This window comes from Herbaspirillum sp. GW821-FHT09A12, assembly GCF_059418325.1.
Genome location: NZ_JBWKPR010000001.1, coordinates 684,468 through 741,747 on the forward strand (window position 1 = coordinate 684,468; position 57,280 = coordinate 741,747).

At 62.9% G+C, this 57,280-nt stretch carries 48 protein-coding genes and 1 tRNA gene (2 of these 49 only partly in view); 22 read left to right on the top strand and 27 right to left on the bottom strand.

The genetic code is table 11. The features are described from left to right. Positions 1–495: the start of a hypothetical protein gene (locus tag AC07N6_RS03105; protein WP_494780852.1), read on the bottom strand. The gene continues 1,398 nt to the left of window position 1, outside the view; only the first 495 of its 1,893 coding nucleotides appear in the window; it begins with the start codon at positions 493–495; its stop codon lies beyond the left edge, outside the window. A 355-nt stretch (positions 496–850) separates the two neighbouring features. Then, positions 851–1,594 carry a siderophore-interacting protein gene (locus tag AC07N6_RS03110; protein ID WP_494780853.1) on the bottom strand — a complete coding sequence of 248 codons (744 nt, stop codon included), beginning with the start codon at positions 1,592–1,594 and terminating at the stop codon, positions 851–853. A 105-nt stretch (positions 1,595–1,699) separates the two neighbouring features. On the opposite strand from AC07N6_RS03110, the gene AC07N6_RS03115 reads away from it, so the two are divergent. The 5 genes from AC07N6_RS03115 to AC07N6_RS03135 all read left to right on the top strand — a co-directional run bounded on the left by AC07N6_RS03115 (position 1,700) and on the right by AC07N6_RS03135 (position 9,347). Continuing rightward, positions 1,700–2,092: a MarR family winged helix-turn-helix transcriptional regulator gene (locus tag AC07N6_RS03115; protein WP_494786241.1), complete on the top strand. Its 393-nt coding sequence runs from the start codon at positions 1,700–1,702 to the stop codon at positions 2,090–2,092. 604 nt (positions 2,093–2,696) lie between these two features. Continuing rightward, entirely contained in the window at positions 2,697–4,307 is a 1,611-nt protein-coding gene (locus AC07N6_RS03120) for a DUF1302 domain-containing protein (protein WP_494780855.1), read from the top strand. 33 nt (positions 4,308–4,340) lie between these two features. Further along, complete coding sequence (locus AC07N6_RS03125) at positions 4,341–5,702, top strand: DUF1329 domain-containing protein (protein ID WP_494780856.1); 1,362 nt, start codon at positions 4,341–4,343, stop codon at positions 5,700–5,702. A 1-nt stretch (position 5,703) separates the two neighbouring features. After that, positions 5,704–6,873, top strand: coding sequence for a YCF48-related protein (locus AC07N6_RS03130; RefSeq protein WP_494786242.1), 1,170 nt, complete (start codon positions 5,704–5,706; stop codon positions 6,871–6,873). Beyond that, positions 6,870–9,347: an efflux RND transporter permease subunit gene (locus AC07N6_RS03135; RefSeq protein WP_494780858.1), complete on the top strand. Its 2,478-nt coding sequence runs from the start codon at positions 6,870–6,872 to the stop codon at positions 9,345–9,347. The genes AC07N6_RS03130 and AC07N6_RS03135 overlap by 4 nt, the downstream gene beginning before the upstream one ends. A 52-nt stretch (positions 9,348–9,399) precedes the next feature. On the opposite strand, the gene AC07N6_RS03140 is transcribed toward AC07N6_RS03135, so the two are convergent. After that, positions 9,400–10,284 carry a LysR family transcriptional regulator gene (locus AC07N6_RS03140; RefSeq protein WP_494780859.1) on the bottom strand — a complete coding sequence of 295 codons (885 nt, stop codon included), beginning with the start codon at positions 10,282–10,284 and terminating at the stop codon, positions 9,400–9,402. Positions 10,285–10,833: 549 nt separating this feature from the next. On the opposite strand from AC07N6_RS03140, the gene gloA reads away from it, so the two are divergent. Next, positions 10,834–11,220, top strand: a complete 387-nt coding sequence (gloA, locus tag AC07N6_RS03145; protein WP_050468214.1) for a lactoylglutathione lyase — start codon at positions 10,834–10,836, stop codon at positions 11,218–11,220. Positions 11,221–11,361: 141 nt separating this feature from the next. Here gloA and AC07N6_RS03150 read toward each other — a convergent pair whose 3' ends face one another. The 11 genes from AC07N6_RS03150 to AC07N6_RS03200 all read right to left on the bottom strand — a co-directional run bounded on the left by AC07N6_RS03150 (position 11,362) and on the right by AC07N6_RS03200 (position 23,751). Beyond that, the gene (locus AC07N6_RS03150; protein ID WP_494780860.1) at positions 11,362–12,348 is read right to left on the bottom strand and encodes a M48 family metallopeptidase; all 987 of its coding nucleotides are present in this window, start codon (positions 12,346–12,348) and stop codon (positions 11,362–11,364) included. A 38-nt stretch (positions 12,349–12,386) separates the two neighbouring features. Continuing rightward, a complete protein-coding gene (locus AC07N6_RS03155) occupies positions 12,387–13,184 on the bottom strand; it encodes a lysophospholipid acyltransferase family protein (RefSeq protein WP_494780861.1) in 798 nt (265 codons plus the stop codon). 37 nt (positions 13,185–13,221) lie between these two features. Then, complete coding sequence (gmhB, locus tag AC07N6_RS03160; protein WP_494780862.1) at positions 13,222–13,779, bottom strand: D-glycero-beta-D-manno-heptose 1,7-bisphosphate 7-phosphatase; 558 nt, start codon at positions 13,777–13,779, stop codon at positions 13,222–13,224. 85 nt (positions 13,780–13,864) lie between these two features. Then, complete coding sequence (glyS, locus tag AC07N6_RS03165; protein ID WP_494780863.1) at positions 13,865–15,985, bottom strand: glycine--tRNA ligase subunit beta; 2,121 nt, start codon at positions 15,983–15,985, stop codon at positions 13,865–13,867. A 76-nt stretch (positions 15,986–16,061) separates the two neighbouring features. Continuing rightward, entirely contained in the window at positions 16,062–16,979 is a 918-nt protein-coding gene (gene glyQ / locus AC07N6_RS03170; protein WP_494780864.1) for a glycine--tRNA ligase subunit alpha, read from the bottom strand. A 167-nt stretch (positions 16,980–17,146) separates the two neighbouring features. Beyond that, complete coding sequence (gene lnt / locus AC07N6_RS03175; protein ID WP_494780865.1) at positions 17,147–18,778, bottom strand: apolipoprotein N-acyltransferase; 1,632 nt, start codon at positions 18,776–18,778, stop codon at positions 17,147–17,149. A 25-nt stretch (positions 18,779–18,803) separates the two neighbouring features. Beyond that, positions 18,804–19,682 carry a CorC family transporter gene (locus AC07N6_RS03180; RefSeq protein ID WP_494780866.1) on the bottom strand — a complete coding sequence of 293 codons (879 nt, stop codon included), beginning with the start codon at positions 19,680–19,682 and terminating at the stop codon, positions 18,804–18,806. Between the two features lie 218 nt (positions 19,683–19,900). Continuing rightward, positions 19,901–20,359: an rRNA maturation RNase YbeY gene (gene ybeY / locus AC07N6_RS03185; protein ID WP_494780867.1), complete on the bottom strand. Its 459-nt coding sequence runs from the start codon at positions 20,357–20,359 to the stop codon at positions 19,901–19,903. Next, complete coding sequence (locus AC07N6_RS03190; protein ID WP_494780868.1) at positions 20,343–21,476, bottom strand: PhoH family protein; 1,134 nt, start codon at positions 21,474–21,476, stop codon at positions 20,343–20,345. Before AC07N6_RS03190 ends, ybeY begins: the two co-directional genes overlap by 17 nt. Before the next feature lie 25 nt (positions 21,477–21,501). Continuing rightward, positions 21,502–22,842 (bottom strand): tRNA (N6-isopentenyl adenosine(37)-C2)-methylthiotransferase MiaB, encoded by a 1,341-nt coding sequence (gene miaB / locus AC07N6_RS03195; protein ID WP_494780869.1) that lies wholly within the window; start codon positions 22,840–22,842, stop codon positions 21,502–21,504. A gap of 348 nt (positions 22,843–23,190) precedes the next feature. Continuing rightward, the gene (locus AC07N6_RS03200) at positions 23,191–23,751 is read right to left on the bottom strand and encodes an FxDxF family PEP-CTERM protein (protein ID WP_494780870.1); all 561 of its coding nucleotides are present in this window, start codon (positions 23,749–23,751) and stop codon (positions 23,191–23,193) included. Positions 23,752–24,327: 576 nt separating this feature from the next. Between AC07N6_RS03200 and AC07N6_RS03205 the strand changes: the two genes are divergently transcribed. From AC07N6_RS03205 to AC07N6_RS03225, 5 genes are all read left to right on the top strand, one after another. Next, the gene (locus AC07N6_RS03205) at positions 24,328–25,251 is read left to right on the top strand and encodes an ABC transporter substrate-binding protein (RefSeq protein WP_494780871.1); all 924 of its coding nucleotides are present in this window, start codon (positions 24,328–24,330) and stop codon (positions 25,249–25,251) included. Positions 25,252–25,272: 21 nt separating this feature from the next. Beyond that, positions 25,273–25,959 carry an amino acid ABC transporter permease gene (locus AC07N6_RS03210; RefSeq protein WP_494780872.1) on the top strand — a complete coding sequence of 229 codons (687 nt, stop codon included), beginning with the start codon at positions 25,273–25,275 and terminating at the stop codon, positions 25,957–25,959. 36 nt (positions 25,960–25,995) lie between these two features. Beyond that, entirely contained in the window at positions 25,996–26,700 is a 705-nt protein-coding gene (locus AC07N6_RS03215) for a GntR family transcriptional regulator (RefSeq protein WP_494780873.1), read from the top strand. 2 nt (positions 26,701–26,702) lie between these two features. Next, a complete protein-coding gene (locus tag AC07N6_RS03220; protein ID WP_494780874.1) occupies positions 26,703–27,440 on the top strand; it encodes an amino acid ABC transporter ATP-binding protein in 738 nt (245 codons plus the stop codon). A gap of 168 nt (positions 27,441–27,608) precedes the next feature. Further along, entirely contained in the window at positions 27,609–28,772 is a 1,164-nt protein-coding gene (locus AC07N6_RS03225; protein WP_494780875.1) for a mandelate racemase/muconate lactonizing enzyme family protein, read from the top strand. A 114-nt stretch (positions 28,773–28,886) separates the two neighbouring features. Here AC07N6_RS03225 and AC07N6_RS03230 read toward each other — a convergent pair whose 3' ends face one another. Next, positions 28,887–29,783: a LysR family transcriptional regulator gene (locus AC07N6_RS03230; RefSeq protein ID WP_494780876.1), complete on the bottom strand. Its 897-nt coding sequence runs from the start codon at positions 29,781–29,783 to the stop codon at positions 28,887–28,889. 197 nt (positions 29,784–29,980) lie between these two features. Between AC07N6_RS03230 and AC07N6_RS03235 the strand changes: the two genes are divergently transcribed. Continuing rightward, positions 29,981–31,510, top strand: coding sequence for an MFS transporter (locus tag AC07N6_RS03235; protein ID WP_494780877.1), 1,530 nt, complete (start codon positions 29,981–29,983; stop codon positions 31,508–31,510). 49 nt (positions 31,511–31,559) lie between these two features. Here the strand turns inward: AC07N6_RS03235 and AC07N6_RS03240 are convergent, their stop codons facing one another. Next, on the bottom strand, positions 31,560–32,252 hold the full coding sequence (locus tag AC07N6_RS03240) for a TetR/AcrR family transcriptional regulator (RefSeq protein WP_494780878.1): 693 nt from the start codon (positions 32,250–32,252) through the stop codon (positions 31,560–31,562). A gap of 210 nt (positions 32,253–32,462) precedes the next feature. Between AC07N6_RS03240 and AC07N6_RS03245 the strand changes: the two genes are divergently transcribed. Genes AC07N6_RS03245 through AC07N6_RS03255 form a run of 3 tightly spaced genes read left to right on the top strand, consistent with a single transcriptional unit; the run spans position 32,463 to position 38,193 of the window. Next, a complete protein-coding gene (locus AC07N6_RS03245) occupies positions 32,463–33,569 on the top strand; it encodes an efflux RND transporter periplasmic adaptor subunit (protein WP_494781272.1) in 1,107 nt (368 codons plus the stop codon). After that, the gene (locus tag AC07N6_RS03250) at positions 33,566–36,715 is read left to right on the top strand and encodes an efflux RND transporter permease subunit (RefSeq protein WP_494780879.1); all 3,150 of its coding nucleotides are present in this window, start codon (positions 33,566–33,568) and stop codon (positions 36,713–36,715) included. The genes AC07N6_RS03245 and AC07N6_RS03250 overlap by 4 nt, the downstream gene beginning before the upstream one ends. Further along, positions 36,715–38,193, top strand: coding sequence for an efflux transporter outer membrane subunit (locus AC07N6_RS03255; protein ID WP_494780880.1), 1,479 nt, complete (start codon positions 36,715–36,717; stop codon positions 38,191–38,193). Before AC07N6_RS03250 ends, AC07N6_RS03255 begins: the two co-directional genes overlap by 1 nt. 101 nt (positions 38,194–38,294) lie before the next feature. Here the strand turns inward: AC07N6_RS03255 and AC07N6_RS03260 are convergent, their stop codons facing one another. From AC07N6_RS03260 to AC07N6_RS03280, 5 genes are all read right to left on the bottom strand, one after another. After that, positions 38,295–39,062 (bottom strand): flagellar brake protein, encoded by a 768-nt coding sequence (locus AC07N6_RS03260; RefSeq protein ID WP_494780881.1) that lies wholly within the window; start codon positions 39,060–39,062, stop codon positions 38,295–38,297. A gap of 475 nt (positions 39,063–39,537) precedes the next feature. Beyond that, the gene (locus AC07N6_RS03265; protein WP_494780882.1) at positions 39,538–40,347 is read right to left on the bottom strand and encodes a carboxymuconolactone decarboxylase family protein; all 810 of its coding nucleotides are present in this window, start codon (positions 40,345–40,347) and stop codon (positions 39,538–39,540) included. Then, positions 40,325–40,813 (bottom strand): (R)-mandelonitrile lyase, encoded by a 489-nt coding sequence (locus AC07N6_RS03270; RefSeq protein WP_494780883.1) that lies wholly within the window; start codon positions 40,811–40,813, stop codon positions 40,325–40,327. Before AC07N6_RS03270 ends, AC07N6_RS03265 begins: the two co-directional genes overlap by 23 nt. 458 nt (positions 40,814–41,271) lie before the next feature. Continuing rightward, positions 41,272–42,165 (bottom strand): LysR family transcriptional regulator, encoded by an 894-nt coding sequence (locus tag AC07N6_RS03275; protein ID WP_494780884.1) that lies wholly within the window; start codon positions 42,163–42,165, stop codon positions 41,272–41,274. Between the two features lie 94 nt (positions 42,166–42,259). Further along, positions 42,260–43,150 carry a LysR family transcriptional regulator gene (locus tag AC07N6_RS03280; RefSeq protein ID WP_494780885.1) on the bottom strand — a complete coding sequence of 297 codons (891 nt, stop codon included), beginning with the start codon at positions 43,148–43,150 and terminating at the stop codon, positions 42,260–42,262. Positions 43,151–43,559: 409 nt separating this feature from the next. Between AC07N6_RS03280 and AC07N6_RS03285 the strand changes: the two genes are divergently transcribed. From AC07N6_RS03285 to AC07N6_RS03300, 4 genes are all read left to right on the top strand, one after another. After that, positions 43,560–44,702 carry an aldo/keto reductase gene (locus AC07N6_RS03285; protein WP_494780886.1) on the top strand — a complete coding sequence of 381 codons (1,143 nt, stop codon included), beginning with the start codon at positions 43,560–43,562 and terminating at the stop codon, positions 44,700–44,702. Between the two features lie 39 nt (positions 44,703–44,741). Further along, on the top strand, positions 44,742–45,122 hold the full coding sequence (locus AC07N6_RS03290; RefSeq protein ID WP_494780887.1) for a DUF2255 family protein: 381 nt from the start codon (positions 44,742–44,744) through the stop codon (positions 45,120–45,122). Between the two features lie 47 nt (positions 45,123–45,169). Beyond that, the gene (locus tag AC07N6_RS03295) at positions 45,170–46,192 is read left to right on the top strand and encodes an alpha/beta hydrolase (protein WP_494780888.1); all 1,023 of its coding nucleotides are present in this window, start codon (positions 45,170–45,172) and stop codon (positions 46,190–46,192) included. Between the two features lie 115 nt (positions 46,193–46,307). Further along, a complete protein-coding gene (locus tag AC07N6_RS03300) occupies positions 46,308–47,072 on the top strand; it encodes an SDR family NAD(P)-dependent oxidoreductase (RefSeq protein WP_494780889.1) in 765 nt (254 codons plus the stop codon). An 84-nt stretch (positions 47,073–47,156) separates the two neighbouring features. On the opposite strand, the gene AC07N6_RS03305 is transcribed toward AC07N6_RS03300, so the two are convergent. Continuing rightward, positions 47,157–48,152: an aldo/keto reductase gene (locus AC07N6_RS03305; RefSeq protein WP_494780890.1), complete on the bottom strand. Its 996-nt coding sequence runs from the start codon at positions 48,150–48,152 to the stop codon at positions 47,157–47,159. Positions 48,153–48,243: 91 nt separating this feature from the next. Further along, positions 48,244–48,843: a flavodoxin gene (locus AC07N6_RS03310; protein ID WP_494780891.1), complete on the bottom strand. Its 600-nt coding sequence runs from the start codon at positions 48,841–48,843 to the stop codon at positions 48,244–48,246. 178 nt (positions 48,844–49,021) lie between these two features. Between AC07N6_RS03310 and AC07N6_RS03315 the strand changes: the two genes are divergently transcribed. The 3 genes from AC07N6_RS03315 to AC07N6_RS03325 all read left to right on the top strand — a co-directional run bounded on the left by AC07N6_RS03315 (position 49,022) and on the right by AC07N6_RS03325 (position 52,226). Continuing rightward, positions 49,022–49,915 (top strand): LysR family transcriptional regulator, encoded by an 894-nt coding sequence (locus AC07N6_RS03315; RefSeq protein WP_494780892.1) that lies wholly within the window; start codon positions 49,022–49,024, stop codon positions 49,913–49,915. After that, positions 49,908–50,801, top strand: coding sequence for a LysR family transcriptional regulator (locus AC07N6_RS03320; protein WP_494780893.1), 894 nt, complete (start codon positions 49,908–49,910; stop codon positions 50,799–50,801). Before AC07N6_RS03315 ends, AC07N6_RS03320 begins: the two co-directional genes overlap by 8 nt. 282 nt (positions 50,802–51,083) lie before the next feature. Continuing rightward, on the top strand, positions 51,084–52,226 hold the full coding sequence (locus AC07N6_RS03325) for an alpha/beta hydrolase (RefSeq protein WP_494780894.1): 1,143 nt from the start codon (positions 51,084–51,086) through the stop codon (positions 52,224–52,226). A gap of 196 nt (positions 52,227–52,422) precedes the next feature. Here the strand turns inward: AC07N6_RS03325 and AC07N6_RS03330 are convergent. From AC07N6_RS03330 to AC07N6_RS03345, 4 genes are all read right to left on the bottom strand, one after another. Next, a tRNA-Met gene (locus AC07N6_RS03330) sits at positions 52,423–52,499 on the bottom strand. A 76-nt stretch (positions 52,500–52,575) separates the two neighbouring features. Then, the gene (miaA, locus tag AC07N6_RS03335; RefSeq protein ID WP_494780895.1) at positions 52,576–53,529 is read right to left on the bottom strand and encodes a tRNA (adenosine(37)-N6)-dimethylallyltransferase MiaA; all 954 of its coding nucleotides are present in this window, start codon (positions 53,527–53,529) and stop codon (positions 52,576–52,578) included. 2 nt (positions 53,530–53,531) lie between these two features. Next, a complete protein-coding gene (mutL, locus tag AC07N6_RS03340) occupies positions 53,532–55,424 on the bottom strand; it encodes a DNA mismatch repair endonuclease MutL (protein ID WP_494780896.1) in 1,893 nt (630 codons plus the stop codon). A gap of 69 nt (positions 55,425–55,493) precedes the next feature. After that, on the bottom strand, positions 55,494–57,280 hold the 3' portion of the coding sequence (locus tag AC07N6_RS03345; protein ID WP_494780897.1) for a methyl-accepting chemotaxis protein. It continues 193 nt past the right edge of the window; the window shows 1,787 of its 1,980 coding nt (coding positions 194–1,980); its start codon lies beyond the right edge, outside the window; its stop codon occupies positions 55,494–55,496.

The window sequence follows — 57,280 nt, forward strand, 5'->3', positions numbered from 1 at the left end:
GCCGCGCACCTCGCCCACGCCGGTCAACTGTTTCAGGTGGCCGGTCAGGAGGTCCTGCAGCCAGATGTTGGCGCGGTAGCCATTGCGGGTGGAGACGAAGGCCAGCGTGGCGCCGTCCGGGGAAAGCACGCCGGCGTCGTCCATGGAGTCGGTCACGACCACCGGGGAAATATCGGTGCCGTCCGGGCGTGCGCGATAGATGTCGGACTGGCCGTCGCCGCGGCGTTCGGAGGTGAACAGCAGCCACTTGCCGTCCGGCGACAGGCTGGCGTTGTATTCATAGACGCTGTCGACCAGCAGCTTGCGCTCGTTGCTCCCATCCAGGTTGGCGATATACAGCTCCGATACGGATGGGGCGATGCGGTTCATCAGCAGCACGCCCTTGTTCGGGATGCCCTTGGCGACCGGGGTTTGCGCCCGCGCCAGCCCCGCCAGCGGCAACTGCGTTGCCAGTGCGGCCGAACCCAGCAGGCGAAGGGTTTGTCTGCGATCCATGAAATGCTCCTCGTCATTATTGTTAATTCTGTATTCATGCACGCATGGGCTCTCTCCGTGAGGGATGCCGGACGCCAGGCTGTTTCACCCGCCGATGCTTCCTCTCCCGCAATGCCCGAAACGCTTCGAAAGGATAGTGACAAGACCAGGGCATGTCATTAAACAAAAGTTAAATTCACTGGTACTTTTCGTCATTCGGAAGGCTTTGGGGGGAGGCTTTTGGGAGCGTCTCCGGGGAATCCCGGACCGCGAGTGTCGCAGGGGAAGGGAAGGTAGCGGCGATGTCGCCCAATTCCTGGACGGGGTCAGCACGGGCTGGGGAAAGGCATGCCTGCCGCGCTAACGTGGGGGGAGCTTACTGGTCCAGCTTTTCGTGGAAATCGGAGGCGCCGCGTTTCCAATAGGAAGAAATGCGCATGGCGTCCTTGGGATGCTGCTTTTCGTTGAGCAGCAAGGCGCGCAGTTGGGTCATCGTCGCCGCTTCGCCCGCGCCCCAGACATAACCCTCGCCAGCCGGCAACTGCAATGCGCGGATGTCGGCCAAGGCTTCGGCGCCGCTGGTCACCCATCTCACATCGACTTGCGCCTGGCTGTCGAACTGGCGGATATCGCCCATGTGGGCAATCTCGATGACCGCCTGCACGCGCGTGCCTGCCGGCAGCTCCTTGAGGCGGCGGCTGATCGCCGGCAAGGAAGACAGGTCGCCCACCAGCAGGTGCCAGTCGTAATCGGCGGGGATGATCATGGAGCCGCGCGGCCCGGCGATCACCGCCGTCATGCCGACCTTGGCCCGGCGCGCCCAGTCGGTGGCGGCGCCTTCGGCATGCAAGGCAAATTCCAGCGTGACTTCGCCGCGTTGCTTGTCATAATCGGTTGGCGTATAGTCGCGCCGGACCGGCACGCCGCCGGCATCCGGAAAGACGAACTTGACATGGTCGTCAAACGACAGCGAAACGAAATCCGACAAGGCCTCGCCCTTGAAAGTGATGCTCAGCATGTTGGCGCCGGTCTGGTGGATGCGCGCTACGGCGACATCGCGGAATTTGATGTCATGGCGCACACGTTGTACCGCGCGCGATGTTGTATTGATGGTATCCATAGGAAGCCTATTTAGTTGATAATGTCTACCATTATGAAAAATCAAGTTGATAAAGTCAACCAATCACCTGATGCCGATAAGGTCTTTGAGGCCATCCATACGGTCATGCACCTGTACCGCGCCAGCCGCTCCCAGGTTTTCCGCGAGGACGAGCGCGGCATCACGCATATGGAAAGCCGCGTGCTGGATTACTTTGCGCAGCACCCCGACGCCACGCTGAGCGACCTGGTGGCGCATTCCGGGCGCGACAAGGCCCAGCTGACACGGCTGATCCGCGGCTTGCGCGACAAGGGCTATCTGGAGGCGAGGGAGGATGCGCAAGACCGTCGTTCCGTGCGCTTGCAGCTCAGCAAGGAAGGCCGGGCGTTGCAGCGCCAGTTGAAAAAGACCGGATCCCGGATCCTGGAGCAGGCAGTCGAAGGATTGTCGGAAAAACAATGTGGTGAACTGGTCGCATTGCTCAAGATCATGCAGGGCAACCTGGACCGGCAAGACTGAAGTTCCCCCGCCCGGGCATACATGTTGTGCCTATTTTTTGTGCATGCCTGTTGTCGGGCAGGCGCAATCTCTTCCGTCGTTGTGCATGTGCAACGACGTTTTCTTGCCTGCGCCATGGTTGTCGTATGTATGGCGAGGACAGCTGAAATCCCCCCGTTTTTGCCATCGGCGTGCGTTTTGCACGCGCTGTTGCCCTTTCCTTGGCGCCTTCCCATTGTCAAATAATCTGCAACATAGTTTGTAGGTCTGTCACAACAATCTTCTCTGCGTGCATATTGCTACCCGATGGCATTGGCCATGGCGCAAGACTCGCCCGGTTCCACGTCGCAGTGGCCGATTGTCAAAAAAAAAGGAGGCAAAGCATGGAGACCACGCAGAAGGTCGCAATCGGGGCAGGCGGCCGGGGGCAGGCCGGATAGCCTGACGCCGGCGCAATAGGCGGAATCGGCGGCGACCCCGTCGCCGAGCGCACTGCATGCACACAAGGCATCAAGCGCGCCCGCAAGAATTGATTCGATGTCCCGTCAGGACATGCGCTAAAGGAGGCTCCTCTTGGCGCACCTCAGCAGCACACACCTACAACAAAAAATTTCGGGAGACACACATGAAAAAGCATGCAAGGACAACTGCGCCCGCAAAAAAGCGCGCCTCGCTGAAAACCCTGACCGCAATGGTCGGCACGCTCATGGCCGGCGCCTCGGCCAGTGCGATGGATCTCAACCCCGGCGGCGACTGGCAGGTGCGTTGGGATAACACGGTCAAGTACAGCGCCGGCTATCGCCTCAATTCACCCGATGCGGCATTGATCTCCGGCGCGGCCAAGGTCAACAACGATGACGGCGACCGCAATTTCAACAAGGGGCTGATCTCGAACCGGGTCGACTTATTGTCCGAGTTCGATATCCAGAAGGATGGCTTCGGCCTGCGCCTGTCCGGCGCCGCCTGGTACGACACGGTCTACAACAGCGGCACCGCCAACACGTCGCCTTCGAGTTCCAACAACGTCAATTCGCCTTACAACCAGTTCTCCGGCGAGACCAGGCGCATTGCCGGCAACAATGCCGAAATGCTCGACTGGTTTGTGTTCGGCAAGAACCAGCTCGGCGATTCCACGCTGTCCTATCGTCTCGGCCAACATTCGCTGATCTGGGGGACGACCCTGTTTTTCGGGATGAACGGCATCGCCAAGGGCATGGCCCCGATCGACCTGTACAAGTTGTCGATCCCCGGCGCCCAGGCCAAGGAAACCACGATCCCCGTGCCGCAATTGTCGGGCACGCTGCAGCTCACCGAAGACACCAGCGTCGAGGCCTATTACCAGTTCAAGTATCGCCCGACGCGCCTGCATCCGGCCGGCAGCTACCTGAGTTCGACCGACATGCTGGGCGACGGCGCCGAATCGATTTACGCCGGCCCGCTGAAGCTGAAATACGCCGGCATGGTCAAGGGCGCGTTGCCCAACAACTTCGGCCTGGCGCTCAATACGCGCAGCGAAATGCTCGACGCCGACCTGGGGTTCTATGCGATCCGCTACAACGACACCTCGACCCAGGTGGTCACGCAGGCCGCCAGCAGCCGTTATTACCTGGCAGTGCCGAATAACGTGCGCGCCGTTGGCGCCAGCATCTCGCGCCTGGTCGGCATCGCCAACATCGGCCTGGAAGCGTCGATGCGCTTCGGCCAGCCGCTGGTGGCGCGCTCGGGGACGGTGGTCCTTCCGGCCGGCGCCAGCAGCAGCTGGCTGGCCAGCAACGTGCCATATCCCACCGGCCGCACCACGCACCTGAACCTGTCGACCACCATGGTCACCGGCGCTTCGTCGTTGTGGGATGGCGCCAGCGTGGTGGGCGAGCTGTCGGGCAACCACCTCAACAGCGTCGACCGCAACGGCGACAAGGTCGATACCACGCTCAACAAGACCAGCTACGGCGGACGCATCGTATTCACCCCGACCTGGTACCAGGTGGCTTCGGGGCTGGATATGAGTTTGCCGGTCAACCTCGGCTGGTCGTTCAAGGGCAAGTCGGTGATCGACACCGCATTCCCGTTCTCTGGCAGCCCGGACCACGGCGGCGAATTCATCATCGGCCTGACCGGCGTGTACCTCAACAAGTGGACCGCCAACCTCTCGCTGATCACCTATCTGGGCAACAGCAGCACACAGCCGCTGCTTGACCGCGACTACATGCGGTTCAGCCTGCAAGCCAGCTTCTGATTCACCCAAAGAACAACCAAGGAGATACAAGCAATGAACGCGCCCCTTTTCAACATCACCAGCGCATGGCTGGCGCTCGGCCTGGCGGCAGGCTTGGGCATGGCAGACGCCGCGGCACAAGGCGCCCCCAACCTCAAGTCCGGAGCGCTGACGCCGTATGGCGCCGAGCGCGCCGCCAACAAGGACGGCAGCATCCCCGCCTGGGACGGCAAGGCAATCGCCACGCCGCCCGGCGCCAACAACAGGCGCCCGGATCCGTTCGCCGCGGAAAAGCCGGTGGTGTCGATCACCGCTGCCAACGCCGCGCAACATGGCGACAAGCTTACCGACGGCACCAAGGCGCTGCTGGCCAAGTGGCCGGGCATGCGGGTAGACGTCTATCCGACCCACCGCAGCGCCGTGTTCACGCAAGCGATCTACGATGCCGTCGCGCAGAACGCCACCCGCGCCAAGCTGACCAACGACGGCCTGACGGTGGAAGGCGCCTATGGCGGCATTCCGTTCCCGGTGCCGAAGAACGGGCATGAGGCGCTGTGGAACCACATGCTGAGCTACCGCGGCCAGCTCACCAGTTTCACCGCCGACAAATACGTCATGACCGCCAGCGGCGAGCGCATCCTGACCAACCGCCAGCGCACCAGCCTGGCCTATCCCTACTACGACATGAAGGGCAAGGCCGAAAGCTTCAGCGGCGAATGGGCGCGTGCCCGGCTGGACATCACCGAGCCGCCGGCCAATGCCGGCCAGGCCATGATGACCATCGACTATGTCGACAACTACACCAAGCCCAAGGACGGCTGGCAATACGTGCCGGGCCAGCGCCGGGTGCGCAAGTCGCCTTCGCTGGTGTACGACACGCCCGACGCATCGGCGGCCGGCCTGGCCAACTTCGACGACGTCAACCTGTTCATCGGCGCGCAGGATCGCTACCAGGTCAAGCTGGTCGGCAAGCGCGAGATCTACATCCCGTACAACAACAATGGCCTGTTCCTGAAACCGGTCAACGATGTGATCGGCAAGGGGACGCTCAACCCCGATGCCGTGCGTTGGGAGCTGCACCGCGTATGGGTGCTGGAAGCCACGCTGCGCGATGGCAAGCGCAACGTCGCCGCCAAGCGCCGCCTGTACCTGGATGAAGACACCTGGCAAGCAGTGCTGGCCGATACCTGGGATGCGCAAGGCAAGCTGTGGAAGACCGGCCAGGCCTTCACCCTGCTGGCGGGGGATGAGCCATCGGCCAGCACCCTGAGCTATACCTGGTTCGACCTGCTTACCGGCGGCTGGGTGTATGCCGCGGCGATCAATGAAACCGGCGGGGTCTCGTACCAGGACTTCGACAGCAAGCAACTGACGCGCTTCACGTCGAGCTCCCTGGCCAGCAGCGGTGTGCGTTGACATGAGGCTGTTCTTGTCCATCAAGCTGCAGCGCACGGCCGTCGCCTGGCTGGCCGCGCTGGCCTGCGGCTGGGGAGCTGCGGCCCCGGTTGCCGGAACGTTGCCGGCGGCATTGCAGCGTCCCGCGCTTGCCGTCGCCCATCCCACCCAGGCCAACCTGCTGGCGATCGAACGCGTGGGCAACCGGCTGGTCGCGGCCGGCGAGCGCGGCCTGGTCATCTATTCCGACGATGCCGGCCGGCATTGGACGCAAGCGCGGGTGCCGGTCAGCGTGACCCTGACCGCACTGCGCTTTGCCAATGCGCGAGAGGGCTGGGCCGTCGGCAACATGGGAGTGGTCTTGCGTTCTGTCGATGGCGGCGCCAGCTGGACCCGCGTGCTCGATGGCCAGGCCGCCGCCGCGCTGGCCGAGCAGGCGGCGCAGCAGGCCTGGGATGCCGTCAAGCCCGACCCGGCCGATGCCGAACATCCGCTGAACCTGCTGCTGGAAGATGCCCAGCGCCTGGTGGACGAGGGCGCCGACAAGCCCTTCCTGGACATCAGCCTGCGTCCCGACGGTTCGGTGCTGGTGGTGGGCGCGTACGGCCTGGCGTTTTCCAGCGCCGATGGCGGTCGCAGCTGGCAGGCGCACATGAAGAACTTGCCCAATCCGAACGGTTCCACCATCTACGGCATCGTCGGACGCCGGCAGGAACAATACCTGTTCGGAGAACAAGGCTTGCTGCTGCGCGCCGCCGCACCGGGGGCGCCGTTTGCCGCACAGGATTCGCCCACCGGCGGCAGCCTGTTCGGCGGCGTGGCGCTCAAGCGCGGCGCGCTGATGCTGTTCGGCCTGCGCGGCAAGGTCTACCGCAGCGAGCAACCCGGCGCACCGTGGGTGGAGCTGCAAACGCCGGTGGACGCTTCGCTCCTGGCCGCCTTGCAATTGCCGGATGAGACGGTGCTCCTGCTCGGCGCGGCGGGACAGGTGATCGTCAGCCGCGACCAGGGGCAGACCTTTTTCGTGTTGCCGATGAAAAACCGTTTCCCCTTCACCGGCGCGACGCTGGCGCCGGATGGCGCATTGGTGCTGGTCGGCACGCGCGGCTTGCTGCGCATGGAGACCGGCAGCTTCGATGCCGCGCCTGAGGGCACCGCGCGCGCCTCCACCACGAACACCGTTACCCCATGAACACCACGCCTCACGACAATATCCCTTTCGATCCGAACTCCGGCAACCGCCTGGAGCGCTTCGTGTTCGGCTACCGCCGCTGGCTGCTGGCGCTTTGCCTGCTGGTGACGGTGCTGTTGGGTTGGCAGGCCAGCCGCATCGTGCCCAATGCCAGCTTCGACGGCATGCTGCCGCTGAACCACCCTTACTTGCAGAACTATCTGGCCGAACGCAAGAAACTGGTGTCGCAGGCCAACAGCCTGCGCATTGTGGTCGAGCACAAGGGCAGCGGCAGCGTGCTCGATGCGCGTTACCTGGCCACGCTGCGCCAGATCAACGATGACGTGTTCCTGCTGCCCGGCGTGGTGCGCGGCCAGCTCAAGTCGCTGTGGACGCCGTCGACGCGCTGGACCGCCGTCACCGAACGCGGCTTCGAAGGCGGCACCGTGATCCCCGACGATTACGACGGGTCGCCCGCCGCCTTGCAGCGCGTGCGCCTGAACATCGAACGTTCAGGGGAGGTCGGCCAACTGGTGTCGCGCGATTTCCAGTCCAGCGCATTGATCGTGCCGCTGGCCGAGCGCGACGAAGACGGACATGAGCTGGACTATGCCGCGCTGTCGCAGCAACTGGAAAAGCTGCGCGCCAAGTACAACACCGGCGCGACCGAGATCCACATCACCGGCTTCGCCAAGGTGGCTGGCGACTTGCTCTCCGGCCTGCTGGAAGTACTGGCCTTCTTCGGCCTGGCCGCATCGATCGCGGCCGTGATCGTCTTCTGGTATACCCGCTGCCTGCGCAGCACGCTGCTGGTGATGGCCTGTTCACTGGTGGCCGTGGCGTGGCAGCTCGGCTTCTTGCCGATCCTCGGTTATGCGCTCGATCCGTATGCGGTGCTGGTGCCGTTCCTGGTGTTTGCCATCGGCATGAGCCACGGCGCGCAAAAGATGAACGGCATCATGCAGGACATCGGCCGCGGCATGCCGAAGCTGGTGGCGGCACGCTACACTTTCCGCCGCCTGTTTACCGCCGGTTTCACCGCATTGGCGTGTGACGCGGTCGGCTTTGCGGTGCTGATGATGCTCGACATCCAGTCCATTCGTCGCCTGGCGATCACCGCCAGCCTGGGCGTGGCGATCCTGGTGTTCACCAACCTGATCGTGCTGCCGGTGCTGTTGAGCTATACCGGCGTTAGCCAGCGTGCGGCGCGGCGGGCGGCACTGGCTGACAGCAATGCGGAAGGCCGCCGCACCTTATGGACCTTCCTTTGCAAATTCACGCAGACGCGCTGGGCAATCGGCGCGATGGCGGTGGCCCTGCTGCTGGGAGCCCTGGGCTTGCACGCCAGCCGGATGTTGCAGGTTGGCGATCTCGATGCCGGGGCGCCGGAGTTGCGTCCGCAGTCGCGCTACAACCTCGACAATGCCTATCTCACCAGGCATTACAGCACCAGCAGCGACGTGATGGTGGTGATGGTTCGTACGCCGGTACAAGGCGCGATGAAGCACGCCGTGCTGGAACGGGTGGATGATCTCGAATGGCGCTTGCGCCAGGTCCCCGGGGTGGAAACCACGCAATCGGTCGCCTCGCTGGCGCGGCAGACGGCGGTGGCGATGAACGAAGGCAACCCGCGCTGGTATGAGCTGCAACCGAACCAGGCGGCGCTCAATACGGCCAGCTCGCGTGCGCCGCGCAATCTGGTGAATTCGGATTTTTCCCTGCTGCAGGTGCAGGTCTACCTGACCGACCACAAGGCGGCGACCTTGCGTCGCGTGAGCGCGGAAGTGGAGGCCTTCGCCAAAGAGAACGACAGCGGCGATGTGAAGTTCCTGCTGGCCGCCGGCAATGCCGGTTTCGAAGCGGCGACCAACGCCGTGGTGGAGCAGGCCAACCATGAGATGCTGTTGCTGGTCTATGCCGCCGTGGTGGCATTGGCTTATTTCACCTTCCGCTCATGGCGCGCGGTGGCATGCGCCATTATCCCGCTGGCGCTGACGTCGATCCTGGCCGAAGCGCTGATGGTATGGCTCGGCATCGGCCTGAAAGTGGCGACCCTGCCGGTGGTGGCATTGGGGGTGGGTATCGGCGTGGACTACGCGCTGTATGTGTTGAGTATCATCCTGGCGCAGATGCGGCAAGGGCGGCCGCTGGCGCAGGCTTACTATCAGGCGCTGCTGTTTACCGGCCGCGTGGTGATGCTGACCGGCGTAACGCTGGCGCTGGGCGTGGCGACCTGGGCTTTCTCGCCGATCAAGTTCCAGGCCGACATGGGGATTCTGCTGGCGTTCATGTTCATCGTGAACATGATCGGCGCCCTGGTGCTGTTGCCGGCGCTGGCGCGCTTCCTGTTGAAGCCGGCGGCGCAGGCAAAGGTATTGGCTGGCGGGGATGCCTTGCCGATGCAAGGACAAGCCGGCGTGTCGGCCAGCGGCCCTGCGCAACGCGCAGGAAGCCATGAACACGCTGCGCCTGCAGTCGTGGCGCCCAACCATTGAGGTGACGAGGCAATGTCGGCGCTGCCGTTGCCGTTGCCGTTTGCGTGGGCCGTCAGGCCATCTCGGCCGGTTGGCTGTACCACTGTGAAATGAAATCCAGGAAGCACTGGATCTTGCGGATGCGCTGGCCGCCCGGCGCATACACCGCATACAGCGGCCGGTCGGACACGGTGAACTGCGGCAGGATGATTTCCAGTTCGCCCGCCTGCACCTCGCGCAGGATGGAGCGCATCGGCAGCATGGCGATGCCCATGCCGCGCACCGCCGCCTTTTGCAGCACCAGGAAGGTGTTGGAGTAGAAGGCGACATTCTCGGGTTTGACGCGCAGGTTTTCTTCTTCGTGGGTGAAATGCCAGATGGGGTCGTTGGTGTGGACCAGGCATTGGTGCTCGGTCAGGTCGCGCGGCTCCAGCGGACGGCGCGAACGCGCCAGATAGGAGGGCGCGGCACAGATCACGAATTGCAGCATCGCCATCTTTTTTACCATCACCGACGAGTCGCGCAGGTACTTGGTCTGGAAGGCGATCTCATGGCCGGAGCCGAGGAACTCATGCGTGCGGTCCGAGACGCCGCCAAGGTCCAGCTTGACCTTGATCAGCGGATGCTCGGCGGCGAAGGAGGCGATGGCATCGCCCAGGTCGAGGCTGCCGATCCATTTCGGCGACACGATGCTCAGCGAGCCCTCGGCCCGTTCGCGCAGCCCGCGCAGTTCCTCTTCTTCGACCGTCAGTTCATGCAGGATGCGGCGGCAGAATTCGTAATGGCTGGTGCCGGCCTTGGTCAGCGTGACCGAACGCGTGGTGCGGTTCAGCAGGCGCGTTCCCACCTGTTCTTCCAGGTCCGCAATATGCCGCGACACCAGCGCGCGCGACAGGCGTAGCGTACGTGCCGCCGTCGAAAAGCTGTTGGCCTCCACCACCAGGACGAAACTTTTCATTATCGTAAATCGATCCATCTCTCACTATCCTTGCAAATCCGGAGGATCGTGGTTCGGGCGTGCGCGCACAGGCGATGCGCGGCCGCGGCGGGCTGCGCATGTGCTTCACTGCTCGGATTGGATCCCCCTCGTTTTTGAGAAACCCGCAGGTTTCAAGGAGTCGCGATCATCGATCTTTTGGCGTAGCCGACGTCGTCTTTCGTTTTTGCTTTTGGTTCTAGTGTAAATCGATTCGCTTGTCTTGCACCATGTTTGCGTCAGGTCTTCCAGCGAACTGTTGAGCGGCTTGCAACATAAGTGCCAGTCCCTGACGCGGCAGGCCGCGTCGCCTAACATGGCGGCGTATAAAAGCCATCCTGATATGCAAGTCCGTCCGGCCTGTGTCTGGTGAGGACGCAGGCCTTGGTGCCCCGGTCGGGTTCGGCCGGGGCTTTTTTGTTTGGCACTCAGGATCGCGGGTACGGGATGCCTTCAGCGGGAGGGCGCGGGGCACGAAACATTCAGTGCGTCTACAATACGGGCCTTACCCAGCAACATTTTGAGGCACACATGCGAATTCTCCATACCATGCTGCGAGTCGGCGACCTGCAACGCTCCATCGATTTCTACACCAGAGTGCTTGGCATGAAGCTTCTGCGCACGTCGGAAAACACCGAGTACAAATACACGCTGGCGTTCCTGGGCTATGGTTCCAACCCCGACCATGCGGAGCTGGAGCTGACCTATAACCACGGCGTCGACAAGTACGAGATGGGCACCGCCTACGGCCACATCGCCATTTCAGTGGAAGACGCGTACAAGGCCTGCGAAGCCGTCAAGGCAGCCGGCGGCAATGTCACGCGTGAAGCCGGCCCGGTCAAGGGCGGCGCCACGGTGATTGCCTTTGTCACCGACCCGGACGGCTACAAGGTCGAGTTCATCGAACACAAGAAGTGATGCAGTGATCGCAGGCGCAGGGGATGGGGAGAGGCGAAAGCGATACCCGGTTCCGATGCGCAGGCGCCGTATCCATTGAGCCCGCTTGCGGGCTCTTGTTTTTTACGGTTCCGTTTGGGGCTTGTACGCGATCGCCTGCGATCAGAAGATCGGCAGGGTTTCCGGCGCGCTGTCGCGCAGCGCTTTCTTGGCCAGCTCGAATTCGGGGAAGATCGATTGCACCGTGGCCCAGAAGCGCGGGCTGTGGTTCATCTCGCGCAGGTGCGCCAGCTCATGCGCGATCACATAATCGATCAGCGGCAGGGCGAAGTGCATCAGGCGCCAGTTCAGGCGGATGCGGCCGTCGGCGGTGCATGAGCCCCATTGCGTGGTGGCCGAAGACAGCGCGTAGGAGCGGTAGGTGACGCCGAGCTTTTCGGCGTAGACAATCAGGCGCTTGCCGAACAGTTCTTCGGCGCGCGCCTGCAGCCAGCCTTGCACGCGGTCCTTCAATTGCTGCTCGCCGGCGTCGGCGGGCAGGCTTACGTTCAGCTCGCGCGCATCCTCGTCGAGATAGACCGCGGCCCGTTGGCCGGCGCGGATGCGCAGCGTGATGTCGGCGCCCAGGTAGGGCAGCGTGGCGCCGTCGCGCCATTGCATCTGCGGTTGCAGGCGGCGTGCCGAGCGCTCGCGGCGCTCATTGAGCTTGGCCAGGATCCAGCGCTGCTTTTCGCGGATGGCGTTTTCGATCTCGGCCAGCGTCACCCATTTGGGCGAGGTCACGCGCAGCCCTTCGTCGCTCACCAGGAAACCGATGGTGCTGCGCTTGGAGCGCAGCAGCGCGTAATCCAATGTGTGTTCGCCCAGCTGGATGCGGCGTTTGCCGTCGGCCGGGCGGCCGCTCGGCGGCGGCACCAACGTGGTGGGCGGCGCGAGGACCGGGGGCGGCAGCGGCGCGGCATGCACCACCGGTGCGGGCGTGACGATCAGCGGCGGCTGCAGCGTCGGCGACGGCAAGGCCGGGCCGGGATCCTGGATCGGGGTAATCTGTTGCGCGGGCGACTGTCCCTGCTCCGGCTCCGGAGCGAACAAATCCAGTTGCAGCGAAAGCTGGTTGGGATTGGGCTTGGGTTTGCGAAGCAGTTTCAATGGAGTCGCGGCGTCCTGATATGTCGGTTGGCTATTTGCTAAGACCCGGCCGGATCGACAGGATCGGCGGCGGCCTGCCGGGGCGCGCTGTTGTTGTATGCGTCCGGCGAAATCACGCGCATCTCGGATTCTATCCAATTTTCAACGCGCGCGTTGAGCTCGTTGGGCGACAGCCCGGCGGGCGAGATCGGCTTCCCGATCGATACCGTGATGGTTCCCGGTTGTTTGGCGAAGGAGCCCTTGGGCCAGCGTTCGCCGGAGTTGACGGCGATGGGCACCACCAGCGTATTGGTTTCCACCGCCAGGCGCGAGCCGCCCGCCTTGTATTTGCCCTGCGAGCCGACCTTGGTGCGCGTGCCTTCCGGAAACATCACGATCCATTGGCCGTCGGCCAGCCTGCGGCGGCCGTGTTCCAGCACCTGCGAGAAGGCGTCGCGGCCCTTGCTGCGGTCGATCGGGATCATGCGCAACAGGCCGATGCCCCAGCCGAAGAAGGGGATATAGGTGAGTTCCTTCTTGAACACGAACACCAGCGGGCGCGGCATGTTGATGACGTAGAAGATGGTCTCCCAGGCCGACTGGTGCTTGGACAGCAGGATCACCGGCGCATCGGGCAGGTTTTCCTTGCCGCGGATCTCATAGCGGATGCCGCAGATGACTTTGGCGCTCCAGATGACGAACACATTCCAGCGCGAGGTCCACCAGTAGCGTTGCGCATAAGGGAAGGGCGCGGACAAGAGGCAGGCGAAGGACCAGATGATGGTGGCGACCGCCATCAGGACCAGGAACACTACCGAACGCAGAATCAAGGTAAGGCGCAAAATACACTCTCCCATGCCGCAGCATGCTTTTGTTTGGTGATGAAACGGGGCTCTATACCGACACGTCGACCGGCGACTTGAGGATGAAATCGACCACCGCGGACAGGTTGGGGTAGACCAGCGTACCCGGCGGCAGGCCGCCCTTGGCATTGGTCTTTTCGCCCTTGCCGGTCAGCACCAGATAGGGCGCGCAGCCGGCCACGAAGCCGGCCTGCAGGTCGCGCAGCGAATCGCCCACGGTGACCACGCCGCCGCGCAGGCTGATGCCGAAGCGCTTGGCGATCTCGAGGAACATGCCGGGCTTGGGCTTGCGGCAGTCGCAGTTGTCATCGGCCGAGTGCGGGCAAAAGAACACGGCATCGATGTCGGCGCCGACCTGTTGGGCCGCGGTGTGCATCTTATGGTGGATGGCGTTGAGGGTCTTGATGTCGAACAGCCCGCGCGCCACGCCGGACTGGTTGGTGGCGACCACCACCCGGTAGCCGGCCTGGTTCAGGCGCGCGATGGCTTCCAGCGATCCCTTGATCGGGATCCACTCGTCGGGCGATTTGATGAACGCGTCGGAGTCGTGGTTGATGACGCCGTCGCGATCGAGAATGATCAGTTTCATGCGGTAGGCTTCCCTTCATGCAATCCGCCGCGCTGGCCTGGGGCCATGCGCGGCGGATCTTCCCGGTATCGGTCTTGCTTATGTATTACGCGGCCAGCTTGGAAATGTCGGCCACCTGGTTCAGCATGCCATGCAGCTCCGCCAGCAACGCCTGGCGGTTCTTGCGCAACTGTTCGTCTTCGGCGTTGACCATCACGTCGTTGAAGAAGGCGTCGACATTCTGCCGCAATTGCGCCAGCGCTTTCAATGCGCCGGCGAAATCGCCCTTGGCATAGGCCGCTTCGACCTGCGGGCGCGACAACTGCATGGCCGAATGCAGGCCTTGCTCGGCGATTTCGCGCAGCAGGCCATTTTGCACCTTGCCGTGGCCGTCGATGGCCACGCCTTCGATTTTCTTCAGGATGTTGGTAATGCGCTTGTTGGCCGCGGCCAGGGCCTCGGCTTCGGGCAAGGCGGCGAAGGCCTTGACCGCGTCCAGGCGCTCGACCACGTTGTCGAGCACGGCCGGCTGTTGCGCCACCACCGCTTCGACTTCATTCTGCGCGAAGCCGCGCTCGCGCAGCAGGCCGCGCAGGCGGTCGTACAGGAAGGCCAGCACATCGGCGCCCGGGTTCTTGAAATTGGCGTTGCCGGCGAACAGCGCGGCCGCGGCCTCCACCAGCACCGGCAGCGACAGCGGCAGGCGCTTTTCGACCAGCATGCGCAGCACGCCCAGGGCGTGGCGGCGCAGCGCGAACGGATCCTTGTCGCCGGTCGGCTGCAGGCCGATGCCCCAGATCCCGACCAGGGTTTCCAGCTTGTCGGCCAGCGCCACGGCGGTGCCGGTCGCGGTGGCCGGCAGCGCGTCGCCGGCAAAGCGCGGCTGGTAGTGTTCGGAGGCGGCTTGCGCGACGTCTTCGGCTTCGCCGTCATGGCGCGCGTAGTAGGTGCCCATGATGCCTTGCAGCTCGGGGAACTCGCCCACCATGTCGGTCAGCAGGTCGGCCTTGGCCAGCAGCGCGCCGCGCTCGGCCAGCGCCACGTCGCCGCCCAACAGGCCGGCGATCTTGCCGGCCAGCGCCTGGACGCGCTCGGTGCGCTGCAACTGGTTGCCCAGCTTGTTGTGGTAGACCACGTTGGCCAACAGCGGCACGCGGTCGGCCAGCTTTTTCTTCTTGTCCTGCTCGAAGAAGAACTTGGCGTCCGACAGGCGCGGGCGCACCACGCGTTCGTTGCCGCCGATGATGTGTTCGGGATGCGCGGTCTCCAGGTTGGAGACGATCAGGAAGCGCGAGCGCAGTTTTCCGTTGGCGTCGGTCAGCGCGAAGTACTTCTGGTTGGTCTGCATGGTCAGGATCAGGCATTCCTGCGGCACGGCCAGGAACTCATCCTCGAACTTGCATTCGTAGACCACCGGCCATTCGACCAGCGCGGTCACTTCGTCGAGCAGGCTGTCGGGCATCAGCACCTGGTCGGCGCCGGCCTTGTCCAGCAGCGCGGCGCGGATCTTGTCGCGGCGTTCGGTGAAGCTGGCGATGACACGGCCTTGCGAGGCCAGCGTCTCGACGTAGGCGCCGGGCGCTGCGATCTGCAGCGCGCCCGGCGACAGGAAGCGGTGGCCCAGCGTGGTGCGGCCGGCGTCCAGGCCGAGGATGGTCAGCGGCAGCACGGCATCGCCGAACAGGGCCACCAGGTAATGCGCCGGGCGCACGAAATGCACGGTCTCGCCGGCGGCGCGGCCGAACTGGCGCTGGTAGCTCATGACCTTGGGGATCGGCAGCTTGGCGATGGACTCTTCCAATGCCGCCTGCAGGCCCTGGGCCAGGGCCGAGCCCTTGGCGGTATAGGTGTAGAAGAAGCTTTCGGCCTTGCCGTCCGGCGCGCGTTCCAGCTGGTCCGGCGTGATCACGGTGACGCCGGTGGCGGCGGCCAGGGAAGCCAGCTTCTTGACCAGCGGCGCGGCCGGGCGGCCTTCCGCATCCAGGCCGACCGAGACCGGCAACACCTTTTCGCGGATTGCCTTGTCGGGCGAGGCGGGGCGTACCTTGGTGATGGACACGGCCAGGCGGCGCGGCGTGGCGTAGGCGGTGGCGGCGGAATCGGATTCCAGGTAGCCGCGGCTTTGCAGGCCATTGAAGATACCGGCGGCGAAAGCGTCGCCCAGTTTGGCCAGCACCTTGGGCGGCAGTTCTTCGGTGACGAGTTCTACGAGAAGTGTTTGGTTCATGTTGTATGTCTTGCTGTCTTGCTCGGTGCGCCTGCAATGCCAGGCGCCGGTTCTGTCGTATGCGGCCGGGCCGCGCTCAGGCTGCGGCCTTGGCGCCGCCGTCGCCCAGCATGGGGAAGCCCAGGCGTTCGCGCGACTCGAAATAGGCTTGCGCCACGGCGCGCGAAAGGTTGCGGATACGGCCGATGTAGGCGGCGCGCTCGGTGACCGAGATGGCGCCGCGCGCATCGAGCATGTTGAAGGTGTGCGCCGCCTTGAGCACCTGCTCGTAGGCCGGCAGCGCCAGCGGCACTTCCATCAGGCGCTTGGCTTCGGCTTCGTAGTTGGAGAACAGCGAGAACAGGAACTCGGTGTTGGAGTACTCGAAGTTGAAGGTCGACTGCTCGACTTCATTCTGGTGGAACACGTCGCCGTAGGTCAGGTGTTTCTTGACGCCGTTTTCGGTCCATTCGGTCCACACCAGGTCGTAGACGTTTTCCACGCCTTGCAGGTACATCGCCAGGCGTTCGATGCCGTAGGTGATCTCGCCCAGCACCGGCTTGCAGTCCAGTCCGCCGACTTGCTGGAAATAGGTGAACTGGGTCACTTCCATGCCGTTCAACCACACTTCCCAGCCCAGGCCCCAGGCGCCCAGGGTCGGGTTTTCCCAGTCGTCCTCGACGAAGCGCACGTCGTTTTGCTGCAGGTCCAGACCCAGCGCTTGCAGTGAACCCAGGTACAGGTCGAGGATGTTTTCCGGGGCCGGCTTCAACACCACCTGGTATTGGTAGTAGTGCTGCATGCGGTTGGGATTTTCGCCGTAGCGGCCGTCCTTGGGGCGGCGCGACGGTTGCACGTAGGCGGCGCGCCACGGCTCGGGGCCGATCGCGCGCAGGAAGGTCGCGGTGTGCGAAGTGCCTGCGCCGACTTCCATGTCATAGGGCTGCAGCAGCGCGCAGCCTTGGGCGTCCCAATATTCTTGCAGCTTGAGGATGATTTGTTGAAATGTCAGCATCTTGTGTTGTTGCCTGAGGAATTGCCGGATGGAGCGGCAAGGAATTGCTAAAACCTTGAATTTTAGCGTCTTTTGGGCCGCTTGACCCGGTTTCGGGATGGCCGATTGCAGGCGAGTTTGAACTGTTTCAAGCCTTGAAACAGTCCGGTGCGCCGACTGGCGGCTGGTCAGTGGCGGATGCGCGCGGCCTTGTTGCGGCCCCAGGCCACCAGCAGCATCAGCAGGGCCAGCCCGACCACCAGCTTGTTGCCCAGCAGAATGTAGGGCGTCTGGCCGGCATAGCCTTGCACCTGCGCGGCGAGCGTGCCGCGCGTATAGGGGGCCAGTTCCTGCAGTGCACCGTCGGGCACGATCACGGCGGTGGCGCCGGTGTTGGTGGCGCGCAGCATCGGGCGGCCGGTCTCCAGCGTGCGCATCTGCGAAATCTGCAAATGCTGCGGCAGCGCGATGGAATTGCCGAACCAGGCGATGTTGGACAGGTTCAGCAGCACGCTGGCCTGCGGCTGGCCGGCGCGATAGGCGTCGCGCAACTGGCCGGAGATTTCTTCGCCGAACAAGTCTTCGTAGCAGATATTGGGCAGCACCCACTGGTCTTTCACGGCGAATGGCGGCTGCACGGCATCGCCGCGCGTCATGTCGCCCAGCGGGATATGCATCATGTCGACGAACCAGCGAAAGCCCAGCGGGATGAATTCGCCGAAAGGCACCAGGTGGTGCTTGTCATAACGATAAGGCGACACCGCCGAGCCGGCTTCGGGGCCGAAGCCCAGCACCGAATTGGCGTATTGCATCGGCGCGTCCGACAACGGAATGCCCAGCGCCAGGTGGCTGCCGCTCGATTGCGCGAAGCGCACCAGGCGCGCCAGGTAGTCCGGCGGCAGTTGCTGGGGCAGCAAGGGGATGGCGGTTTCCGGCGTGGCGATCAGGTCGGCCGGTTCGGCGCTGATCATCTGCTCGTACATGGTGAGGGTGGATACCAGCGCATCGTTGGAGAATTTCATTTCCTGCGGGATATTGCCCTGCAGGAGCCGCACCGAGATCGGCTGGCCTTGCGGCGTGGTCCAGGCCACCTGGCGCAGCGCCAGCCCGCCGGCGCATAACGCCAGCACCGTCGCCAGCGGCACGCCGATGCGGATGGCGGCGCCGGCCGCGCCCTTGCGGCGCATTCCCTGCCACAGCAGCGCCAGCGCGCCGGCCGCCAGCGCGGCGATCCAGCCCACGCCATAGACCCCGCCCACGGCCGCGAAACCGGCCAGCGGCCCGGCGGTGTGCGCATAGCCGGACACCAGCCAGGGGAAGCCGGTGAAGATCCAGCCGCGCGCCCATTCGGACAAGGCCCACAGCGCCGGCAGCATCAGCAGGCCCATCGTCAGCGGCGACGACGACCAGTGCTTGCGTAGCCAGCCGGCCAGCGCCATGGCGCCGCCGGCGTACAGGCCGAGGTACAGCGCCAGCAAGGCCACGGCCAGGGCCGCCATCCAGGAGGGCATGCCGCCATAGTCGTGCATGCTGATGTACAGCCAGTGCACGCCGGCCGCGGCCCAGCCGAAACCGTACAGCCAGCCCTGCAGGAAGTGCCGGCGCGCGCCGGCCTGGGGGGCGGCGATGGTCTGGTGGAACAGCCAGGCCAGCGCCACGATCTGCAGCGGCCACAGCTTGAACGGCGCGAACGCGAAGACGTTGGCCGCGCCCGCCAGGATAGGCAGCAGCAGCGGCAGCAGCGCGGCCGGGCCGATGCGCTTGCGCGCGGCGGTTGCCCCGCGCTGCTCAGGAGTGTTGTTCGGGACGGGGGAGTTCACGCTGGACAGTGCCGGGAGAGCGGGATTATTCGTCTTCCGCCGCTGCGGGAGACAGCTTGGAAACCAGCAGGACATGCACCTGGCGGGCGTCGGCGCGCAGCACTTCGAAATGCAGGCCGTCGATGTCGAACTCGTCGCCCTTGCGCGGCACGCGGCCGAGGTGGTTGGCGACCAGGCCGCCGATGGTGTCGGCATCCTCGTCTTCGAGGCGGCAGCCGACCTCATCGTTGAACTGTTTGATTTCGGTGAGCGCCTTGACGCGCCAGCGCGCGCCGTTGGGGCCGTCCTTCAGGGCCAGCACATTGTCTTCGGCTTCGTCGAAATCGTATTCGTCCTCGATGTCGCCGACGATCTGTTCCAGCACGTCCTCGATGGTGATCAGGCCGGCCACGCCGCCGTATTCGTCGACCACGATGGCCATGTGGTTGCGGTTGGCGCGGAAGTCGCGCAGCAGCACGTTGAGGCGCTTGGATTCGGGGATGAAGATGGCCGGGCGCAGCATGTCGCGCACGTCGAACGATTCTTCGGCGTAGTAGCGCAGCAGGTCCTTGGCCAGCAGGATGCCGACCACCTTGTCGCGCTCGCCGTCCACGGCGGGGAAGCGCGAGTGCGAGGTCGACAGCACGTCGGGCATCCAGGTTTCGATGGGCTTGCTGATGTCGATGCTGTCCATCTGCGAGCGCGGCACCATGATGTCGCGCGCGGCCAGGTCGGAGACCTGGAACACGCCTTCGATCATCGACAGGGCGTCGGCGTCGATCAGGTTGCGTTCGTGCGCGTCATGCAGCACTTCGAGCAACTCTGCGCGGTTTTCTGGTTCAGGGGAAATCAGAGCGGTGAGGCGTTCAAACAATGAACGATGGGGTTTAGCGTCAGACTTGACGCTACTAGGGTGTTCTTGCATGGCGTTAGGCGCGAGCCCGACGTAGTTTTGAAGAGGCATAGGATACAACAATTATGTGACAAGTCCACTAAACCGCCGCAAGCCCAGGTGCGGTGCGGCTTGCGCGCAGATGCCGTCAGTTGCATGCCGGAAACTGGGAAATCCCGCCTGTTGCCGCCAGCCGGGCGAAAAAAAGCCGGCCACGCTCGCGCGTGCCGGCTATTTCCGCGCATGGGGGCTCAGCGCCCGGCGTAAGGGTCGGCAAAGCCCAGCCCGGCCAGCAATTCGGTCTCCAGCGTTTCCATTTCGACCGCTTCTTGCTCGTCTTCATGGTCGTAGCCCTGCGCATGCAGCACGCCGTGCACCACCAGGTGGGCGGTGTGCTCGATGACGCTCTTTTTCTGCTCGGCGGCTTCCTTCTCCAGCACGTCGGTGCAGAAGATGATGTCGGCCTGCGTCACTTCACTGTCTTCATCCTCTGTATAGGCGAAGGTCAGCACATTGGTCGCATAGTCCTTGCCGCGGTAGTCGCGGTTCAGCGCGCGGCCTTCGGCGGCATCGACGAAGCGCAGCGTCAGTTCGGCCGGGGCGAACAGCGCGGCCTGCACCCAGCGGCGCAGCATGGGGCGGGTAACGGTGTCTTTCAGGCTGGCGTCGGCATATTGCACCGACAGGGCGAGCTTAGGTTTTGCGGACATTGCGGGGCTTGGCTGCTTTGGTCAGGGGGTTGGCGGCCGCGCGCGCGGTGCCGCGGGCGGTGTCGGGTTTCGGGTTGTTGTGCCCATCGTAGGCATCGACGATGCGCGCCACCAGCGGATGGCGCACCACGTCGGCGCTGGTGAAGCGCGAGAAGGCGATGCCGCGCACATTGTGCAGCACCGTCAGGGCGTCGACCAGGCCGCTCTTCTGGCCGTGGTGCAGGTCGACCTGGGTGACGTCGCCGGTCACCACCGCCTTGCTGCCGAAGCCGATGCGGGTCAGGAACATCTTCATCTGTTCCGGCGTGGTGTTTTGCGCCTCGTCCAGGATGATGAAGGCATGGTTCAGCGTGCGGCCGCGCATGTAGGCCAGCGGCGCGATCTCGATGGCCTGCTTCTCGAACAGCTTTTGCGTGCGGTCGAAACCCAGCAGGTCGTACAGCGCGTCATACAGCGGGCGCAGGTAAGGGTCGATCTTCTGCGCCAGGTCGCCCGGCAGGAAGCCCAGGCGCTCGCCGGCTTCCACCGCCGGGCGGGTGAGCACGATGCGCTGCACCGAATCGCGCTCCAGCGCGTCCACCGCGCAGGCCACGGCCAGGTAGGTCTTGCCGGTGCCGGCCGGGCCGACGCCGAAGGTGATGTCGTGTTCCAGGATGGCGTTGAGATACTGGCTCTGGTGCGGCGTGCGGCCGCGCAGGTCGTGCTTGCGGGTTTTCAGGATCGGGCTGTCGAGCGCCGCCTGCCCATCGTCGACGGCCGCATCCTCCTTGATGGGCGCCTCCGCCTTGCGTGCGCGGCGAACGCTGGCGCTCAGCGGCGGCAGTCCGGCCTCTTCATCGGCGGCCGCGTTGGCGCGCTGTTCGACCAGCGCCAGTTGGACGTCGTCCAGCGACACCGCGCGGTCGGCGCGTTCGTAGAAACGCTCCAGCACGTCCACTGCGCGTTCGGCGTTGCTGCCGGTGACGATGAAACGGTCGCCGCGGCGGAAAATGGTCACATCCAGCGCGTTGGAAATCTGCCGCAGGTTTTCATCCAGCGCGCCGCACAGGTTGGCCAGGCGCCGGTTATCCAGCGGTTGCGGGATGAAGTGGTGCGGCTGGTTGGGGATCTTTTTCAATGAGGGGTCCGGTTTTTTTGTTTGGCTATTGTTTGACGACGATCTCGCCGCGCAGCGAGAACGGGAACGCCTGCAGGATGGCGACATCGACCATCTGGCCGACCAGGCGCGCGCCGTTGGGGCCGCCGTCGAAGTTGACCACGCGGTTGTTTTCAGTGCGGCCTTGCAATTCGTTGGGGTCGCGCTTGGAGGGGCCTTCGACCAGGATGCGCTGCACGCTGCCGAGCATGGAGGCGCTGATCCTGGCGACGTTGTCGTTGATGACCGCCTGCAGGCGCTGCAGGCGTTTCAACTTGACCTCCTGCGGCGTGTCGTCGGCCAGGTTGGCGGCCGGGGTGCCGGGGCGCGCGCTGAAGACGAAGGAGAAGCTGTTGTCGAAGCCGATGTCGTCGATGAGCTTCATCAGCGCCTCGAAATCCTCTTCGGTCTCGCCGGGGAAGCCGACGATGAAGTCGGACGACACCGTGATGTTGGGACGCACCTTGCGCAGGCGGCGGATCACCGACTTGTATTCGATGGCGGTATAGCCGCGCTTCATCGCCGCCAGCGTGCGGTCCGAGCCATGCTGCGCCGGCAGGTAGAGGTGGTCCACCAGCTTGGGCACCTTGGCGTAGGTATCGATCAGGCGCTGCGAGAATTCCTTGGGATGGCTGGTGACGAAACGGATGCGCTCGATGCCGGGCATCTCGGCGATGTATTCGATCAGCAGCGCGAAGTCGGCGATCTCGCCGTCTTCCATGGCGCCGCGGTAGGCGTTCACGTTCTGGCCCAGCAGCGTGATTTCCTTCACGCCCTGGTCGACCAGGCCGGCCACTTCGGTCAGCACGTCCTCGAAGCGGCGCGAGACTTCCTCGCCGCGGGTGTAGGGCACCACGCAATAGCTGCAATACTTGCTGCAGCCTTCCATGATGGAGACATAGGCGGTGGCGCCTTCCACGCGCGCCGGCGGCAGGTGGTCGAACTTTTCGATCTCGGGGAAGCTGATGTCGACTTGCGCGCGGCCGGTGTAGCGGCGCTCGCTGATCATCTGCGGCAGGCGGTGCAGGGTTTGCGGGCCGAACACCATATCGACATACGGCGCGCGCTTGACGATCGCTTCGCCTTCCTGCGAAGCCACGCAGCCGCCCACGCCGATCAGCAGGTCGGGATTCTTCTTCTTCAGCTCGCGCAGGCGGCCCAGGTCGGAAAACACCTTTTCCTGCGCCTTCTCGCGCACCGAGCAGGTATTGAGCAGGATCACGTCCGCCTCTTCGGGACGGTCGGTCTTGACCAGGCCTTCGGCGACGTTGAGCACATCGGCCATCTTGTCCGAGTCGTACTCGTTCATCTGGCAGCCGAAGGTTTTGATGAATACTTTCTTTTGCATAAATCTCAATCAAGCGTAGGGCGCGAGGGAAGATGCATGTGGGATGCGGGCGCCGGCAAAGGGAGGCGGCGGGCCGATTGGTAGTGCGGGGCGGCGCATGGCATCCGATGCGATGCCTGCGGAGCCTGCCGGCGCGGTGGGCGAGCCATTCCTCAAAGGCTGGCGATTATAGCACCTGATCCCTTGGGGGAGCCCGCCCGAGGTGGCCTTGGCGGGGCGCCGGAGCATGCGCGCAACAGCCCGGGCAAGCCAGGTTCGGTTGGCCAAAGCAAAACGCCCCGATGGCGAACCATCGGGGCGTTTTGCCGGTTCCGGCTGCCAGGCGCAGCCAGTGCCTGTCTGGCGCGATCAGGCCAGGGCCATGTTGCCTTGCGCGACGCTGCCGCCGTTTTTGCGGCGACGACGCACTGCCGCGAAACCGACCAGCGCCAGGCCGCCCAGCATCATGGCGGTAGTCGAGGCTTCAGGCACGGCCGAGATGCTCAGGTTGCCGCCGAAGCTGCCGCCCTTGCTGCCCAGGATGTTGCCTGCCACGGACAGGGTGTAATTGCCGGCGCTCAGGCCCGAGCTATCCAGGCTGAACGTCTGGAGATTGCCGGATGTGGATTGGACGCCGGTGATGGTTTGGCCATTGCCGCTCAGCGTGAAGCTGTTGATTTGCAGATTGGAGATGTTTTTCAGCGAGATCGAGATGATCGAGCTGGTGACATCAAACATGCTGCCAACGCTGAAGGTGAAATCCGACAGGAAGGACTTGCCGCTGCTGGCGCTGCCAAAGCTCGAACCGAAGTCCGATGTGATGTCGTTGAACACCAGCGCCTGGGAGGTGTTGACGTCTGCGGCGTTGGCTGAAGCGCCTGCGGCGAGCAGGGAGAAGGCAACGAAGATGCCGGTGAACAGCTTTTTCATGTTGGTACCCTATTCTTGATTGTGATGGGGAAGTCGTGGCGAATGGGATGGAGTGTTGACCTGAAGCGCTTCCATTATTCGCATGTTTTGCTGCGCTATCGATCGTAGAGCTCGACAGTGCGAAGCTTAATCATGACTTGGAAAAAACACAACGAAAATCTAACAAAAATTAGCATTTTTAAAGAAGTGTATTTTTTCCATGAAAGCCGCGCCAGTAAAGGATTTCAGAAGTTTTTTGAGAGAAATTTTTTACTGGAAAGTAAATGCTTTTTGGTAACTTTTTAGACCCGGAATAAAGTTGAATTTATTGCCTTATGGAATCTAATTCGGGGAAGGAAAATCTCTTTTTGTTGTGATGCAGAATCATTGGGGCGGGGCGGTCGGAGATCGCCGGGGAGCTGGAAAACCAAATCGATCCGATTCCCGGGTATTGAGCATTTCCAAATTCAGGCACGGCAGCGCGAATCCGGTGCGTTCGCACCAAGACCGATAGCAAGGCCAAGCCGCCTTGCCCCGAAATCTGGCTGAAACAGCGCAAATCAGGGTGGCCCGCAAATTGCTAAGGACACGGAATGGATGATTGCTGACAATCGACAATTATCCGTCAGGCCTCGAAAACGATTAACCGCAGTCCGTATTGCTTTTGAAAGGGAGATTCAAATGGTACGCCGCACTCTGCTCTTGTCTTTCGCTGTTGCCGTAGTTTCCGTCTGCGCCGCCATGGGCGCCCAGGCTGCGAATTGCCTGCCGGCACCGCCGAACCTGGTTGAACCGGGCACGCTGACGATCGGCGCCTCGCTCACTTCCCCGCCGACCGGCTTCATGAAGGACGACAAGCCATCAGGGCTCGACCCGGAGTTGATGACGGCCATCGCCGAGTCCATGTGCCTCAAGCCAAAATTCGTCAACATGGCTTTCGCCGGCCTGTTTCCCGCACTGATCGCCAAGAAGATCGACGTCATTCACTCCCAGGTCGGCATCACCGACGTCCGCAAGCAGACCTTTGATTTCGTTCCGGTCTTCCTGGGCGGCGTGCGCCTGATTGCCAAGAAAGACTCCAAGATCTATTTCCAGAGCGAACTGGACGCCTGTGGCTATACCACCGCGATCATGGGCGGATCGATGCAGTTGGCCATGCTCGAAAAGGTGAAGGAAAGCTGCCCCGCGGATAAGCCGATGGTGCTCAAGCCATTTGGCGGCCAGGCCGAGGCCATCAACGAAGTGGCCCGGGGCACCGCGCAAGCCGCCTATGTCGACTGGGGCGTTGCCAACTATGCCGTGCTCCAGCGCCCCAACGACTTCGCGGTCGCAAGCCCGATCCTGACCGGCAAGGGCCCCAATACCGAGCGTAACCGTATTGGCATCGTCTTCCGCAAGGGCGAGACCGAGAACCAGAAAGCAGTCGCCGCGGCGTTCAAGCAACTTGTCGATAACGGTTTCTACGACCAGTTGCTCAAGCGCTGGAATACCGCCGAAGGCGATATCCGCACCGTTAAATAATCAAGCACACGCCAGGCCATCATGCATTTCGACGCCGCATATTTTCTGGAACTCCTTTTTTCCACGCGATTCTTTGGCGCCATCTGGATGGTGGTCTGGATTACCGTGGTCTCGATGGCGCTTGGCATCGCCATCGGCATCATCGGCGGGGTCGTCCTGAACTCGCCGATTCCCTGGCTGCATCCCTTCATCAAGGGCTACGTCACGTTCTATCGCGGCATTCCGGTGCTGGTGCAGATCGTCTTTTGGTATAACGGCCTGACCGCCCTGACCGGGGGCGCCGTCAACCTGCCCGCAATGGTGGCCGGCGTGCTGGCGCTTGGCTTCAATGAAGGGGCCTATATGACTGAAATCATCCGCGCCGGCATCCAGTCGGTCGACCGCGGCCAGCGCGAAGCGTCGCAGGCATTGAACCTCAGTTACTGGAACATGATGCGCAAGGTGGTGATGCCGCAGGCGCTGCGTTTCGCCATTCCACCGACGGGGAACGAAGTCATCAACATGATCAAGAACACCACGCTGCTGTTCACGATTGCGGTCCCCGAGATATTCGGCACGGCGGTGAATATCTATAGCCAGAATTTCAAGTATTTCGAAGTGCTGTGCGTCATCGCCCTTATCTATGTCGCCATTGCCATCGTCTATAGTTTGTTGCAACGGGTGGTTGAGAAGCGGTTTAACCGCGGCCGCAGAGGGCTCTATGCCTGACCGCCGCCCGATAAATCAACTTTTTGCAGGGAATCCATGGTCATCAAAAGCATCAAGCGCAAGCCAGCCGAACAGTTAGCCGAAGAAGAGCTGCGGCGTCTCATCACATCCGGAGAAATGCTGCCCGGAACCCGGCTGCTGGAAATCCAGCTGGCCGAGCAGCTCGGCATCTCCCGCGGCACGCTGCGGGTCGCCTTGCACCAGTTGGCCAACCAGGGGCTGGTGGTGCAGACGCCATATACCGGCTGGGCGGTCGCCACCATCGCGCCCGAGGACTTGTGGGAGCTCTACACGCTGCGCGCCGGCCTGGAGGTCATGGCCGCCAGGCTGGCCTGCGAACAGCTCGACGATGTCGGTCGAGCGGAATTCGCGGCCATCTATGAAGCGTTGCTGACAGCCTGCTCGGAAGGCCAGTACCACGTCATTGCCGAGCGGGACTTCGACATGCACCAAAAGATCGTCACGCTGGCCAAGCACAAACGCTTGGCCGAGCACTATCGCCTGGTCGAGCAGCAGATCCGGATTTTCGTCGCGACGACCTATCACTTCGTCAGCGCCCCTGACTCGGTGATCGACCACCATCGCCCCATCGCCGAGGCAATCCTGGCACGGGATGGCGAGACCGCCGCGGCACTGCTGCAGGAACACGCCATCAGCGAAGGCAAGAAGCTGCACGCGTACCTGATCGAGAAAGAAATCATTGCCGCTCCCAGTCAACCACTTCGAGCAAAAGAATCCTAGCCATGACTACTGCCAACTACATCGAACTCAAGGGCGTCGGGAAATGGTACGGCGCGCACCATGTCCTGAAGGACATCAGCTTCGGCGTATCGAAAGGCGAGCGGGTGGTGATTTGCGGGCCGTCCGGTTCCGGAAAATCGACCCTGATCCGCTGCATCAACCGCCTCGAAAGCCACCAGAAGGGGGATATCTACGTAGGCGGCATTGCGCTCAAGGACGACACCGTGCATCGGGTGCGCGCGGAAATCGGCATGGTCTTCCAGCAGTTCAACCTGTTCCCGCATCTGACCATCATCGAGAATTGCATGCTGGCCCCGATGTACTCGCGCGGCATGTCGCGCGCCGATGCCCGCGCCATCGCCATGAAGTACCTGAAACGCGTCCATATCGAGAACCAGGCCGAAAAATATCCCGCAGCGCTCTCCGGCGGACAGCAGCAGCGGGTAGCGATTGCCCGCGCCCTGTGCATGGAACCGGAAATCATGCTGTTCGATGAGCCGACGTCCGCCCTGGATCCCGAGATGATCCAGGAGGTGCTCGACACCATGACCGAGTTGGCCGGAAGCGGCATGACCATGGTGTGCGTCACCCACGAGATGGGCTTTGCGCAGAATGTCGCCGACCGCGTCGTATTCATGGACCAGGGCGAAATCATCGAACAAGGCGCTCCCGCGGAGCTGTTTTCCGCGCCCAAGAGCGAGCGCCTGAAAAACTTCCTCGGACACATTCGCACCATCTAAGGCGCATCCACTCATGGAATACCTGCCTATGTAGTTATCTTCCGCTGCCGGAAGTAGCACGCCCGCAGCCAACCATCACCCCTGCAGTTTTTTTGGCCACGCGGTTTCGACGGCGTCCGGTTGGGGGGACGCTTATTCTTTCGAATCGCATATCACTCACGAGGCATCATGAAAATCACCAATGCGAAAGTTTATTTGATCAAGAGCGGATATCTCAATCCGGTTATCGTGCAACTCACGACCGATGACGGCACTACCGGCATCGGCGAGGCGGCAGTGGCTTATGGCCTGGGCTCGACCGCTGCCGCGGGCATGATCAAGGAGATGGTTGAGCGCATCATCATCGGCCGCGATCCGTTCCGCATCGAACAGCTGTGGTCGGAGATGTACGACAATTCGTTCTGGGCCAAAGGCGGCGGCGCCATTACGTTCGCAGGCATGAGCGCGATCGAGCAGGCCCTGTGGGACATCAAGGGCAAAGCCTGCAACTTGCCGGTGTATGAATTCCTGGGCGGGAAAGTCTTTGACGATGTGCCGGTGTACGCCAACGGATGGAACTACGATGCCTATGAGGCCGACGATTGGGCCCGCGCCGCGGAACGCCCTCTCAAGGATGGCTTCAAGGCCTTGAAGTGCTACCCGCTCGCCACGCTGGACAAGAACAAGCGCTTGCAACACGTCACCCGCCGCGCCCATGACCGCGAATTCATCGAGTTGGCATACCAGCGCGTCAAGAAGCTGGTGGAGTTTGTCGGCCCCGACATTGAAATCATGCTGGACCTGAGCGGCGGCTTGACCACCGACGAGACGATCCGCCTGGGCAAGCGCTACGAAGATCTGGGGATTACCTGGTTCGAAGAGCCGGCCGACGCTTTCGACGTCGGTGCGCTCAAGCGCATTGCCGACTCGACCACCATGTCCATTGCGGCCGGCGAACGCCTCTACACCCGTTACGGCTTCCGAAAAGTGCTGGAGCCCCAGATCGTGGATATCGTGCAGCCGGACGTGGGCAATACCGGCGGCATCATGGAAACGAAGAAGATCGCCGCCATGGCCGAGGCATACAACCTGCGCGTCGCCCCGCATAACTGCGCCAGCACCTTGTGCACGGCCAGCACCCTCCAGGTTGGCGTGACCATGCCCAATTTCATGACGCTGGAAATCTATCCTTATTTCAGCGACGCGCCGAACTATGTGCATGTCCTGGAAAACCCGCCGGAAGCGCGCATCAAGGATGGCCGCCTGGCGGTTCTTGGCGAGGCCGGGTTGGGCGCAAGGCTCAATGAGAAGGCGGTGGCCCCGTTCTTGTGGTCGGAAAGCAAGCTCGCTTGAATATTTAAGCTGCTTTCTTGTGAAGTGGTGAGCGCGATTAGCTCAGTGTCTTCTCCTTGGGCCTGCCTGGCTCGAGGAGAAGTATCGGCCGTGCCTGGATGGCATGCATCGCGTTCAATGACCCTGCTCGAACAGCCGCGTCGCCATATGGTCGACGAAGACCCGCACCTTGGGCGAGAGCTGCCGGCTGGCGGCCCAAACCGCCCAGAACTGGCCGCGTTCGGCGGTCTGCTCTTCCAGCACGCTCTTGATGCGCCCGGCAGCCAGCGCTTCGCGCACCAGGAAATCCGGCATGAAGCCGATGCCGTGTCCGGCCTCCAGCGCATGCAGTACCGCTTCCATATTGTTGAGCGTCATGGTGCGCGCGAAGCGCAGCTTCATCCAGCGCGGATCGGCCTTGATGGTCCAATCCATCAGCTTGCCGGTGGTGTGCATGCGATACAGCACGGCATCGTGGTCTTGCAGCGCGGCGATCGAGCGCGGCGCGCCGCGCGCCTTCAGGTAGGCCGGCGATGCGCACAAAAAGAAACGGAAGATGCCCAGGCGGCGCGCCATCAGGCCGGAGTCGGGCAGCTCGCCGCTGCGGATGGCGACGTCGATGCCGGCGTCGATGACGTCGACGATGCGGTCGCTGAAATCGATCTCCAGCTCGATCTCCGGATAGCGCGCGCGGAATTCCCCCAGGTGCGGCATCAGGAAGCGGTAGCCGGTGGTCGGGGTGCTGATGCGCAGGCGTCCGCGCGGCGCGTCCTGGGCGTGGGCCAATGAGGCTTGCGCTTCCTGCAGGTCATCCAGCACGCGGCGGCAGCGCTGGAAGAACATCTCGCCTTCGGCGGTCAGCTGCATGCGGCGCGTGCTGCGCTGGAACAGGCGCGCGCCGGCATTGCGCTCAAGGCGCGCGATGCTCTTGCCTACCGCCGAAGGCGAGAGGCCGAGCGAACGCGCGGCGGCGACGAAACTCAGGTGTTCCGCCGCGCGCACGAAGGCGATGATTCCGTTCAGGCTGTCCATGGGGGCTCCGGCAATGACTGTCTGTCAGATTGATGAATTAATTTCCATTATATTGGGATCGCAAGCCTCTTTATCACGCCATCGATCCTGAATAGAATTCGCTACAAGGACAGGCCTCTCCCATGTCCGGCGCCGCAGGGCGGCCGGCCCGCAAACCATGTGCACTTCGCGTGCATCGCGCTTTTCCCGGAACCTCCATGAGCGATAACCGTCACGCCATCCCCGCCAGGGATGCGCGGCTGATCCTGGCCGCCGTTTGCCTGGCTTGCATCACCTTGCCGCTGAGTTTTTCCGGCGGCGCCATCGCCACGCCGGCCATCGGCCGCGCCTTCGCTGCACAAGGCGCCGATCCGGCCGCGCTGTCGTGGATCACCAATGCCTTCATGCTCAGTTTCGGCAGCCTGCTGATGGCCGCCGGCGCGCTGGCCGACGTGCTTGGGCGCCGGCGCGTGTTCAGCGCGGGCCTGGCGCTCTATGTGCTGGCCTCGCTGGCGCTGTGCGTTGCGCCCTCATTGCTGGCGATCAACCTGCTGCGCGGGGTGCAAGGCGTTGCCGCCGCCGCCACGCTGGCCGCCGGCAGCGCCGCGCTGGCGCAAGTGTTCGAGGGCGCCGCGCGCATCCGCGCATTCAGCCTGCTGGGCACCAGCTTCGGACTCGGCCTGTCGCTGGGGCCGGTGCTGTCCGGCTTGCTGGTGCAGCGCTTCGGCTGGCAGGCGGTGTTCTTGTGCCTGGCCGCGTTCGGCTTGCTGGCGCTGCTGTTCGGGCCGCCGCGCATGCGCGAGTCGCGCGACCCGGGCGCCAGCGGTGTCGACTGGCCCGGCACGCTGAGTTTCTCCGGCGCCCTCGGCGCCTTGACCTTCGCGCTGATTGGTGCACCGGAGCGCGGCTGGTCGCATCCGTTGACGTGCTCCTTGCTGATCGCCAGCGTGCTGCTGCTGGCAATCTTTATCGCCGTCGAACTGCGCGCGCGCCGGCCGATGCTCGATCTCACGCTGTTCGCCAATGCGCGCTTTGTCGGTGTGCAATTGCTGCCGGTAGGCACCTGCTATGGCTTCGTGGTGCTGTTGATCATGCTGCCGCTGCGCTTCATCGGCATCGACGGCATGGACGAATGGCACGCCGGGCTGCTGATGCTGGCGCTGTCCGCGCCGATGCTGTTGCTGCCTTCATTGGCTGCGCGCCTGTCGCGGCGTGTCGCGCCGGGCCGCCTGTCGGCCGCCGGTTTGCTGGTGGCCGCCGCCGGCCTGTGCTGGCTGGCGCAATGCGGGCCGGGCGTTCCGCGCTGGGAATTGCTGGCGGCGTTGCTGGTGATCGGCGTCGGCACCGGCTTGCCCTGGGGGCTGATGGATGGCCTGTCGGTCAGCGTGGTGCCCAAGGAACGCGCCGGCATGGCGTCCGGCATCTTCAGCACCTCGCGCGTGGCGGGTGAAGGCGTGGCGCTGGCCGTGGTTTCGGCGATGCTGGTGGCGCTGCTGCAGTGGACGCTGCCGGCCGGAACCGATGCGCTGGCGGCGCAGTACCTGGGGCGCGGCGATCTGGCGCACGCATGGTCGGCGGCGCCGCAGTTGCGGGCCGCCGATTTGCTGGAGGCTTATGCGCATGCCTTCGCCTTGCTGTCGTATTGCCTGGCCGGGATCACCGTGGCCTGCGCGATCCTGACCGTGATGCTCTTGCGCGAAGAGCAGCCGCATGGTCATCCGGTCATTGCGGGAAAAGCCGCGGAGTAGGGCGTGAGGGGCTTGCTGTCCGTTGGGGAAGGGGAAGCGCAACCGCGTGTCAGCCAGCCTTTTTCTTTTTCGCCGCCGCTTTGCGCGCCGGCGTTGTCTTTTGTCGTTGCGGTTGTGGTTGCAGTGCGGCCGGGGCCGCAATCGAAGCCTTCAGGAACCACGACAAGACCGATTCGGCCGTTTTGGCGTCCACCATGTCCGGTGCGCAGCGATGCGAAAAGCTCACGCCTTCGCACAAGGCCATCAGGCCGATGGCGATCTCGCGCGGCGGCGCTGCCGGCGGGGTGCCGGTCAGCCTGGAAAACATTTCGACGAATTCGGCGATCTGGCGATAGCGCTCTTCCAGGAAGCCGTTGAATTCGGTACGGAATTTCTCGTCGCGCAAGGCGACGATGCGCGCTTCCATCCATAGCAGGCTGCATTTGTCTCCCTGGTACAACTGGGAGTAATGGGCTGCAACTTCTTCCTTCAGGGCCAGCGGATCGTCGGTCGGGCCGCCCAGCATGCGCAGGAACTCGCGGTCGATGCCTTCGCCTTCGCGGCGCAGCAGTTCGAAGAACAGCTGGGTCTTGTCGTCGAAGTTGGAATAGAAGGCGCCGCGCGAATAACCGGCCGCGGCGCTGATGTCTTCCACGCTGGACAGCGGGAATCCCTTTTGCATGAAAACCGCGTGCGCGGCGTCCAGCAGCCTTTCCCTGGTCTGCTCCCGGCTTTGCTCGCGGCTGAGTCGTTGGCGTGTCATGGGAGAAATTTTAACATCGATGAATCCAAATACAATATTGCATTTGAATTCGTATATGAATTAGAATGCCGGAAATCCGAAGCGCTCGCCTTCGGGGATTCGGAGCGCGCGGCGGTCCGGACATCTAGCTTCCATGAAAGGATCGTCGTGAAGATTGCTCTCCATTCCCGCCATTTTCGCCTGCGCAGCTTGCCTGCGCGCGTTGCCGGCGTGCGGCGCCTGGCGCCTTCCGGGTTGGCGCTGTCGCTCGCATTGGCTCTGGGGGCTTGCAGCAAGCCGGCGCCGGTGGCTGAAGCGCCGCGCGAAGTCGTGGTCTTGCCGGCCCAGCAGCGTAACGGTGAACAAGTGTTGCACCTGCCGGCCGAAGTGCAGGCGCGCTTCGTCACGGCGATGTCCTTCCGGGTGGCCGGCCAGTTGGTGGAGCGCCGCGTGCATCTGGGCGATGCGGTGCGCAAGGGGCAGGTGGTCGCGCGCCTGGATCCGGCCGATGCCGAGCACAACGCCGCCAGCGCGCGGGCCGACCTGGCCTCGGCGCGCCAGCATCTGGATGCGGCGGAAAAGCAACTCAAGCGCGATACCGAGCAGGCGCGCGAGAACCTGATCAGCGCGCAACAGCTGGAGCAAAGCCAGGATGCCCATGCGGCGGCGCTGGCCCAGCTCAAGGCGGCCCAGGCGCGCGCGGCGGTGGCCGGCAACCAGCGCGACTACACCGCCCTGGTAGCGGAACACGATGGCGTCATCAGCGCCGAGCAGGCCAATACCGGCGATGTGCTATCGGCCGGCCAGCCGGTGTTTTCGCTGGCCTGGTCCGGCGCGGTGGACGTGATCACCGATGTGGCGGATAAGCAGGTCACGCGCATCCATCCGGGCACGCCGGCTACCGTCACCCTGTCGGCCTTGCCGGGCCGCAGCTTCAGCGGCCGCGTGCGAGAAGTGAGCCCGGCGGCGGATCCGCAAAGCCGCACCTACCGCGTCAAGGTCACCTTGGAACAAGCTGACGCGGCCCTGCGGCTGGGAATGATCGGTGAAGTCGCCATCGCACCGGGTGGCGGCGAACGACCGGCGGCGCCGGTCATGGTGCTGCCGGCCACGGCGCTGTTCCACCAGGGCGACAAGCCGGCGGTGTGGGTCGTCGGCGGCGACGGCAAGCTGGAGTTGCGCGCGGTGACGGTCGCCGCCTATGGCGAGCGCAGCATCTCGCTGGCGCAAGGCGTGGGCGCCGATGACAAGGTCGTGGTGCAGGGCGTGCATACGCTGACCGCCGGCGAAAAGGTCAAGCCCATCGCGCCGTTGCATGCCGAGGATTTCGCACTATGAGCGCGCCCGGATCCAACCGTTTCAACCTCTCTTCCTGGACCCTGCAGCACCAGGCGCTGGTGACCTTCATCCTGGCGCTGGTGACGCTGCTGGGCGTCGGCTCCTACACCAGGCTGTCGCAGTCGGAAGACCCGCCGTTCACCTTCAAGGTGATGGTGATCCAGACCGACTGGCCGGGCGCCACCGCGCGCCAGGTGCAGGAGCAGATCACCGACCGCATCGCGCGCAAGCTGCAGGAAACGCCGGACGTGGATTTCCTGCGCAGCTACTCGCGCCCGGGCCAGTCGCAGCTGTTCTTCACCATCAAGGACACGGCGCCCGCGGCGCAGGTGCCCAAGACCTGGTACCAGGTGCGCAAGAAGGTCGGCGACATCGCCGCCACCTTGCCGCAGGGCGTGCGCGGGCCTTACTTCAACGACGAGTTCGGCGACGTCTATACCAACATCTACGCGCTCGAAGGCGACGGCTTCACGCCGGCGCAACTGCGCGACTATGCCGACCAGCTGCGCGGCGAGCTGCTGCGCGTGCCCGGAGTGGGCAAGATCGACTATTTCGGCGACCGCAACCAGCACATCTACATCGACATCGGCAACGCCAAGATGACGCGCCTGGGCATCAGCCCGCAGCAGTTGGCCGACGCCATCGGCGGCCAGAACGCGGTGGTGCCGGGCGGCCTGGTGACCACCGGCGACGACCGCGTGTATGTGCGGCCCACCGGCCAGTTCGAAGATGTCAGCGCGATCGAAAACAAGATCGTCAACATCAACAACCGCAACTTCCGCCTGGGCGACATCGCCACCATCCGGCGCGGCTATGACGAGCCGCAGGAGCAGGAAATGCGCTCCAACGGCAAGCCGGTGCTGGGCATTGGCGTGACCATGCAACCCGGCGGCGATGTGATTCGCCTGGGCCGTGCGCTCGATGCGCGCACGGAGGAGTTGCGCAAGCGGCTGCCTGCCGGGCTGGCGCTGACGGCGGTGTCCAGCATGCCGCACGCGGTGGAGAAATCGGTGGACGACTTCCTCGAAGCCGTGGCCGAGGCGGTCGCCATCGTGCTGGTGGTCAGCCTGGTGTCGCTGGGCATCCGTACCGGCATGGTGGTGGTGATCTCGATCCCGATCGTGCTGGCGGTTACCGCCTTGTTCATGGACATGTTCGACATCGGCCTGCACAAGGTTTCGCTGGGCACGCTGGTGCTGGCGCTGGGCCTGCTGGTGGACGACGCCATCATCGCCGTGGAGATGATGGCGGTGAAGCTGGAGCAGGGCTGGAACCGCCGCCGCGCGGCCGCCTTCGCCTATACCAGCACCGCCTTCCCGATGCTGACCGGCACGCTGGTGACGGTATCGGGCTTCCTGCCGATCGCACTGGCCAAGTCGGGCACCGGCGAGTACACCCGCTCGATCTTCGAAGTCTCGGCCATCGCCCTGCTGCTGTCCTGGCTGGCGGCGGTGGTGCTGATCCCGCTGCTGGGCTACCACATGCTCAAGGAGAAACCCGGCGCGCTCACCGACGAGCAGATCGCCGCCAATCCGCATGCCGGCCATGACGAGGAAGACCACGACCATCCGATCTACCAGACCAGGATCTACACCCGCCTGCGCAAGATGGTGGCCTGGTGCGTGGCCCATCGCGGCCGCGTGGTGCTGGCCACGACCTTGCTGTTCCTGGGTTCGCTGGCGGCCTTCGGCCTGGTGCCGCAGCAGTTCTTCCCCAGCTCGGACCGTCCCGAATTGCTGATCGACCTGCGCCTGCCGGAGCGCGCTTCCTTCGAGGCCACCCAGCGCGAGGCGCAGCGCATGGAGGCGGTGCTCAAGGGCCGTCCGCAGATCGACCATGTGGTCAGCTTCGTCGGCACCGGCGCGCCGCGCTTCTACCTGCCGCTGGACCAGCAACTGCCCAGCGCCAACTTCGCGCAATTCGTGGTCACGGCCAAATCGGTGGAGGATCGCGAGGCCCTGGCCCGCGCGCTGGAAGAGCCGTTGCGCACCCAGTTCAGCGGCCTGCGCACGCGCCTGACGCGGCTGGAGAACGGCCCGCCGGTCGGTTTCCCGGTGCAGTTCCGCGTCAGCGGCGAGCAGATCCCCAAGGTGCGCGCCATCGCCGAGCAGGTGGCGGCCGAGATCCGCAAGGAGAGCCGCGCCACCAATGTGCAGTTCGACTGGGATGAACCGGCCCAGCGCTCGGTGTCGTTCGAGGTGGACCAGAAGCGCGCCGGCGAACTGGGGCTGACCTCGCAGCAGATTTCCAACTTCCTGGCCATGCAGCTGTCCGGCTATACCGTGACCCAGTACCGCGAGCGCGACAAGCTGATCAGTGTCGACCTGCGCGCGCCGCGCAACGAACGCGTCGATCCTGCGCGCCTGTCCACGTTGTCGATGCCGACCGCCAACGGCCCGGTGCCGCTGGCTGCGCTCGGCCAGTTCCGCAATACGCTGGAATACGGCGTGATCTGGGAACGCGACCGCCAGCCCACCATTACCGTGCTGGCCGACGTGCGCGCCGGCGTGCAGGGCATCGACGTCACCAACGCGGTCAACGGGAAGCTCAATGCGCTGCGCGCCGAACTGCCGGTGGGCTACCGCATCGAGGTCGGCGGCCCGGTCGAGGAAAACGCCAAGGCGCAGTCCTCGATCTCGGCGCAGATGCCGCTGATGGTGATCGCCGTGCTGCTGTTGCTGATGGTGCAGCTGCAAAGCTTCGGCCGCACCATGATGGTGGTGCTGACCGCGCCGCTGGGCCTGATCGGGGTGGTGGGCGCGCTGCTGCTGTTTCGCCAGCCGTTCGGTTTCGTCGCCATGCTGGGCACCATCGCCATGCTGGGCATCATCATGCGCAACTCGGTGATCCTGGTGGACCAGATCGAGCAGGACATCGCCGCCGGCCGCGGCCGTTTCGACGCCATCGTCGGCGCCACCGTGCGCCGCTTCCGCCCCATCACGCTGACCGCGGCGGCGGCGGTGCTGGCGCTGATCCCGCTGTTGCGCAGCAACTTCTTCGGCCCGATGGCCACCGCCCTGATGGGCGGCATCACCATCGCCACCGTGCTGACCCTGTTCTACCTGCCGGCCTTGTATGCGCTGTGCTACCGGGTCAAGCCCAATGAAACCCACCACGGCGACGCGGCAACGCAAGGGAGCCACTGATGCGTACTCATGAAATGTTCAAGCCGCAGCGGCTGACCCTGCTGGCGATGCTGGCCTTGTCGGCGCTATCGGGTTGCGCCCTGGGCCCGAGCGGCGATGCGCCGGCCATGCCGCAGCCCGACCATTACGCGGTGGAAGCCACGCCGGACGCCATCGGCCCCGACGGCGCCCGCCAGCAATTCGTGCTGGGCCAGCGCGCCGTGCCGCAATGGTGGCAGGCCTATGCCTCGCCCGAACTGTCGGCCTGGGTGGATGAGGCCTTGCAGCACAACCATTCGCTGGCGCAGGCCGAGCGCAGCCTGGCCGGCGCCAAGGAGCAGCTGCGCGCGCAGATCAACGAATCGCTGTGGCCCACCATCGACGCGGTCGGACAAGCCACCCGCCAGCGCGCGCTGGGCCTGCCCACCATGGGGCCGCCGACCAACCTGTACAACGTCTTTGCAGGCGAGATCAACGCCAGCTATACCTTCGACCTGTTCGGCGTGGAGCGCTACGCCAACTCGGCGCTGGCGGCCCAGGTCGATGCCCAGTCCTATCAGTTCGATGCGGCGCGCCGCACGCTGGCGGCCAACGTGGTGATCGCCGCCATCAATGCGGCCTCATTGCGGGCGCAGGTCGTGCAGACCGAACGCCTGGCGGCGCTGGCCGACACCGATGCGCAAGAGTTGCAGCGGCGCGCGGCGATCGGCGCGGTGGCGGCCGACGATGTGCTGGCGGCCCAGGCCAATGCGCAGTCGCTGCGCGCCAGCCTGCCGGGATTGACATCGCAATGGCAGGCCACGCGGCATGCGCTGGCGGTGCTGATGGGGCGTACGCCTGACGCCGCGCCGGCCGACCTCGATATCGCCGCCTTGCGCCTGCCCGAGCGTGTGCCGCTGTCGGTGCCGTCGGACCTGCTGCGCCAGCGCCCCGACATCCTGGCGGCCGATGCCGCATTGAAGGTCGCGGCGGCGCAGGAAGCGCTGGCCACGGCCGAGATGTTCCCTAGCCTGTCGATCAATGCCTCGTTCGGACAATCCGGCTTCAGCTGGCCCAAGGCCACCGGCGCCGCGGGCGCGGTGTGGGGCATCGGCGCCTCCATCACGCAACCGATCTTCCACGGCGGCGCCCTGCGCGCACGCCGGCGCGCCGCGCAGGAGGCCTATCTGGCATCGCAAGACAATTACCGGCAGGCGGTATTGAACGCTTTCCAGAACGTGGCCGACAGCCTGGTGGCGCTGACCCATGACGCCGACGCGCTGCAGGCGGCATCGGCCGCGCGCGGCCACAGCGAGCAGACCTGGCGCAATGCGCAAAGGAGAATGGCGCTGGGGGCAGTCCCACCCAGCGCCGCGCGCGCCGGCGAGCGCCAATACCTCAACGCACGCCTTGGCGAGATCCGCGCCACGGCGACGCGACTGGCCGATACGGCCACCTTGTTCCAGGCGATGGGGGTAAGCATCGATGCCGCGGCGGAGACTGCGCAGGAAAAGCGCTAGGCCAAGACGATGGCAGTCTTGGGTGGGTGCAGGGACAGGCGGAAAGGGCAGGAAAGGGACGTGCCGGAAAATAGAAAGGCATCGCGATGCCGCGCTACGCTCTATTTGGCGGCATCGTCCTTGATTTTTATTTTTTGGGCATTTTGTTCGCGTTCCAATTGCAAGATGAATTTTTGAATGGAAGCCAGGGCGGCGCGCGGGGTCTCCACGAATTCGCAGCCAAAATGGTGGAGATGGCTTGCGTTGGGCTGCTCTTCTTTTTTGAGCGACCGGACTTTGAGCCTGACGGGGACGGTCGTGGCCATGCCCAATTCCAGGTGGCAATCGTCGTAAACGGTATTTACCTGCAATGGAACCGAGGCGCTTTTGTCGGTAATGCCAATGCCTCCCGCGCTGATATTGCTGATCGCAACCCAGACCAGATTGAATTTCCCGTCGGGCGAGGTGAAGCGGATCTTGCAGCGCAAGGACGAGGTCGATGGCACGGCGATGCGGAAAAATTCGCGCCGCTGTATGCGCATCAACTGATCGGGTATATCAAGCTTCAGCGCCAAAAACTGCTCGTGGGATTCAGTGTGGCGAACCTGCTTGGCGGAAAACTTGATCAAGGCGTTGCGCGGGTTGGCGGCAAAAACCACGTCGCAGCTTTCCACGATCGCTTTATTCAGGCTGGGGGTCGGCGCCGCCTTGATGAACATGACGTCCTCTTCCATGCGCAAGATGGAAGTCGCAATCGCCTCTTCCATATCCTTGAGCCGGATGGACAGCTCGAGATTCTCTTTCATCATTGTGCTCAAGAGCCCAATGATTTCCCTCTTGGAAGACACTTGATATCCTGCGTCTTCTGATTCGAGCGCATTATTGTTCATTTGCAAGCCCCCTCACGAGCCTATTCAAGGAAGAATCAGGTGATGCCGTTGCCATGCGCCACGGCAAACAGGCGCAGAAAACGACGCCATAGAATAGCACCAGGATTTCCGTGCAGCAATCGAAAATCGGGCCTGCAGGCCAGTCGGGATGGGGATTCTTGCCATTTCAGGCGGCGCTTGCAAGGCAGGCCGTCCGGCATGTGTCCTGGCGGCTGTTTTGCTGTGCGGCGTCGCTGTCCAACATGTCGCCAAGCGCGAGCGCGGGCACACGCTCCGCCAATGGGTGCAAGTGATCCGATACCTGCGCAAGCAAGCCGTTGGTGGCAGAAATCGGCGATCGAGGTTTGGATGTTGAATTTTGGAAACTATTGGTTTTTTCACCAGGCCTGAGTGGGCTGTCCAGGCCAGTTCCCCATGAATCATCCCCACCTTGGTGCTCGCTCAACTCCTCCATTTCGTACTGCCCCGTTTCACCTCATCTTGCTGCGGACACAGAGGCCAAATGGCGTTCCAGCGCCTCGTGCGTTCGATGCGCATTGTCCGCATCGACGCGCTCTGCCAGTACTGTGGACAGTTGGCGCAATTGACCGGCGGTAAGCCCCACGTTCATGCTGATGCGGATGTGCGATTGCAATTGCGACTCGGCGCCTGGCAGCGCCGACAACATACCTACCGTTGCCAATTCGCGACTTTGCCAGTCAAGGTTGTTACGTTCGAAGATGTCGCCGAACAAGTGCGTCTTGAGGTATTCGTCGATGGCCGGAGCGAAATCGAATAGCGGTCCTTTGACCGGAGCGCCAGCCAACTTGGTCTGGTTGGCCGTGCCCGCAGCCAGGAGCGCATCGCCCTTGGGGATAGCGTGGCTGGGCGGCGCGCCCGGGACGTCCCGGATGCCACGTTGTTCGCGCGCCTCCAGCACCTTCATCAACTCGCCCAATGCATTCAGGCTACGGGGAAAACCTGCGTAGGCATACAGTTGCACTAGGATTTCCTTGGCGTCGCTTACCGTCAACCCGGCGTCCAGGCCTTGGTTCAGCGCGATGCCCAATTTCGCCATATCGCCGGCGGCTGCGAAAGCCGCGATCGGTACGATGGCCTGTTGGCGCTCGCTCAGGATTTCAGAAGCGTTGGACATTGCGTTTGATGTTCCGGTCATTTGCTGAGGCTCGCCGGGATTCGACGCCGCCTGGCTTGGAGCGGCTGCCAACCCCAAGCTCAAGGCGGAAAGTAGCGTTCCGAGCAGGCGATATTTCGTATTTTGCTTAATGTGCGTTGTATTGTTCATCGCTTACTTTCTCCATCCAGGTGACATTCTTGCCATCAACCATCGCGGTGACTGCCAGATGGGTCATGCCGGTCGTGGCTGCCGCACCATGCCAATGTTTGACGCCAGGTGGGCACCAAATCACATCCCCCGGGCGAATAACCTGAATGGGTTTTCCCCATTCCTGGGTCAACCCCACGCCCGACGTCACGATCAGTTGCTGGCCCGCGGGATGGGTATGCCATGCTGAGCGCGCGCCAGGCTCGAAGGTCACCATGCCGCCAGAGGCGTTGATGTTTTTGTCGGCTGGCCAAAGCGGATCCACACGTACGCGGCCAGTGAAATAATCTCCCGGGCCGGCGGCCGAGGGTTGCGACCCTGCGCGCGCAATCTTCTGGGCCGGCGTATCGGTTGGAGGTTCAGCCGCGACGGCCAGGGCGCCCTGCAGGGTGGCAGCGCACAGCAAGAGCTTGAAACGTGTACTCATGGAAATCCTTTTTGTTGGAGGACGGCTTGTTAAAATCTGCGGGCTCGGGCGGGTTGCGCTCGAGTTGCATGACGGATCCTTTCAGGCGTTGTATGCGACATGGGCTGTCCGTAACGACATTGCGATCCTTTCCGCGAGCCAACGAGAAGCCGGGGAACACTTTCTCCCCGGAGCAGGAAATTTCCGTTGACATGTCGATGCGAGCGGCATCGTTGGCGTGGATGAAATCCCGGAAAGTCGCTGGAATGCGCAAGCATGCGCATTCCGTCGCCGCGAAGGGATTTCATTTATTGTGCAGGACTCATTTCAGCAATAGGTCTCTCACGTCTATTGATGAAATGGATCCTGGGTATTGCTGAGAATATAGCCAGCTGGATCTGCCGTGAATAGACGCCAGAATTTGCATGGACTTATAGAATCTGCTCATGAGTCGCCAGCCATCCGCCCCGGCAATAAAGCTAAGGCAAGTGGCGCAGCGCCTCGATGACGATGGATAAGGCCGGCGATGACAGGCGCTTGCTGGCATAAAAGATGTGAAGCCCGGGGAATGTAGGGCACCAGTCATGCAGCACCGGTTGAAGCCGACCGGCCTCGATGTGGGAACGCACCAATTCTTCAGGGACGTAGGCCAGGCCGAATCCGGCCAGTGCGGCGTCAATGACCGGATAGATGCAGTTGAACGTCCAGGGGCCGCCCACCCGCACTTGCAGGTTCTGTTTTCCCTTTTTCAGCTCCCAGGCGTACACGCCTCCCCGAAGCGAGAATCGCATGTTGATGCAGGCGTGGCGCGTCAATTCCGCTGGGGTCTTTGGTGCGGGATTGCGCGCGAGATAGGCAGGAGTGCCGACGATTGCCATGCGGATTTCGGGCGAGATCTGTACTGCCGCCATGTCTTTGGCAACCTGGTCGCCAAAGCGAACGCCGGCGTCATAGCGCTCTGCAACAATATCGGTCAGTCCGGAATCGACGGCGATTTCTATTTTGACGTCAGGATATTGCGGCTGGAGCCGGGATAACTTGGGCCACAGTACCGTCTTCGTGGCGAAATCGGATGCAGTGATGCGTACGGTTCCGGCCGGCTTGTCGCGCAGTTCTTCGAACGAAGCCAGCTCTGAGGCAATGATATCGAAGCGCGGCGCCACGCTTTGAATCAGGTGTTCACCCGCCTCGGTTGGCGATACGCTGCGGGTAGTGCGGGTCAGGAGACGCAATCCAAGCCGCGCTTCCAAGCCACGAATGGTGTGGCTCAATGCCGATTGCGATACACCGAGTTGCGCGGCGGCGCGAGTAAAACTGCGTTCGCGCGCAACTGCCAGAAAGGCCAGGATGTCGCGAAAATTCTCTCCAGACATATATTCTTGCTCCGGCGATCAGATTTTTTCATGCGCTCGGCGAGGCCTGCCACCACCGTCAGCGCGTCCTGTTTTTTGACGATCTTGGCGGCCATCATTTGTGCCGCAAAGCGTCAACGACCAGAGCCATCGCACGCGACTGCTGGCGACGGTTCGGGTAGTAGAGATGAAAGCCCGACCATACCGGGCACCATTCCTCGAGAACGGATATCAGTTGGCCTTTGGCGACGCCGGACCGCACCATGTCTTCTGGCAGATAGGCCAGTCCGAATCCTGCCTTGGCGGCCTCGAAGATATCGTAGGCATTATTGAAGACGACCGATCCTTCGACCCGTGCGCTGAAAGTGCGCTTTCCTTTGACGAATTCCCACTCGTAGAGTCCGCCATACGTCGATGTTCGCAGATTGATGCACTGGTGTTGAGTCAGATCACGCGGCGATATCGGCCGACGCCGCCCGGCGAAATACGATCTCGACCCAACCACCATATTGCGCACGTCGGGGCCTATTCTCACCGAGATCATGTCCTGGGCCAGCTCTTGCCCGAATCGAACACCGGCGTCGTAGCCGCGCGCCGCAATGTCGACGCTCTCATATTCATTGATCAGTTCCACCTTGATGTCGGGATATTGCGGAAGTAATTTCGCCAGTTTGGGCCACAAGAGGCTCCGGATTGCGTAATCGATGGCGGTGATTCGAATGGTTCCCTTGGGGGTGTCGCGAAAATCCCCCAGCGCTTCAATGTCCGCTTCGATGCCGTCGAACTCGGGCGCCAGCCGGTCAAGCAGCCGCTGGCCGGCCTCAGTGGGAGAAACGTTGCGGGTGCTGCGCATGAGAAGGCGAACGCCCATCCGTGCTTCCAGTTCCCGGACGGTATAACTCAGCGCAGGTTGGGTTATCTGCAGCTTGGCTGCGGCGCGCGTGAAACTACGCTCCCGCGCCACGGCAATGAAAGCAAGCAAATCACTGAAGTTGTCACGCGCCATTGATGAATTTCCGTTATAAGACTTTCTGAATTCTACTTGCACCATCCAGCTGCGAAGCGTTCCGAGGAAGAAGTTCGGCCGGGGTTGTATTTCATTCGAACGTATCTGGCGCCTATTGAGGAAACAAGTTCTGGGCTGGGCTATTGCCATTGCCGCTTCGGTCCGATTTCATTCCCTGCATCTTATATTAATGAGTCAATTTTATAAGAGCATACGAATTCATCCGTCTAGTTAATTTGCGGGACGCGCCCTAGACTGCGGGCATGATACGACGACTGGCCGTTATGTCGGCGACACGGGCGTCTCGTCGCAGGGGGCCAGGGCCTATGAATTTAATTTGCATCTCGCAAGTTAAATGTTAACAGGCCCTAGGGCGCTGCGGTTCTTCAAACAAGACGGAGTTGATCTGATGAGTGAACAATTGACTTCCGGCCGCCGTGATTGGTTGAAAGCCGGCGCCGGTATCGGCGTACTGGCTTATGCTTCCGCCGCGGCGGCGCAGCAAGCCAACCCCTCCCCGCAGGGAGGCGAATCGGATCACCCCATCATCACGCAGCATCGGTCACTAGGATCGGGTAAGGCCAGCATGGAAGTGTCTGCATTGGGCTTCGGGGTGATGGGAATGAACTACAACCGCGGGCCGCATCCGGACCGGAAAGCCATGATCGCGTTACTGCGCCAAGCGGCGGAATGCGGCGTTACGCTTTTCGATACCGCCCAGGTCTATGGTCCGCTGATCAATGAAGAGCTGGCCGGCGAAGCGCTCTATCCCTATCGGAACAGGGTGTGCGTCACGACAAAATTTGGCCACCGTATCGTTGACGGGAAGTATATGGAGGGAGAGCTGGACAGTCGTCCGGAAACCATACGCAGAGTCGCGGAGGAATCGTTGCGGCGCTTGCGGGTGGATGCCATTGATCTTTTCTATCAACACCGTGCGGATCCGGCCGTGCCAATCGAGGAAGTTGCTGGCGCTGTCGGAGAACTGATTCGGCAAGGCAAGGTGAGGCGCTTCGGCTTGTGCGAAGTCGGCGCCCAGATCATTCGTCGTGCACATGCGGTGCAGTCTGTGACCGCAGTTCAAAGCGAATATCACTTGATGTGGCGAGAGCAGGAGAGGGAGGTCTTTCCTGTGTTGGCGGAACTGGGTATCGGATTTGTTCCATACAGTCCGATCAATCGCGGTTTTCTGGGTGGTTCGATCAACGAATATACCCGCTTCGATGCCGCAAACGATAACCGCGCCACCTTGCCGCGGTTTACGCCCGAGGCTATCAGGGCGAACCTGGCTATCGTGGCCAAGCTCGATGCTTTCGGCAAGACCAGAGGATATACGTCCGCCCAAGTGGCGCTGGCGTGGCTGATGGCGAAGGCGCCATGGATAGTGCCGATTCCCGGCACCACCAAGCGTGCGCATCTGGATGAAAACCTCCGATCGGCCAGCTTGGCGCTGAGCCCGGATGAAGTCTACGAGCTGGAAGGCGCCATATCGGAAATCCGGGTTGTGGGAGAGCGTTATCCGGCATCGCAGCAGAAGCAGGTTCAGGGTTAATGCCGCCAACGATCAAGCGCAACTGAGAAAGGAATTGGTATGGCATGGAGCAAGGATGAACTACGAAGGATCGTCGAGGCAGATGACTTGAAAATCTCGCCGCTGCGGGAAGATGGCGTGACGTATGGAACCCCAACGTGGATATGGTGTGTTGCCGTGGATGGGGATCTCTATGTACGCGCTTACAACGGCAAGAATTCCCGTTGGCATAAGGCTGCGGTGCGGGAGAAATCTGGCCGTATCATCGCCGCCGGCGTTCTCAGGGAGGTTCTTTTCGAACCTGGCGCGGGTACTGTCAACGACCGCGTCGATGACGCATACAGGGCGAAATATGGCGGTAGCCGGTATCTGAGCGCCATGGTCTGCGAACGCACGCGCTGCGCGACCGTGAAGATTGTCCCGGCTGTCCAGGGGACATGAAAAGCGCATCCCCAATTCATGCCAGATTTGTTGGAAGGAAAACCGTAATGTCCCAGTTGAGAAAATCGTTGCTCTCGGCAACGATATCGCTTTTCCTGACCCCGTCTGTATTTGCCGTCGGGCCATTCACTGTAGCGGAGGGAGTGAATGTAGTTGGCTCCCAAAAAGTCACGTTCGGCAACGGCGTCATCAGGATGGCCGGCAACCTTTATTTTCCGCCGAACTATGACGGTACCCGGAAGTACCCCGCGATCGTCGTCGCTCACCCGTGGGGCGGAGTAAAGGAGCAGACTGCCGGCTTGTATGCCCAGCAGTTGGCTCGCAAGGGCTTCGTTACGCTGGCGTTTGACGCCTCCCATTACGGCGAGAGCGGCGGCGAACCGCGCGATCTGGAGGCGCCGGCAGACCGGGTGCAGGATATTCGAAGCGCAGTAGGGTACTTGCGCAGCCTGCCGCAGGTTGATGCGAACCGCCTCGGCGCCCTCGGCTTGTGCGCTGGCGGCGGCTATACGCTGCACGAAGCGCAGACCGATCTGCGCGTCAAGGCGGTGGCGGGGGTGGCGGCCTATGATATCGGTGACGCCACGCGTACCGGCATTCAAGGCGCGCCCGTATCCGCGGAGGATCGGGAAAAGCTGCTCAATGGCGTGGCCGTGCAGCTTGACAAGGAGGCGGCCGGCGCGCCGGTTCTCGTGCAGCCGCTGCTGCCGCCTCGCAGCGACGTGAATGCAGATACGCCAAACTTCGTGCGCGAAGCAACCGAGTACTATCTGACTCCGCGCGGAGCGCATCCCAATGCCCGGAACCGCTTCGTGGTCACCAGTCCCGGCTTGCATATCGCGTACTACCCGCTGGAGCACATGGAGCTGGTGTCGCCGCGTCCGGTGCTGCTCATCGCAGGCGGGCGCGCCGAGACGCTCAAGTTCAGCCAGGTTGCCTATGCCAAGGCGGGCCAACCCAAGGAGCTGCTGGTCATTCCCGACGCTTCGCACTTTGACCTCTATGACAAGCCGCAGTACGTAACGCCGGCCGTTGAAAAGCTGGCCGAATTCTTCGGAAAGTATCTGTAACACGAGCGGCGTTGTCCGCACACCTTTACCTGTCTCCCAACTTGCAAGTTCTGTGTCGGCTCCACCCAGCGGGCGGATGCCGCGCCGGACTTCGACCAATATAGGAATGAACATCATGAAACAAGCTTTTGAAAATCAGGTGGCACTCGTCACCGGTGCGGCATCCGGTATCGGCCTGGCTACCGCACAGGCCTTCGCAAAGGCAGGCGCCGCCGTCGCGATAGCGGACGTGAACGGTGCAGGCGCACGCGCTGTGGCACAAGCGCTGGCGGATGAGGGCTACCGGGCAATCGGCATCGGGTGCAATGTCGCCGACCTGGAACAGGTCGAGGCGATGGTGGCCGAGACCGTGTCCACCTTCGGGCGTCTCGATGTGGCCTTCAACAATGCCGGCGTCCAGAACATCCTCGCGGAAACTGCCGATGCTACGGTGGACGATTTCGATCGGGTAACTTCTGTCAATCTCCGTGGCGTGTGGGCCTGCATGAAGTTTGAGTTGCTGCAGATGCGCAAGCAGGGCAATGGCGCCATCGTCAATTGCTCTTCGCTTGGCGGCCTGGTGGGCGGCGCCGAACGCGGCACCTACCATTCGGCCAAGCATGGTGTGCTCGGTCTGACCAAGAGCGCTGCGCTTGAATACGCCGCACGCAATATCCGTGTCAACGCCGTATGTCCGGGATTGATCTGGACGCCGATGGTTGATCAAATGGTCGCGTCAGGCCAGGGTGAAGCACTGGCTGGAATGACAAAAATGATCCCGATGGCGCGCCATGGTCGCCCGGAAGAGATCGCGGATGCGGTCTTGTGGCTGTGTAGCGCCTCTTCGAGTTATGTTACCGGGCAATCCATTTCGGTAGACGGTGGATTTATCATGCGCTGACCGCTCAACGTGAGTGAACGCATCTAAAGCTAGGTTATTGTCCCTGCGGATCCGGCCATGAAATCGTCGGTCACGTGGCCTGCGTTACAGGCCGGTCATCTTCAGGACGGCTTCCGGCAGACGCGCCCCTTGCACCTGGATCGCCGCAGTGGCCGTATTGAGCGCGGCGATATCGGCCGCATCAAGTTTGACCTCTGCGGCCTTCATGTTTTCTTCGAGTCGGCTCAACTTGGTCGTGCCGGGGATGGGAACGATCCAATCCTTCTGTGCCAGCAGCCATCCCAGCGCGACTTGTGACGGCGTGATGCCAGCTTTGACAGCCAATGCCTTGACCACATCCACCAAGGCCAGATTGGCTTTGATCGCGTCGGGCGCAAAGCGCGGCACATGGGCGCGGAAATCGCTCGCTTCGAATTTGGTGTTTGCGGTAATGCTGCCGGTAAGGAAGCCTGCGCCCAGCGGACTAAAGGGAACGAAACCAATGCCGAGTTCTTCGAGCGCCGGCAAGAGTTCGGTTTCCGGCTCGCGCCAGAACAGCGAATATTCGCTTTGGACGGCCGTGACAGCTTGCACGGCGTGGGCGCGCCGGATCGTCTGGACACTGGCTTCGGACAAACCGAAGTGCTTGACCTTGCCGGCATCGATCAGATCCTTGACTGCGCCCGCGACGTCCTCGATCGGCACCGACGGGTCGACACGGTGTTGGTAGAACAGGTCGATCCGGTCAGTGCGCAGGCGCTTGAGGGCGGCATCGGCAACAGCTTTGATATGCTCGGGACGGCTATTGGCGCCGCCGCTGCGTGCGCCGGTTTCCAGGTCGATGTCGAATCCGAACTTGGTGGCGATGACCACGTGGTCGCGGATGGGTTGCAAGGCTTCGCCCACCAGGTCTTCGTTGGCAAACGGCCCATAGGCTTCCGCCGTATCGAACAGGGTAATGCCGCGATCATGGGCATCCCGGATCAGGGCGAGCATGTCTTGTCGGCTGGCGCCGGAACCATAGACGCCAGTCATGCCCATGCAGCCGAGGCCCAGGGCCGATACTTCCAACCCGCTTTTTCCGAGTATGCGCTTGTTCATATAAAACCTCCGTCAGATTGTGATGAAGGCTGAACTCATCCGAACATTCAGCCGGGCGGCGCCATGCCGCCAAAAATGTAATGCCAGGCAGTCAGCCGATGGCATCGCTTGCCTTGAGCCATCCGAGCACTTGATTCATGGTTCGGCGCTCCTGGTTGGCCTCCATCGAGAAGCCCTTTGCCAGGCGCGTCTTGGGGGCGTACTTCCGGAGCACCTCCATGCTGTTGCCCAGGCCATACCCGCCATGCGTGATCACGGGGACAAGCTGCTTTCCCGCCAGATCATGGGTGGCAAGAAAAGAGCGAACGACCGGAGGCGCGGTCTCTCCCCAAACGGGAAAGGCCAGATAGATCGTGTCGAATTGGCTGATGTCGCTGATTTGAGCGGCTAGTTTGGGTTCTGTATTCCGGTCCCGTTCTCGCGTTGCCTGCGCGACGGTTTCCAGATAATCATCGGGATAAGGTGTCGCCGGGGTGATTTCGGCAATGCGCGCGCCGAGGGTGCGTTGAATCAGGCCGGCGATCACTCTGGTACTCCCGGAGCGGGAAAAATAGACCACCAGCGTGCGCGCCGGCGTGGGACTGACGCCGGAATTCGCCGCGGCCAATGACTTCTCGGCCATCACCGGCATTGTGAGGCCGCTCAAGGCCATCATGAGTGTTCTGCGCTTCGATTGGTTCATTGTTGCCATTGACGAAAATCTCCTCGATTGCCCATGCCAAGCCTCGCCCCCAAGGATTGCCTTGCTTGTCCTGCGGGGAATGCGGCCTGGAGGGGCGTTGCTGCTGCCGACAATCGCAACTATAGTCGGCGCCGCTTATCGCTACTAGATAGTAGAATCGGCAAATACTTTTGATTTTTATTCATATATGCATCGAGAGACCTACAGTGATCTGCTGGCATTTGTTGCGGTTGCGCAAGAGTGCAGTTTTACCCGGGCCGCGGCGCGGATCGGCGTTTCCCAGTCGGCGCTGAGCCACACCATTCGTTCTCTCGAGGCGAAGATGGGCGTGCGCCTTTTGACCCGCACGACGCGCAGCGTGTCGCCAACCGAAGCGGGTGAGCGTCTGCTGCGCAACGTCGCCCCGCGTTTTGATGAGATCCAGGAACAGATTGCCCGGATCACCGAAATGCGCGACTCGCCGTCAGGCACGGTACGCATATCCGCCTCCGAAAATGCGGCCGATGCGGTACTGTGGCCGAAACTGGAAAAACTCCTTCCGCAATTCCCTGAATTAAAGGTGGAAGTGAGCGTCGAGAATCGCCGCTCGGATATCGTCGCCGAGCGCTTCGACCTGGGTGTGCGCCTGGGAAATGAAGTGGCCAACGGTATGCTCGCGGTGCCCATCAGCGCGGGCATGCAAGTCGCCGTCGTTGGCGCTCCGGCTTATCTGCGGAAATCAGGCACGCCCCGCCGGCCGCACGAGTTGGCGCAACATCAATGCATCAATCTGCGCATGATGACCTATGGCGACATCTACTCCTGGGAATTCAGGAAGGGTAGGCAAGATCTGGAAGTCCGGGTGGAGGGGCAACTTACTTTCAACAACACGCGCCAGATCCTGCGGGCGGCGCTGGCGGGCTTCGGGCTTGCCTACGTGCCGCTGGCAATGGCCAAGGCACATGTCGCCAAGGGGAAATTGGCCGTTATCCTGGAAGACTGGAGCCCGGTTTTTTCCGGCTATCACCTTTACTATCCGGAACGCATGCGGCTGACTCGCGCCATGGAGGTGGTCATCGAGGGGCTTCGTCATCATGGCTAAAGACAATCTCAACGACATCCTGGCGTTCGTCAGCGTGGTGCGGGAAGGGAGCTTTACCCGTGCTGCGGCCAAATTCGGGATATCCCCGTCGGCACTCAGCCACGCGATCAGCGGCCTTGAAGAACGCTTGAGGACGCCCTTGCTGGTGCGCACCACGCGCAAGCTTGCAATGACAGAGATCGGTGAACGGCTGTATCAGACCGTCGCTCCCCAGTTCGAGGAAATCGACGCCGAGATTCGCGCCATCAGCGAGATGCACGACCGGCCAAGCGGTATGGTGCGTATTTCGACAGCCGAACACGCCGCCAACAGCGTGCTTTGGCCGAAACTATCCGAGGTCATGCACCAGTGGCCCGACATGACGGTAGAGGTCACGGTCGACTATACGCTGTCGGATATCGTCTCTCAGCGCTATGACGCCGGCGTACGGCTCGGCAACCAGGTGGCCAAGGATATGATTGCCGTGCGTATCGGTCCGGACATGCGTATTGCAGTGGTGGCGGCGCCAGGGTATTTCTCCAAGCGCAAAAAGCCGGTGGTGCCACAAGATCTCACGCAACATCAATGCCTCAATTTGCGCCTGCCTACCCACGGCGGCCTGCTGCCCTGGGATTTTGAAAAGAACGGGCAGGAGATCAAGGCGCAAGTTCAAGGGCCCTGGATCTTCAACAGCAGCACGCCGATCGTGCGTGCCGCCCTGGCCGGCTACGGGCTTGCCTTTGTGCCCGAGGACATGGTGCTGGGCCATATTCGCGATGGCCGCCTGGTCAGGGTATTGAATGACTGGTGCCAGCCCTATCCCGGTTACCACCTCTACTATCCGAGCCGCCGCCAGAATTCGAAAGCGCTTCAAATCGTTATCGAGGCATTGCGTTATAAGTCGTGACGACGAAGCCGGTCGCCTGTGCAAGCAGGCTTATGAAAATAATTCAAGAGTCTATGCGGAATAATGATCTTAATGGACGCCGCTACTCTCCGTAGAATCCAGCACATCATGAGAACAGTCGCTCCCCGCTGAACCCGGCGTCGCAGCGGCCGGTGTCCCATTCGGACCGGTACGTCAGAAATCGGCCTCCATCATTCTCGCCAATCCCTTCTTGCGTCATCGATGCCGTTTTATCCGGCAGAGGCGTTTTCGCGTCCCGAATTTTCAGGAGGTATCAATCACATGAAGCACAGGCAATATAAAAGGCGGCTCCCTGGCGGCAATGATCTCAAGCGTGTCCTTCTCGTCGGATGCATGGCGCTGGCAGGTACGGCGGCAGCCTGGGGGCAGACTTCAAGCGCGCCATTGCTTATCCAGGCGCAAGGCAGCTTCGCTGTTGGCGGCAGGGTAGTTGCCGCGCCGGGGGAGTTTGATGCATTCAAGCCGATGGATCCGGCCGGGCAAACGATTCATGGCGACCATTTGTATGCCTTCTACCAGGTTCCGGTCCAGGCTCGACAACTCCCGATCGTCATGTGGCACGGCGCCGGACAGTTTTCGAAAACCTGGGAAACCACCGCAGACGGGCGCGAGGGATTCCAAAACATCTTCCTGCGCCGTCGATTTTCAACCTACGTGATAGACCAGCCTCGGCGGGGAAACGCCGGGCGAAGCCTGGTGGAAGCGACACTCAAACCGACTCCGGATGAACAGCTCTGGTTCAATCAATTCCGGATCGGGATGTGGCCCGGATTCTTCCCGGGGGTGCAGTTCGCTCAGGATCAGGAAACGCTCAATCAGTTTTTCCGGGCGATGACCCCCAATACCGGGCCGTTCGATATGGATGTCGTCTCTGACGGTGTTTCTGCGCTGGTATCCAAGATCGGCCCTTCCATTTTATTTACCCATTCTCAAGCCGGTGGCCCCGGTTGGCTGGCCGTCATCAAAAACAAGGATGTGAAGGCGGTTGTGGCCTTTGAGCCGGGCAGCAGTTTCATTTTCCCGGAAGGCGAGGCGCCGGCGCCGATACCCAGTGCATTCGATACGGTGCGGGCAATGTCGCTGCCCATGGAGCAGTTCATGGCCTTGACCAGGATTCCGATCCTGGTTCTTTACGGGGACAACATCCCTGAGAAACCCGTAGCGGCACCTGCGCAAGACAGCTGGAGGGCGCGCTTGCAGATGGCGCGCCAATGGCGGGAAGTCGTGAACAAGCATGGCGGCTCGGTGCGGCTCATCCATTTGCCGGATATCGGTATTCGCGGCAACACCCACTTCATCTTTTCGGATTTGAACAACATGCAGATCGCCGATCTGGTGTCGGCTTACCTGCACGAGAACGCGCTGGACCTTGAGGGTGAGGGGATCCGGTCGGCGATGCGCTGAGCGAGAAGGCCGGCGAGGATATATTGCCGATGCTGTGTACGTAGATGCAAGACGGCCCGGTGACGATCCCTGCCGGCGTTCCTTGGCGCGCAAGCATGTCGTCTCGTTGATCTTTGGCAAGAAAAGCAAAAAAGCCGCCCAAACACGGGGTTTGGGCGGCTTTCCGGATTCTACTGGACATCTTCGAATCAGTGTCTGGTGGTGATAGGTGGACTTGAACCACCGACCCCAGCATTATGAGTGCTGTGCTCTAACCAACTGAGCTATATCACCAGAAGCAAGCCCGACACTATAGAAGTATTGCGGAAGGCTGTCAATAGGGTAGCCATTTTTTGTGATGGATGCCCGTTCAGCTTGTCAGGCGGGCTGCCAGCGCCTGTTCCACCTGATCCAATACCTTTTCAGTGGCATCGGGGGCATTGCAATCGACCGTGATGCGCTCCGGCATGGAGCGCAGCCAGGTCAGTTGACGCTTGGCCAACTGGCGGGTGGCGGCGATGCCTTTTTCGCGCATGGTGTCGTAATCGATGAGGCCGTCCAGGTATTCCCAAGCCTGGCGGTAGCCGACGCAGCGTATCGACGGCAGGCCCAGGTGCAGGTCGCCGCGCGCGCGCAGGGCATTGACTTCGTCCAGCAGGCCGCCGCCGCTGAGCATCTGGTCGAAACGCAGGGCGATGCGCCGGTGCAGCACGGAGCGGTCGGAAGGCTCCAGCGCCAGCGGCAGCAGATCGAAGGGCAGCGGTTCCGGTTCTTTCTGCGACAGCAGCGATGACATCGGTTGGCCGGTCAGCAGCGTGATTTCGAGGGCCCGCTGGATGCGCTGGCTGTCGTTGGGCTTGAGGCGTTCGGCCGTGACCGGGTCCAGCGCGGCCAATCTGGCGTGCATGGCCGGCATGCCTGCGCGGGCGGCTTCCTCGTCCAGTTGGGCGCGCAGCGCGGGATCTGCCTGCGGCAGTTCGTCCAGGCCGTCGCGCAGCACCTTGAAGTACAGCATGGTGCCGCCCACCAGCAGCGGCAGCTTGCCGCGCGCGGCGATCTCGCCGGTCAGGCGCAGCGCATCCTGGCGGAATTGCATGGCCGAATAGGCGTCGGCCGGGTCGATGATGTCGATCAGGTGATGCGGCGCCTCGGCCTGTTCCTGCGGGCTGGGCTTGGCGGTGCCGATATCCATGCCGCGATAGACCAGCGCGGAATCGACGGAAATGATTTCGCAGGGGATACGGCGGGCGATTTCCAGCGCCGCCGCGGTCTTGCCGGAGGCGGTCGGCCCCATGATGGCCACGGCCAGGGGACGTGCTGCCATCCTTATTGTCCGCGCAGGAACAGCTTGTCCAGGTCGGACAGGGCCATCTGGCTCCAGGTCGGCCGGCCGTGGTTGCACTGGTCGGCGCGTTCGGTGGCTTCCATCTGGCGCAGCAGGGCATTCATTTCGGGAATGGTCAGGCTGCGGTTGGCGCGCACGGCGGTGTGGCAGGCCAGCGTGCCGAGCAGTTCGTTGCGGCGCTCCAGCAGCACGCGCGAACCGCCGTATTCGCGCACGTCGCGCAGCACGTCGCGCGCCAGCGTCTGGGCATCGGCGTTCTTGAGCAGCGCCGGCACCGCGCGCACGGCCAGCGTGGTGGGCGACATCACGGCGATGTCGAAGCCCAGCGCCGAGAGCGTTGCTTGGTGTTCCTCGGCGGTGCCGACCTCGACCGCGTCGGCGTAGAAGGTGACCGGGATCAGCAGCGGCTGGACGAACATCTCGTTGCCGTCCAGCGCGTTCTTCAATTGTTCGTACAGGATGCGTTCGTGGGCGGCGTGCATGTCCACCACCACCAGGCCGGCGCTGTTTTGCGCCAGCACATAGATGCCGTGCAATTGCGCCAGCGCGAAACCGAGCGGAAAGTCGCCGGCCGGCAGGTCTTGCGGCGCTTGGGCGCGGGCATCGCCCTGGCTTGGCTGCTGCGACGCAGCGGCGTCGCCGCGGAACATGGCGCCATAGGCTTCCGAATTCTGGCGCACGCCGAAACCGCCGCCGCCGAACGAAAAAGGTTTGGCCGGCTCGGCGGCGAACTGGCTGGCGAACGAGCCTTGCTGCTGTTCGCGCATCCATGGCAGCGGCGCGCCGGCGGCCGGTTGCTGCAGTTGCGGGGGCGGCGCGTTGCCGAAGGAGGTGGCCGAGGTCTGCGCCAGCGCGCGGCTGACGGCATGGAACACGAACTGGTGCACGCTGCGGCTGTCGCGGAAGCGCACCTCGATCTTGGACGGGTGGACGTTGACGTCGACCAGCGCCGGGTCGAGATCCAGCGACAGCGCATAGGACGGATAGCGGTCGCCGTGCAGCACGTCCTGATAGGCCGCGCGCACCGCGTGGGTCAACAGCTTGTCGCGCACGAAGCGGCCGTTGACATAGAAATACTGGCTATCGGCGCGCGCCTTGGAGGCGGTCGGCAAGCCGACGAAACCGTGCAGGCGCAGCGGGCCGGCGGCCTCGTCCAGCGGCAGGCGGGCGTTGGCGAATTCGTCGCCGAGGATGTGGGCGCTGCGCTTGGCGAATTCGCCGACGTTCCAGTGGTCGACGGTCTTGCCGTTGTGCGAGAGCGAAAAACTGACATCCGGCCGGGCCAGCGCGATGCGGCGCACGACTTCGGCGCAATGGCCGTATTCGGTCTGTTCCGACTTGAGGAACTTGCGGCGTGCCGGCGTGTTGAAGTACAGGTCCTGCACGTCGATGGTGGTGCCCTGGGCGCCTGAGGCCGGCGCCACGGCGCCGTGCTGCGAGCCGGTGATTTCCCAGGCATGGGCGGCGTCGGCGGTGCGGGTGGTGACGGTCAGTTGCGCCACCGAGGCGATCGAGGCCAGCGCCTCGCCGCGAAATCCCAGCGTGCCGACGTTTTCCAGGTCGGTCAGCGAGGCGATCTTGGAGGTGGCATGGCGCGCCAGCGCCAGCGGCAACTGCTCGGGCGGGATGCCGCGGCCGTTGTCGGTGATGGCGATGCGTTTGACGCCGCCTTGCTCCAGGCGCACCGCGATTTGCGTCGCGCCTGCGTCCAGCGCGTTTTCCAGCAACTCCTTGACCACCGCCGACGGGCGTTCGATCACTTCGCCGGCGGCGATTTGCGAGATCAACTGGTCCGGCAGGGCCAGGATGGGACGATAGGCCGGCTGGCGCTGGGGTGGGGGCGTTGCGGAGGAAGAGGAAAGCGGTGCGTTCATGGCGCGATTATACCGCCGCGGACGGCGCCGGGCCCAGGGCCGCTCTGGCCCCGGGCCCGGCTGTTTGGATCAGATGCGGAATGCGCTGACCGCGGCCGCCAGGTGCTGGGCTTGCTGCTGCAGCGATTGCGCTGCGGCCGCCGCCTGCTCGACCAGGGCCGCGTTCTGCTGGGTGCTCTCGTCCATTTGCGCGATGGCGCGGTTGATCTGGTCGATGCCCTCGCTCTGCTCGCGGCTGGCGGTGGTGATTTCGCTGATCACGGTAGAGACGCGCTGCACGCTGGCCACGACGTCGCCCATGGTGGCGCCGGCCTGTTGCACCAGCTTGCCGCCGCTGCCTACCGTTTCGACCGAGGCGTCGATCAGTTCCTTGATCTCGCGGGCGGCGGTGGCGCTGCGTTGCGCCAGCGTGCGCACTTCGGTGGCGACCACCGCGAAGCCGCGGCCCTGCTCGCCGGCGCGCGCCGCTTCCACGGCGGCATTCAAGGCCAGGATGTTGGTCTGGAAAGCGATGCCGTCGATCACGCTGATGATGTCGACGATCCGCTGCGAGGAGGTATTGATGGCATCCATGGTGTCCACCACCTGGCCGACCACCTCGCCGCCCTGGCTGGCCACGCTCGATGCCGAACCCGACAACTGGTCGGCTTCCACCGCGTTGGCGGCGTTTTGCTTGACCGTCGAGGTCAGCTCTTCCATGGCCGAGGCGGTTTCTTCCAGGGCGCCGGCCTGCTGTTCGGTGCGCGCGGACAGGTTGAGGTTGCCGGCCGCGATTTCGCTGGCGGCGGTGTTGATTTCCTCGGTGCCGGAGCGCACGCTGGCCACCACTTCCGACAAGCCCTTGCTGATGCCGTTGAAGGCATGCATCAGGCGCCCGATCTCGTCGCTGCGCGCAACATGCAGGCGGGTCGTCAGGTCGCCCCCGGCGATGCGGTCGGCGGCCTGGCATACCGCATCCAGCGGGCGCGAGACCATGCGCCGCACCACCAGGCTCAGGATCAGGCCCAGGAGCGCCAGGAACAGCAGGCCGCCGCCGATGTAGAACTTGCGCATCGTATCGACTTCGCGCGTGATCTCGTCGACATAGGCTTCGCCGGCGATCACCCAGTTCCAGCCCGGATAACGGGCGAGGGCGATGATTTTCTTGCGGCCGTCGAGGGCGGTGTAGTGCTGCGCGCCTTCCTTTTGTTCCAGCATGGCCTTGATATAGGCGTTGCCGGCGGCGTCCTTCAGGTCGAGCAGGCTGGCGCCTTCTTCCTTGCCTTCGCGCGGGGCGCCGGCAATCATCGTGCCCAGCTCCTTGCCTTCCTTGCCGTTAAGCACATAGAAGAAGCCGGTGTCGCCGATCCTGAGCGCCTTGATCTGGTCCTTGAGCGCCTTGATGTCGGGCGAGATGTCGATGCCCACGTACAGCACCCCGATGATCTGGCCGGCCGCATCTTTTATCGGCACGTACTTGGTGATGTATTGCTTGCCGAAAAGAGTAGCCAGGCCGCTGTAGGTCTTGTCGGCCTTGAGCGCCGCATAGCCGGGGTGGCCGCGGTCGAGCAGGGTGCCGATGGCGCGCTCGCCGTTTTCTTTTTTCAGGGAAGTCGACACGCGCACGAAATCGTCGCCGGTCTTGGCGAAGATGGTGGCGGTGACGCCGGTTTCGGCGGTGAAGCGGTCGGGAATGGTGAAATCGAGATTGAGGTCGTGGCCGTCGTTTTGCAGCGCCGGCGTGGCGCGCTCGCCGATCTGGATGGTGCGGCCTTCGTCGAGCGTGAATTTGCCCGTGAACTCATTGCCGAACATGCTGGAAAAACGGTCGACCTGGCTGGTGACCGTATGGTCGAACATGCCGACCATGTGCGACA

Excerpts from the sequence above, each read along its gene's own strand:
- AC07N6_RS03130 (WP_494786242.1), top strand. The coding sequence starts at position 5,704 with ATGAGGCTGTTCTTGTCCATCAAGCTGCAGCGCACGGCCGTCGCCTGG.
- AC07N6_RS03270 (WP_494780883.1), bottom strand. The coding sequence starts at position 40,813 with ATGAGTACACGTTTCAAGCTCTTGCTGTGCGCTGCCACCCTGCAGGGC.
- AC07N6_RS03155 (WP_494780861.1), bottom strand. The coding sequence starts at position 13,184 with ATGGGAGAGTGTATTTTGCGCCTTACCTTGATTCTGCGTTCGGTAGTG.
- AC07N6_RS03205 (WP_494780871.1), top strand. The coding sequence starts at position 24,328 with ATGATTGCTGACAATCGACAATTATCCGTCAGGCCTCGAAAACGATTA.
- AC07N6_RS03300 (WP_494780889.1), top strand. The coding sequence starts at position 46,308 with ATGAAACAAGCTTTTGAAAATCAGGTGGCACTCGTCACCGGTGCGGCA.
- AC07N6_RS03135 (WP_494780858.1), top strand. The coding sequence starts at position 6,870 with ATGAACACCACGCCTCACGACAATATCCCTTTCGATCCGAACTCCGGC.
- AC07N6_RS03225 (WP_494780875.1), top strand. The coding sequence starts at position 27,609 with ATGAAAATCACCAATGCGAAAGTTTATTTGATCAAGAGCGGATATCTC.
- AC07N6_RS03215 (WP_494780873.1), top strand. The coding sequence starts at position 25,996 with ATGGTCATCAAAAGCATCAAGCGCAAGCCAGCCGAACAGTTAGCCGAA.
- glyQ (WP_494780864.1), bottom strand. The coding sequence starts at position 16,979 with ATGCTGACATTTCAACAAATCATCCTCAAGCTGCAAGAATATTGGGAC.
- AC07N6_RS03275 (WP_494780884.1), bottom strand. The coding sequence starts at position 42,165 with ATGTCTGGAGAGAATTTTCGCGACATCCTGGCCTTTCTGGCAGTTGCG.
- AC07N6_RS03280 (WP_494780885.1), bottom strand. The coding sequence starts at position 43,150 with ATGGCGCGTGACAACTTCAGTGATTTGCTTGCTTTCATTGCCGTGGCG.
- glyS (WP_494780863.1), bottom strand. The coding sequence starts at position 15,985 with ATGAACCAAACACTTCTCGTAGAACTCGTCACCGAAGAACTGCCGCCC.
- AC07N6_RS03240 (WP_494780878.1), bottom strand. The coding sequence starts at position 32,252 with ATGACACGCCAACGACTCAGCCGCGAGCAAAGCCGGGAGCAGACCAGG.
- AC07N6_RS03285 (WP_494780886.1), top strand. The coding sequence starts at position 43,560 with ATGAGTGAACAATTGACTTCCGGCCGCCGTGATTGGTTGAAAGCCGGC.
- AC07N6_RS03325 (WP_494780894.1), top strand. The coding sequence starts at position 51,084 with ATGAAGCACAGGCAATATAAAAGGCGGCTCCCTGGCGGCAATGATCTC.
- AC07N6_RS03315 (WP_494780892.1), top strand. The coding sequence starts at position 49,022 with ATGCATCGAGAGACCTACAGTGATCTGCTGGCATTTGTTGCGGTTGCG.
- gmhB (WP_494780862.1), bottom strand. The coding sequence starts at position 13,779 with ATGAAACTGATCATTCTCGATCGCGACGGCGTCATCAACCACGACTCC.
- AC07N6_RS03200 (WP_494780870.1), bottom strand. The coding sequence starts at position 23,751 with ATGAAAAAGCTGTTCACCGGCATCTTCGTTGCCTTCTCCCTGCTCGCC.
- AC07N6_RS03115 (WP_494786241.1), top strand. The coding sequence starts at position 1,700 with ATGCACCTGTACCGCGCCAGCCGCTCCCAGGTTTTCCGCGAGGACGAG.
- AC07N6_RS03265 (WP_494780882.1), bottom strand. The coding sequence starts at position 40,347 with ATGAACAATACAACGCACATTAAGCAAAATACGAAATATCGCCTGCTC.
- AC07N6_RS03230 (WP_494780876.1), bottom strand. The coding sequence starts at position 29,783 with ATGGACAGCCTGAACGGAATCATCGCCTTCGTGCGCGCGGCGGAACAC.
- AC07N6_RS03210 (WP_494780872.1), top strand. The coding sequence starts at position 25,273 with ATGCATTTCGACGCCGCATATTTTCTGGAACTCCTTTTTTCCACGCGA.
- miaA (WP_494780895.1), bottom strand. The coding sequence starts at position 53,529 with ATGGCAGCACGTCCCCTGGCCGTGGCCATCATGGGGCCGACCGCCTCC.
- AC07N6_RS03250 (WP_494780879.1), top strand. The coding sequence starts at position 33,566 with ATGAGCGCGCCCGGATCCAACCGTTTCAACCTCTCTTCCTGGACCCTG.
- mutL (WP_494780896.1), bottom strand. The coding sequence starts at position 55,424 with ATGAACGCACCGCTTTCCTCTTCCTCCGCAACGCCCCCACCCCAGCGC.
- AC07N6_RS03310 (WP_494780891.1), bottom strand. The coding sequence starts at position 48,843 with ATGGCAACAATGAACCAATCGAAGCGCAGAACACTCATGATGGCCTTG.
- AC07N6_RS03110 (WP_494780853.1), bottom strand. The coding sequence starts at position 1,594 with ATGGATACCATCAATACAACATCGCGCGCGGTACAACGTGTGCGCCAT.
- AC07N6_RS03295 (WP_494780888.1), top strand. The coding sequence starts at position 45,170 with ATGTCCCAGTTGAGAAAATCGTTGCTCTCGGCAACGATATCGCTTTTC.
- AC07N6_RS03125 (WP_494780856.1), top strand. The coding sequence starts at position 4,341 with ATGAACGCGCCCCTTTTCAACATCACCAGCGCATGGCTGGCGCTCGGC.
- AC07N6_RS03120 (WP_494780855.1), top strand. The coding sequence starts at position 2,697 with ATGAAAAAGCATGCAAGGACAACTGCGCCCGCAAAAAAGCGCGCCTCG.
- AC07N6_RS03305 (WP_494780890.1), bottom strand. The coding sequence starts at position 48,152 with ATGAACAAGCGCATACTCGGAAAAAGCGGGTTGGAAGTATCGGCCCTG.
- AC07N6_RS03220 (WP_494780874.1), top strand. The coding sequence starts at position 26,703 with ATGACTACTGCCAACTACATCGAACTCAAGGGCGTCGGGAAATGGTAC.
- AC07N6_RS03320 (WP_494780893.1), top strand. The coding sequence starts at position 49,908 with ATGGCTAAAGACAATCTCAACGACATCCTGGCGTTCGTCAGCGTGGTG.
- AC07N6_RS03140 (WP_494780859.1), bottom strand. The coding sequence starts at position 10,284 with ATGAAAAGTTTCGTCCTGGTGGTGGAGGCCAACAGCTTTTCGACGGCG.
- AC07N6_RS03260 (WP_494780881.1), bottom strand. The coding sequence starts at position 39,062 with ATGAACAATAATGCGCTCGAATCAGAAGACGCAGGATATCAAGTGTCT.
- ybeY (WP_494780867.1), bottom strand. The coding sequence starts at position 20,359 with ATGTCCGCAAAACCTAAGCTCGCCCTGTCGGTGCAATATGCCGACGCC.
- miaB (WP_494780869.1), bottom strand. The coding sequence starts at position 22,842 with ATGCAAAAGAAAGTATTCATCAAAACCTTCGGCTGCCAGATGAACGAG.
- AC07N6_RS03180 (WP_494780866.1), bottom strand. The coding sequence starts at position 19,682 with ATGCAAGAACACCCTAGTAGCGTCAAGTCTGACGCTAAACCCCATCGT.
- AC07N6_RS03235 (WP_494780877.1), top strand. The coding sequence starts at position 29,981 with ATGAGCGATAACCGTCACGCCATCCCCGCCAGGGATGCGCGGCTGATC.
- AC07N6_RS03255 (WP_494780880.1), top strand. The coding sequence starts at position 36,715 with ATGCGTACTCATGAAATGTTCAAGCCGCAGCGGCTGACCCTGCTGGCG.
- gloA (WP_050468214.1), top strand. The coding sequence starts at position 10,834 with ATGCGAATTCTCCATACCATGCTGCGAGTCGGCGACCTGCAACGCTCC.
- AC07N6_RS03290 (WP_494780887.1), top strand. The coding sequence starts at position 44,742 with ATGGCATGGAGCAAGGATGAACTACGAAGGATCGTCGAGGCAGATGAC.